Source organism: Phyllobacterium bourgognense, assembly GCF_003337575.1.
Classification (GTDB): Bacteria; Pseudomonadota; Alphaproteobacteria; order Rhizobiales; family Rhizobiaceae; genus Phyllobacterium; species Phyllobacterium bourgognense.
In genome coordinates this window covers 57,021-113,171 of sequence record NZ_QPJM01000010.1, presented here as the reverse complement: position 1 = coordinate 113,171, position 56,151 = coordinate 57,021, and the positions used below count along the sequence as shown (strand labels likewise).

At 56.1% G+C, this 56,151-nt stretch carries 60 protein-coding genes (2 of these 60 running past the window's edge); 37 read left to right on the top strand and 23 right to left on the bottom strand.

The genetic code is table 11. The features are described from left to right. A protein-coding gene (locus C7476_RS17465) for an ABC transporter permease (protein WP_114431169.1) crosses the window boundary here: on the bottom strand, positions 1-427 show its 5' portion. The gene continues 491 nt to the left of window position 1, outside the view; 427 of the gene's 918 nt are visible here — the first part of the coding sequence; the start codon lies at positions 425-427; the stop codon falls past the left edge of the window. A 250-nt stretch (positions 428-677) separates the two neighbouring features. Here C7476_RS17465 and C7476_RS17460 point away from each other — a divergent pair, with 250 nt between their 5' ends. After that, positions 678-2,099 (top strand): aminotransferase, encoded by a 1,422-nt coding sequence (locus tag C7476_RS17460; protein ID WP_114431168.1) that lies wholly within the window; start codon positions 678-680, stop codon positions 2,097-2,099. A 62-nt stretch (positions 2,100-2,161) separates the two neighbouring features. Here the strand turns inward: C7476_RS17460 and C7476_RS17455 are convergent, their stop codons facing one another. From C7476_RS17455 to C7476_RS29240, 6 genes are all read right to left on the bottom strand, one after another. Further along, positions 2,162-3,358 carry an aromatic ring-hydroxylating oxygenase subunit alpha gene (locus C7476_RS17455; RefSeq protein ID WP_114431167.1) on the bottom strand — a complete coding sequence of 399 codons (1,197 nt, stop codon included), beginning with the start codon at positions 3,356-3,358 and terminating at the stop codon, positions 2,162-2,164. Between the two features lie 140 nt (positions 3,359-3,498). Beyond that, positions 3,499-4,107, bottom strand: coding sequence for an ATP-dependent Clp protease proteolytic subunit (locus C7476_RS17450; RefSeq protein WP_114431166.1), 609 nt, complete (start codon positions 4,105-4,107; stop codon positions 3,499-3,501). A gap of 36 nt (positions 4,108-4,143) precedes the next feature. After that, the gene (locus tag C7476_RS17445) at positions 4,144-4,500 is read right to left on the bottom strand and encodes an SRPBCC family protein (RefSeq protein WP_114431165.1); all 357 of its coding nucleotides are present in this window, start codon (positions 4,498-4,500) and stop codon (positions 4,144-4,146) included. Next, on the bottom strand, positions 4,497-4,811 hold the full coding sequence (locus tag C7476_RS17440; protein ID WP_114431164.1) for an ArsR/SmtB family transcription factor: 315 nt from the start codon (positions 4,809-4,811) through the stop codon (positions 4,497-4,499). Before C7476_RS17440 ends, C7476_RS17445 begins: the two co-directional genes overlap by 4 nt. 98 nt (positions 4,812-4,909) lie before the next feature. Further along, positions 4,910-5,332 (bottom strand): VOC family protein, encoded by a 423-nt coding sequence (locus C7476_RS17435; protein WP_114431163.1) that lies wholly within the window; start codon positions 5,330-5,332, stop codon positions 4,910-4,912. Between the two features lie 109 nt (positions 5,333-5,441). Further along, positions 5,442-5,573, bottom strand: coding sequence for an FCD domain-containing protein (locus C7476_RS29240; protein WP_342633350.1), 132 nt, complete (start codon positions 5,571-5,573; stop codon positions 5,442-5,444). Positions 5,574-5,730: 157 nt separating this feature from the next. On the opposite strand from C7476_RS29240, the gene C7476_RS17425 reads away from it, so the two are divergent. The 4 genes from C7476_RS17425 to C7476_RS17410 all read left to right on the top strand — a co-directional run bounded on the left by C7476_RS17425 (position 5,731) and on the right by C7476_RS17410 (position 9,452). Further along, on the top strand, positions 5,731-6,237 hold the full coding sequence (locus C7476_RS17425; RefSeq protein ID WP_245426399.1) for a TonB-dependent receptor: 507 nt from the start codon (positions 5,731-5,733) through the stop codon (positions 6,235-6,237). Positions 6,238-6,484: 247 nt separating this feature from the next. Beyond that, entirely contained in the window at positions 6,485-7,405 is a 921-nt protein-coding gene (gene ppk2 / locus C7476_RS17420; RefSeq protein WP_114431161.1) for a polyphosphate kinase 2, read from the top strand. 104 nt (positions 7,406-7,509) lie between these two features. Next, positions 7,510-8,397: an alpha/beta hydrolase gene (locus C7476_RS17415; RefSeq protein WP_114431160.1), complete on the top strand. Its 888-nt coding sequence runs from the start codon at positions 7,510-7,512 to the stop codon at positions 8,395-8,397. Between the two features lie 95 nt (positions 8,398-8,492). Further along, positions 8,493-9,452, top strand: a complete 960-nt coding sequence (locus tag C7476_RS17410) for a DMT family transporter (protein WP_114431159.1) — start codon at positions 8,493-8,495, stop codon at positions 9,450-9,452. A 74-nt stretch (positions 9,453-9,526) separates the two neighbouring features. On the opposite strand, the gene C7476_RS17405 is transcribed toward C7476_RS17410, so the two are convergent. After that, on the bottom strand, positions 9,527-10,450 hold the full coding sequence (locus tag C7476_RS17405) for a LysR substrate-binding domain-containing protein (protein ID WP_114431158.1): 924 nt from the start codon (positions 10,448-10,450) through the stop codon (positions 9,527-9,529). Between the two features lie 134 nt (positions 10,451-10,584). On the opposite strand from C7476_RS17405, the gene C7476_RS17400 reads away from it, so the two are divergent. Both C7476_RS17400 and C7476_RS17395 read left to right on the top strand, forming a co-directional pair. Next, positions 10,585-11,838, top strand: coding sequence for an aromatic ring-hydroxylating oxygenase subunit alpha (locus tag C7476_RS17400; RefSeq protein WP_114431157.1), 1,254 nt, complete (start codon positions 10,585-10,587; stop codon positions 11,836-11,838). After that, complete coding sequence (locus C7476_RS17395; protein WP_245426398.1) at positions 11,828-12,910, top strand: FAD-binding oxidoreductase; 1,083 nt, start codon at positions 11,828-11,830, stop codon at positions 12,908-12,910. Before C7476_RS17400 ends, C7476_RS17395 begins: the two co-directional genes overlap by 11 nt. A 78-nt stretch (positions 12,911-12,988) precedes the next feature. Here the strand turns inward: C7476_RS17395 and C7476_RS17390 are convergent, their stop codons facing one another. Then, a complete protein-coding gene (locus tag C7476_RS17390) occupies positions 12,989-13,321 on the bottom strand; it encodes a hypothetical protein (protein ID WP_114431155.1) in 333 nt (110 codons plus the stop codon). 138 nt (positions 13,322-13,459) lie between these two features. Here C7476_RS17390 and C7476_RS17385 point away from each other — a divergent pair, with 138 nt between their 5' ends. Continuing rightward, complete coding sequence (locus C7476_RS17385) at positions 13,460-13,717, top strand: DUF982 domain-containing protein (RefSeq protein ID WP_245426397.1); 258 nt, start codon at positions 13,460-13,462, stop codon at positions 13,715-13,717. A gap of 1 nt (position 13,718) precedes the next feature. On the opposite strand, the gene C7476_RS17380 is transcribed toward C7476_RS17385, so the two are convergent. Together C7476_RS17380 and C7476_RS17375 are read right to left on the bottom strand one after the other, a co-directional pair. Beyond that, on the bottom strand, positions 13,719-14,348 hold the full coding sequence (locus C7476_RS17380) for a glutathione S-transferase family protein (protein WP_114431231.1): 630 nt from the start codon (positions 14,346-14,348) through the stop codon (positions 13,719-13,721). A gap of 16 nt (positions 14,349-14,364) precedes the next feature. After that, complete coding sequence (locus tag C7476_RS17375) at positions 14,365-14,613, bottom strand: DUF2188 domain-containing protein (RefSeq protein WP_114431230.1); 249 nt, start codon at positions 14,611-14,613, stop codon at positions 14,365-14,367. A gap of 195 nt (positions 14,614-14,808) precedes the next feature. Between C7476_RS17375 and C7476_RS17370 the strand changes: the two genes are divergently transcribed. Continuing rightward, the gene (locus C7476_RS17370) at positions 14,809-15,684 is read left to right on the top strand and encodes an aldo/keto reductase (RefSeq protein ID WP_114431154.1); all 876 of its coding nucleotides are present in this window, start codon (positions 14,809-14,811) and stop codon (positions 15,682-15,684) included. Positions 15,685-15,897: 213 nt separating this feature from the next. Here C7476_RS17370 and C7476_RS17365 read toward each other — a convergent pair whose 3' ends face one another. Continuing rightward, a complete protein-coding gene (locus C7476_RS17365) occupies positions 15,898-16,407 on the bottom strand; it encodes an OsmC family protein (RefSeq protein ID WP_114431153.1) in 510 nt (169 codons plus the stop codon). A gap of 556 nt (positions 16,408-16,963) precedes the next feature. Here C7476_RS17365 and C7476_RS17360 point away from each other — a divergent pair. The 8 genes from C7476_RS17360 (at position 16,964) to C7476_RS17325 (ending at position 24,752) form a co-directional block, all read left to right on the top strand. After that, positions 16,964-18,616 carry a putative bifunctional diguanylate cyclase/phosphodiesterase gene (locus C7476_RS17360; protein WP_114431229.1) on the top strand — a complete coding sequence of 551 codons (1,653 nt, stop codon included), beginning with the start codon at positions 16,964-16,966 and terminating at the stop codon, positions 18,614-18,616. A 158-nt stretch (positions 18,617-18,774) separates the two neighbouring features. Beyond that, positions 18,775-19,296: a ubiquinone biosynthesis methyltransferase UbiE gene (locus C7476_RS17355; protein ID WP_114431152.1), complete on the top strand. Its 522-nt coding sequence runs from the start codon at positions 18,775-18,777 to the stop codon at positions 19,294-19,296. Beyond that, positions 19,293-20,471 carry a class I SAM-dependent methyltransferase gene (locus tag C7476_RS17350; RefSeq protein ID WP_114431151.1) on the top strand — a complete coding sequence of 393 codons (1,179 nt, stop codon included), beginning with the start codon at positions 19,293-19,295 and terminating at the stop codon, positions 20,469-20,471. Before C7476_RS17355 ends, C7476_RS17350 begins: the two co-directional genes overlap by 4 nt. Further along, the gene (locus tag C7476_RS17345; protein WP_114431150.1) at positions 20,468-22,834 is read left to right on the top strand and encodes a SpoIIE family protein phosphatase; all 2,367 of its coding nucleotides are present in this window, start codon (positions 20,468-20,470) and stop codon (positions 22,832-22,834) included. Before C7476_RS17350 ends, C7476_RS17345 begins: the two co-directional genes overlap by 4 nt. Positions 22,835-22,836: 2 nt before the next feature. Then, positions 22,837-23,397 carry a slr1658 superfamily regulator gene (locus tag C7476_RS17340; RefSeq protein ID WP_181872486.1) on the top strand — a complete coding sequence of 187 codons (561 nt, stop codon included), beginning with the start codon at positions 22,837-22,839 and terminating at the stop codon, positions 23,395-23,397. Positions 23,398-23,414: 17 nt separating this feature from the next. Then, entirely contained in the window at positions 23,415-23,753 is a 339-nt protein-coding gene (locus C7476_RS17335) for a slr1659 superfamily regulator (protein ID WP_114431149.1), read from the top strand. Positions 23,754-24,057: 304 nt separating this feature from the next. After that, positions 24,058-24,435, top strand: coding sequence for a response regulator (locus C7476_RS17330; RefSeq protein ID WP_114431148.1), 378 nt, complete (start codon positions 24,058-24,060; stop codon positions 24,433-24,435). Positions 24,436-24,437: 2 nt separating this feature from the next. Further along, complete coding sequence (locus C7476_RS17325; protein ID WP_114431147.1) at positions 24,438-24,752, top strand: Hpt domain-containing protein; 315 nt, start codon at positions 24,438-24,440, stop codon at positions 24,750-24,752. A gap of 1 nt (position 24,753) precedes the next feature. Here the strand turns inward: C7476_RS17325 and C7476_RS17320 are convergent, their stop codons facing one another. The 6 genes from C7476_RS17320 to C7476_RS17295 form a co-directional block, all read right to left on the bottom strand. Continuing rightward, on the bottom strand, positions 24,754-26,178 hold the full coding sequence (locus tag C7476_RS17320; protein ID WP_114431146.1) for a glycosyltransferase family 2 protein: 1,425 nt from the start codon (positions 26,176-26,178) through the stop codon (positions 24,754-24,756). Continuing rightward, complete coding sequence (locus C7476_RS17315) at positions 26,178-27,218, bottom strand: HEAT repeat domain-containing protein (protein ID WP_114431145.1); 1,041 nt, start codon at positions 27,216-27,218, stop codon at positions 26,178-26,180. Before C7476_RS17315 ends, C7476_RS17320 begins: the two co-directional genes overlap by 1 nt. Then, entirely contained in the window at positions 27,218-28,981 is a 1,764-nt protein-coding gene (locus C7476_RS17310) for a tetratricopeptide repeat protein (protein WP_114431144.1), read from the bottom strand. Before C7476_RS17310 ends, C7476_RS17315 begins: the two co-directional genes overlap by 1 nt. 2 nt (positions 28,982-28,983) lie before the next feature. Next, positions 28,984-29,364, bottom strand: coding sequence for a response regulator transcription factor (locus tag C7476_RS17305; RefSeq protein WP_114431143.1), 381 nt, complete (start codon positions 29,362-29,364; stop codon positions 28,984-28,986). Positions 29,365-29,428: 64 nt separating this feature from the next. Continuing rightward, positions 29,429-30,919: a hypothetical protein gene (locus tag C7476_RS17300; RefSeq protein ID WP_147274678.1), complete on the bottom strand. Its 1,491-nt coding sequence runs from the start codon at positions 30,917-30,919 to the stop codon at positions 29,429-29,431. Between the two features lie 175 nt (positions 30,920-31,094). Further along, a complete protein-coding gene (locus C7476_RS17295) occupies positions 31,095-33,530 on the bottom strand; it encodes an ATP-binding protein (protein ID WP_114431141.1) in 2,436 nt (811 codons plus the stop codon). A gap of 752 nt (positions 33,531-34,282) precedes the next feature. Here C7476_RS17295 and C7476_RS17290 point away from each other — a divergent pair. The 6 genes from C7476_RS17290 to C7476_RS17265 all read left to right on the top strand — a co-directional run bounded on the left by C7476_RS17290 (position 34,283) and on the right by C7476_RS17265 (position 41,637). Then, a complete protein-coding gene (locus C7476_RS17290) occupies positions 34,283-35,077 on the top strand; it encodes a helix-turn-helix domain-containing protein (RefSeq protein ID WP_114431227.1) in 795 nt (264 codons plus the stop codon). Positions 35,078-35,539: 462 nt separating this feature from the next. Then, the gene (locus C7476_RS17285) at positions 35,540-35,935 is read left to right on the top strand and encodes a hypothetical protein (protein ID WP_114431140.1); all 396 of its coding nucleotides are present in this window, start codon (positions 35,540-35,542) and stop codon (positions 35,933-35,935) included. Between the two features lie 52 nt (positions 35,936-35,987). After that, positions 35,988-39,863: a YadA-like family protein gene (locus tag C7476_RS17280; RefSeq protein ID WP_114431139.1), complete on the top strand. Its 3,876-nt coding sequence runs from the start codon at positions 35,988-35,990 to the stop codon at positions 39,861-39,863. Between the two features lie 13 nt (positions 39,864-39,876). Further along, entirely contained in the window at positions 39,877-40,431 is a 555-nt protein-coding gene (locus tag C7476_RS17275) for an invasion associated locus B family protein (protein ID WP_114431138.1), read from the top strand. A gap of 15 nt (positions 40,432-40,446) precedes the next feature. Next, on the top strand, positions 40,447-41,115 hold the full coding sequence (locus C7476_RS17270) for a hypothetical protein (protein WP_114431137.1): 669 nt from the start codon (positions 40,447-40,449) through the stop codon (positions 41,113-41,115). A gap of 42 nt (positions 41,116-41,157) precedes the next feature. Next, on the top strand, positions 41,158-41,637 hold the full coding sequence (locus C7476_RS17265) for a DUF4189 domain-containing protein (RefSeq protein ID WP_425374000.1): 480 nt from the start codon (positions 41,158-41,160) through the stop codon (positions 41,635-41,637). 284 nt (positions 41,638-41,921) lie between these two features. On the opposite strand, the gene C7476_RS17260 is transcribed toward C7476_RS17265, so the two are convergent. Then, the gene (locus tag C7476_RS17260; protein ID WP_114431136.1) at positions 41,922-42,929 is read right to left on the bottom strand and encodes an ATP-dependent DNA ligase; all 1,008 of its coding nucleotides are present in this window, start codon (positions 42,927-42,929) and stop codon (positions 41,922-41,924) included. Between the two features lie 113 nt (positions 42,930-43,042). Here C7476_RS17260 and C7476_RS28205 point away from each other — a divergent pair, with 113 nt between their 5' ends. From C7476_RS28205 to C7476_RS17210, 10 genes are all read left to right on the top strand, one after another. Beyond that, on the top strand, positions 43,043-43,210 hold the full coding sequence (locus tag C7476_RS28205) for a hypothetical protein (protein WP_181872485.1): 168 nt from the start codon (positions 43,043-43,045) through the stop codon (positions 43,208-43,210). 245 nt (positions 43,211-43,455) lie between these two features. Continuing rightward, entirely contained in the window at positions 43,456-43,713 is a 258-nt protein-coding gene (locus C7476_RS17250) for a DUF982 domain-containing protein (protein WP_112524224.1), read from the top strand. A 385-nt stretch (positions 43,714-44,098) separates the two neighbouring features. Beyond that, on the top strand, positions 44,099-45,139 hold the full coding sequence (locus tag C7476_RS17245) for a substrate-binding domain-containing protein (protein WP_114431134.1): 1,041 nt from the start codon (positions 44,099-44,101) through the stop codon (positions 45,137-45,139). 85 nt (positions 45,140-45,224) lie between these two features. Further along, complete coding sequence (pstC, locus tag C7476_RS17240) at positions 45,225-46,691, top strand: phosphate ABC transporter permease subunit PstC (protein WP_114431133.1); 1,467 nt, start codon at positions 45,225-45,227, stop codon at positions 46,689-46,691. Then, the gene (gene pstA, locus C7476_RS17235; RefSeq protein WP_114431132.1) at positions 46,688-48,007 is read left to right on the top strand and encodes a phosphate ABC transporter permease PstA; all 1,320 of its coding nucleotides are present in this window, start codon (positions 46,688-46,690) and stop codon (positions 48,005-48,007) included. The genes pstC and pstA overlap by 4 nt, the downstream gene beginning before the upstream one ends. A gap of 70 nt (positions 48,008-48,077) precedes the next feature. Continuing rightward, positions 48,078-48,851 (top strand): phosphate ABC transporter ATP-binding protein PstB, encoded by a 774-nt coding sequence (pstB, locus tag C7476_RS17230; protein ID WP_245426403.1) that lies wholly within the window; start codon positions 48,078-48,080, stop codon positions 48,849-48,851. A 22-nt stretch (positions 48,852-48,873) separates the two neighbouring features. Beyond that, a complete protein-coding gene (gene phoU, locus C7476_RS17225) occupies positions 48,874-49,605 on the top strand; it encodes a phosphate signaling complex protein PhoU (protein WP_112523958.1) in 732 nt (243 codons plus the stop codon). A gap of 13 nt (positions 49,606-49,618) precedes the next feature. Then, complete coding sequence (gene phoB / locus C7476_RS17220) at positions 49,619-50,305, top strand: phosphate regulon transcriptional regulator PhoB (protein ID WP_181872484.1); 687 nt, start codon at positions 49,619-49,621, stop codon at positions 50,303-50,305. A 134-nt stretch (positions 50,306-50,439) separates the two neighbouring features. Further along, on the top strand, positions 50,440-50,931 hold the full coding sequence (locus tag C7476_RS17215) for a YciE/YciF ferroxidase family protein (protein WP_114431131.1): 492 nt from the start codon (positions 50,440-50,442) through the stop codon (positions 50,929-50,931). A gap of 53 nt (positions 50,932-50,984) precedes the next feature. Further along, positions 50,985-51,593, top strand: coding sequence for a cysteine hydrolase family protein (locus tag C7476_RS17210; RefSeq protein WP_342633349.1), 609 nt, complete (start codon positions 50,985-50,987; stop codon positions 51,591-51,593). Between the two features lie 15 nt (positions 51,594-51,608). Here the strand turns inward: C7476_RS17210 and C7476_RS17205 are convergent, their stop codons facing one another. Then, positions 51,609-52,019, bottom strand: coding sequence for a gamma-glutamylcyclotransferase family protein (locus C7476_RS17205; RefSeq protein WP_114431130.1), 411 nt, complete (start codon positions 52,017-52,019; stop codon positions 51,609-51,611). Continuing rightward, on the bottom strand, positions 52,016-52,369 hold the full coding sequence (locus tag C7476_RS17200) for an antibiotic biosynthesis monooxygenase family protein (protein ID WP_114431129.1): 354 nt from the start codon (positions 52,367-52,369) through the stop codon (positions 52,016-52,018). Before C7476_RS17200 ends, C7476_RS17205 begins: the two co-directional genes overlap by 4 nt. Before the next feature lie 123 nt (positions 52,370-52,492). Here C7476_RS17200 and C7476_RS17195 point away from each other — a divergent pair, with 123 nt between their 5' ends. Next, complete coding sequence (locus C7476_RS17195; RefSeq protein WP_114431128.1) at positions 52,493-53,482, top strand: SDR family oxidoreductase; 990 nt, start codon at positions 52,493-52,495, stop codon at positions 53,480-53,482. A gap of 9 nt (positions 53,483-53,491) precedes the next feature. Further along, complete coding sequence (locus C7476_RS17190) at positions 53,492-54,097, top strand: flavodoxin family protein (protein ID WP_114431127.1); 606 nt, start codon at positions 53,492-53,494, stop codon at positions 54,095-54,097. 406 nt (positions 54,098-54,503) lie between these two features. On the opposite strand, the gene C7476_RS17180 is transcribed toward C7476_RS17190, so the two are convergent. After that, positions 54,504-54,788, bottom strand: coding sequence for a DUF3175 domain-containing protein (locus tag C7476_RS17180; protein WP_114431125.1), 285 nt, complete (start codon positions 54,786-54,788; stop codon positions 54,504-54,506). Between the two features lie 21 nt (positions 54,789-54,809). Beyond that, on the bottom strand, positions 54,810-55,145 hold the full coding sequence (locus C7476_RS17175; protein ID WP_114431124.1) for a DUF427 domain-containing protein: 336 nt from the start codon (positions 55,143-55,145) through the stop codon (positions 54,810-54,812). A gap of 165 nt (positions 55,146-55,310) precedes the next feature. On the opposite strand from C7476_RS17175, the gene C7476_RS17170 reads away from it, so the two are divergent. Both C7476_RS17170 and C7476_RS17165 read left to right on the top strand, forming a co-directional pair. Then, on the top strand, positions 55,311-55,625 hold the full coding sequence (locus tag C7476_RS17170) for a hypothetical protein (protein WP_114431223.1): 315 nt from the start codon (positions 55,311-55,313) through the stop codon (positions 55,623-55,625). A gap of 17 nt (positions 55,626-55,642) precedes the next feature. Then, on the top strand, positions 55,643-56,151 hold the 5' portion of the coding sequence (locus tag C7476_RS17165) for a UdgX family uracil-DNA binding protein (protein WP_114431123.1). It continues 124 nt past the right edge of the window; the window shows 509 of its 633 coding nt (coding positions 1-509); it begins with the start codon at positions 55,643-55,645; its stop codon lies off the right edge, out of view.

Sequence of the window (56,151 nt, the reverse complement as noted above, 5' to 3'; positions counted from 1 at the left end):
CCTTCCACGACATCACCCGCAGCAGATAGCTTGTCCAGAACGGGATGGTAATCAGGAACAGCCAGAGGCCTTTGTGCTTGCCGCCATGGAACGAGATGAAGAAAGCGATCGGGTAGGCAAGGACAACGGTAAAGAAGCTTACGAGGAGGGAAATCCACAGCGAGCGCATGAGAAGATCGCGGTAGATGGGATCGGTCAGGGCGATGCGATAATTTTCGAGGGTGAATGTCCGGTCGATCGTCAGGTAGTTTTGCGTCCAGAAACTGTTGGCAATGACCAGAACAATTGGAATGACCAGGAAGATCACCGCATAAATAAACGTCGGGCTGATCAGCCCGAGACCGCGCGCAGCTTCTGATTGCAGAACAGGATTTCTTTGTTTTCGCACAACAGGCAGTGCGGCGATCCCTTCCGCCGGTGCCGTCATTCGAACGGACCACGCGCGTGATATGCCATCAGGTGCCGGAGCATATTGTTCCCATTCATTCGATTGACGCGGCACGTTCCCTGTCGTGCCTTCTTTCTTGCATCATGCGCCTATCTGTGGATTGAAATCAAGTGCTATTTCTGACATATTGATTGAATGAACATTCAATATAGTAGGGGAAATCTTATTAATTTCCAATAATTGAGTGTAATTTCAAACGGGGAAAACCCGACACAAGTGTGAGGGAACTATGGCGGCGGTGAAACAGATACGGGAAGCCGGGGTGGCAGCGGCGCTGACAAATCACGAGACGATCGATCTGGCCAAGCGGCATCTTGTTCAGCCATGGCCCTGTGCCGGAGAAATCGGCGCCGAGGCCAGATCGCTGATTAGCGGCGGCGAGGGAATTTACATCACCGACGGCGAGGGCAAGCGGCTTATCGATGGTCCTGCCGGCATGTGGTGTGTCAATGTGGGGCACCGCCGTGAAGAGCTTGCGCGTGTCATGTACGACCAGGCCATGCAGCTTTCGTACAACACCCCCTGGTATACGATGAACGAGCCTTCTGCGGTGCTCGCGGAGCGCATCGCTGCTTATGCGCCCGGCGACCTCAATCACGTATTCTTCACCACGGGCGGCTCAACAGCCGTCGAGAGCGCACTGCGTTTCATGCAGTTTTTCAACAACGCGCGCGGTCGGTCCGATAAAAAGCTGATCCTGTCACGCGGTGGTGCTTATCATGGTTCCACCTATCTTTCGGCGTCGTTAAACGGGCGTCCGCGGGATCGCGACTGGATGGATGGGGCAGACGAACTCGTGGTCAAATTGTCGTCTCCGGATGCATTCCGCCGTCCCGAAGGCATGAGCATAGCCGCATTCTCGGACATGCTGGTCGCCGAGTTCGAGGAGACGGTCCGCCGCGTGGGTGCTGACAAGATCGGCGCTTTCATCGGGGAACCGGTCCAGGCCTCAGGTGGCGTCATTCTACCGCCCGAAAACTATCTACCCCGTATCCGCAAGATATGCCGGGACAATGAAATACTGTTTATCGCTGACGAAGTGGTCACGGCCTTTGGCAGACTTGGGCACGTCTTCGCTTCCGAGGATGTGTTCGGTATCGATCCGGACATAATCACCTTCGCCAAAGGCGTCACGTCCGGCTATTTCCCGCTCGGCGGTATGGTGGTCTCCGAGCGTCTTCTTGAACAACTGCGCCGTTCAAATCACCCGACAGCGATGTATGCGCATGGACTGACCTACACCAGCCATCCCGTCGGCTGCGCCGTGGCGCTCACCAATCTCGACCTGCTCGAGGATGGCATCCTTGCGCACACGCAGGCCGTTGCGCCTTATTTTCAGCAGCAGTTGAAGACGCTTGAGGAATTGCCTCTGGTTGGTGAGGTTCGCGGGATAGGCCTGATGGCCTGTGTCGAGTGCGTTGCCGACCGCGAGAGCAAGAACCCGCTGCAGCTTGATACGAATGTCGGAATGCGCATCGACGCACATTGTCATGAACTCGGCCTTCTGGTGCGACCGCTCATTAATATGTGCGTGATGTCGCCGCCGCTGGTGATTACCCGCGAACAGATCGACGATATGGTCGGTATCCTGCGGGAAGGGATTTCGCGCACGATGGACGATCTGCGGCATGAGGGTGTCTGGCAAGGATAGGCCGGCTAACGACAAATAACGCGGCGACTACGCCGGGTTTTTTTATTGCGCGTTGTCGGCAATTAGCTCTGCGCAGCCAGTTGCGCATTTAGCAACGGCACGTCGGCCTCTGCCGGCGCCTTCTCGACCCTCAGTATGGGCAGCACATTGCGCAGGTGATCGTGATGCGAACGCACGCCATATTCGAGATCCGAGAGATAGAATCCCGAGAATGATTTCGACAGCATCGACTCGTTTGACCATTTCGTCAGCTGAACATCTTCCGAGCTCGTCTCGCGATCGATGCGCGAGGCGAGATAACGAACAGCCCGCTGCTGCCGTGTCTCATCCTTGTGGCGGAATGCGGCGCCGCGCAACAGGGTCTCGCCCGTCGACAACGGAAACTCCTGATAATACTGCGCTCCTTCAGGCGTAACCGAGATCACGGAATTCGGGAAAATCCCGTAATAGATCCACGCGTTGCGCAGGTTCTCGGGCAGATGCGTCGCCTCCGGTGCCAGATTGATATAGTTGCGCACACTCCAGCGCCGTCCCGCATGGGGATTATAGCTGGCGAAAGATCGCGACACGCCATTGATGAATGGCTCGTCGTAATAGGTCGAGCCGTAAAGGTCCTGGAGCGCCGGATGGGCCATTGCCACGTGGTAGCCTTCATTGTCGACATCGCGCACCGACTTCCAGTTGACGGGCGATTTCTGCGTCCAGAAGCCGGCAGGCACCATATCCGCGATCTCGTATTTCGCAATTTCCGCTTCGAACGGCTTCATCAATGTCGCAACCGATGGCTGGGCGCTCTTGAGGAAACGGATGAAGATAAAACCCATCCAGATTTCGAGTTCGAGTGGCAACAGACCGAATTCGTTTTTGTCCATCTCCGGGAAAGAGCGCGGACGCGACGCGCCTCTGAGGGTGCCGTCGAGGTTATAAACCCAGCCATGGAAGGGGCAGACCAGCGCGTTGTTGCATGTTCCCTTGTTATCGGTGACGACGCGAGATCCACGGTGGCGACAGATATTGTGAAAGGCACGGATTTCGCCGTCCTTGCCACGCACGACCAGGGCCCGCTCGCCCACGATATCCAGCGAGATGTAGTCACCGACGTTGGGCACGTCACAGATATGCCCGGCTATCTGCCAATGGCTTCGGAAAACGTATTCCTTCTCCAGCTCGAGCAAAGCCGGACTGCTATAGCTCCAGGCCGGCAATCCCCGGCGGTCCCAATTGTCCGGAATCGTCAAATCGCGTTGATTTACCTGCATAAACTCGCTCTTATTTATTGAATGTTCATTCAATACAAGCACAAATATTGTTTATTTGCAATCTGTTGGATGCCGGCAAGATCCAGATGCGGGCCGTTAGTGCAATCGGCGGTGGCATTGTTTATTTTCTTGATCACAAGTCACTGCTCTATCCCTCCCCGCTTTGACAGAACTGTGTCAACAAGACCCCATTCCCTGGCTTGCTCCGCAGTCATAAAATGATCGCGATCCAGTGTCTTTTCCACATCCTCGAACGAGCGCCCGCAATGCTGCGCGTAAAGCCGGATCATTCGGTGCTTCGTTTGGCGCATTTCTTCCGCATGGATGAAGATGTCAGAGGCCTGTCCCTGAAAGCCGCCGAGTGGCTGATGCACATGAATACTTGAATTCGCCAATGCAGTGCGCTGACCGGGTTCACCAGCCATCAAAAGGAAAGAGCCCATGGACCGCGCTGTCCCCATGCACAACGTTGCGACGGGACATGTGATGAACTGCATCGTGTCGTAGATCGCTAGGCCACTGGTGATGACGCCGCCGGGCGAGTTTATATACATCGAAACCGGCTTCGTCGGGCTTTCCGATTCCAGAAACAGCAATTGCGCGCAGACGAGTGCCGCCATTCCGTCTTCGACCTCGCCATTCAGGAACACAATACGTTCGCGCAGCAAGCGTGAGTAAATGTCGAACGATCGCTCGCCGCGGCTGGATTGTTCCACTACCATAGGGACGAGTTGCATCATGTCGCGCATAGGCGACCTCCTTTCGGTGGCGTTAAAAGGGTATTTTCAGGCTGCTGCGCGCAGAGGTGTCCGGTTATTGCTGTTGGCTGCGCTCATCGCAATTTCATGGACAATACTGAAGGTCGTGCCGCCAGCATCATTCGCCCCGATCTGGAATGTCACGACACTAATGGCGTCGTTATCCTTGATTCTATAACGCACGCGCGTATCAGGATCGGCGGAAATCAGTTGTAGTTCGAAGGGTGGCTGCAGCGCGCCGTTCTCCGGAGCATCGTTCTCGATCGCGGGTCGCTTCAGCCATCGCGACACATATTCCGGTACGGTCAAGGCGCGCCACACTTTAGATGGAGCAGCGTCCAGTTCATAGGTGAGGTTTACGCTCGCGTCGGTCGTGCGTGTCATTGGTCCATCTCCTTGAGAAGCTGCTTCAGGTCATCCACGCGGCTTGGCCAGAACGCATTGTAGCGGCTAAGCCATCGATGGATTTTCGCCACGCCATCGGGATTGATCCGATAAAGGACATTCCTGCCGTGTTTCTGTTCCGCGATCAGTCCAGCCGTGCGCAAGACAGCCAGATGCTGCGACATGGCCGGTTGCGACAAGTCAAATCCTTGCCGCAAGTCCGTGGCATTCATCTCCCCGCCGGCTAACCGTTCGAAGACGGCGCGTCTTGTCGGATCGGCCAACGCTTTGAAAAACTCTGTCTCATTCATGTAAATACATAAGCACAGGCTTATATGATTTGCAACAGTGACGAATATCGACATTGCGTGGGAAACACACAATCGCGCCGGCAGCAGTCCTCCCGGGTTCAATCTGGTGGGGCAAAGGCGGGATTCCAGACGATTTCCCAAAGATGTCCAGCAGGGTCCTGAAAATACCCCGCATAGCCGCCGTAAAACGTGTCTCGGGCGCTTTTTACGATCGTCGCTCCGGCAGTGCGGGCTTGATCCATTACTTCGTCCACTTCGTCTTTCCGGGACACATTATGGCCAATAGTAAAGGCGGTCGGGCTCGGAGCCGTCTTGGGCAGTCCCGTATCATGGGCAATATCGTCATGTGACCAGACCGCCAGCTTCAACCCTGAGGTCAGATCGAAGAATGCAACTGCTCCATGCTCAAATTCCTTGCCCACGATGCCATCAGTCGGTAGGCCAAGACCAACGCGGTAGAACTCGACAGCCTTTTCCAGATCACTGACACCAAGGGTAATTACGGAAATTCTCGGTTTCATCTGTACTCCTCCGTTCTTGTCGCGGCGCGAGAGGCGGCATTGTACGCGAGCTCCGTCCGGCTGTCGTGAAAATCCCGGTTAAAGCGATCCCTTGACGTCGAGGTTCGCTCTACATCTGCTTGATATGCATTACGGTCACGCGCTTCAGTTCTTCGATATCTTGCGCTGACAGAGCATCGATCATCTGATGGTGCTCCCGCGATGATTGTTCAATCCGCGCGCGTGTTTTCCATTGTGACACCGGCGCGGAGGACGTCGAGACCGGGATCAACAGCTACGGCAACGGTTACCTTGGTTTCGACATTGGCGACAAGGCATCCGACGTCGTCGATTATAGGATCAACGGTAAAATATCCGGCGGTGACAATTACACCGATTTTTCGAAGGATTTCCTAGGCGTGATTTCGCCGAGCATCACCTGGAAGCCGGATGATGCCACGAAGTTCACGATTCTCGCCAATTACACGCATCTGGATCTTACCCATAACGGTGGCATCTTCCTGCCCTGTTATGGAACTGTGGTCGACGCGCCCTTCGGCAAGATCGATCGCAAGGCGAATTTCACGGAACCGTCGATCGACGACTATAACCGTGACCAAGCCGCAATCGGCTACGAACTGGAACAGACGTTCGACAATGACTGGACCGTGCGGCAGAACCTTCGCTACGGTGGTGGCGGTGTAAGCTATGTCGGGTCGAGTTATGCCGACCAATTGAATACGTTGAAGGTTCCCGATGTGGCATTGGTCGACCTGAAGCTCGGCTACAGGAAGAACAATTGGGGCGTTGATCTGAACGTCACCAACCTGTTCGACGAGGACTATGTATCGGGCTGTCAGGGCGTTTACGTTTGTTCCTATGGCGAAGGACGCAAGGCGTTGCTGAAGGCCCATCTAACCTGGTAGCAGCCGGTCTGGAAAGCATTATCGCCAAGGGCCACAACGAACGAGGACCTACCGCCATCTTCTGCATCATTTGATAATACTGAGAAATTATCCTTGCCTTTAGGGCGGCGACTGAGCGCATATAAAAGAGCCATGCGGTCAAAAATACAACTTCAAATTTCGTTCACGGAGTTATGGCATAAGTGACCGCAGAGCTGCAAGATGCGTGCTGGCGGCGGCGCGATGCGAATGAATTCGGAGGGCTGAAATGAACGATCTAAAGCACGAAGCGGCAAACCAGGATTGGCTAGAGGCTGAACTCGCCGATACACTCGATGAGGATTACGAGCTCGAACTTTCCGAGCCTGCGCTGTCCGAAGAGATTCGCAAGATCTACCGCAAGACTCATCCGCCAACCATCCCGCGTATGGAGTATTTTCGTGCCTTGCTTGCGTTGCAGGCGGAGTTGATCAAACTGCAAGACTGGGTCGCCTATCACAAAGAGAAGGTCGTCGTCGTTTTCGAGGGACGCGACTCGGCAGGCAAGGGGGGTGTCATCAAGCGCATTACCCAGCGGCTTAACCCGCGCACTGCACGCGTCGTAGCGCTTCCAGCCCCTTCAGACCGGGAAAAATCCCAGTGGTATTTCCAGCGTTACGTGCCTCATTTGCCCGCCGGCGGCGAGATCGTACTGTTCGATCGATCCTGGTACAATCGTTCCGGCGTCGAACGCGTGATGGGATTCGCAACGGAAGACGAGGTTCAGCAGTTCTTCCACGACGTTCCGGAGTTCGAACGCATGCTTGTTCGATCCGGCATCAGGGTCATCAAGTACTGGTTCTCCATAACGGATGAGGAGCAGCAGTTGCGCTTCCTCATGCGCATTCATGATCCGTTGAAGCAGTGGAAACTCTCTCCCATGGATCTGCAATCGCGCGTGCGCTGGGAAGGCTACACCAAAGCCAAGGAGGAAACCTTCGCCCGTACGAATATACCCGAAGCACCCTGGTATATTGTTGAAGGCAATGACAAGAAACGTGCTCGTCTCAACTGCATTGCGCACCTCCTTTCACAGGTTCCCTATGAGCCCGTGCCCCACGAAGAGATCACCTTGCCTGATCGCGTGTTTAATCCGGACTATGAGCGCAAGGTGTTGCCGCCGGAACTCTACGTTCCGTCAAAATACTAGTTTGATGCGATTCCGGCTGCTCGTCGGTCTGTGATATGTTCTCCGTTGGCGATCATTGAGGCGATCGTTTTGGATCGTCTTCAAACGCTAGGGGGAGAGCGGCAATGTATGACGACGAGATCGACGCGGTCAGGGCCATGCTTGCATCGCATCCGCGGCCCGCGAACCTCGTCGAGCGTCGCCAACGTCTTGATCTCGTGGCGGCCGAAGATCCGATTGCACCCGATATCCAGTTCAAGCCTGAACAGATCGGAACGTGCGAGGCGGAATGGTCGCTGGCACCGGGAAGCGACACCACCAGGACGTTGCTGTTTTTTCACGGCGGCGGCTATTGCTCCGGATCGATCCAAAGTCATCGCAGAATGGTCGCCGAGACGGGGCGCGCCGCGGGCGTACGCACGCTTGCACTCGGTTACAGGCTTGCGCCCGAAAATCCGTTTCCGGCTGCGCTGGACGATGCGCTTGCCGCGTTCGAGTTCCTGCTCGCTCAAGGCGTTCCCTCGGCCGCGATTGTCATCGGTGGTGACAGTGCTGGCGGCGGGCTGACGCTGGCGACCATGATACGTCTGCGTGACGCCGGCAGGCCGCTGCCCGGTTGCGCATGGTTGGTCTCGCCATGGATCGATCTTGACATGACCGGCGCGAGCATGGACGAGAAGGCTGCCATCGATCCGCTGATTCACCGCGACTATCTCGAAGAGCTCGCGGGCGCATATCTTGGTGGGACAAGTGCTAGCGAACCGCTCGTTTCGCCGCTCCATGCCGATCTTGCAGGGCTCCCGCCCATCCTCATCCAGGTTGGTTCGGCCGAGACACTTCTTGACGATGCCGTGCGGATCGCCCGCAGGCTTGGAGCGGTCGATATAGCAACGAACCTGGAGATCTGGCCACACATGATCCACGCCTGGCATCTATGGGCGGCGCGGCTGACTTCGGGGCGAGAGGCGATCGCCTCGGCCGGCGCGTTCATCAATAGACACCTCGCGACTTGAGAGTTCCTGCGGGGACCAGCGCAACCGTCAGTCGAAGGGGCGAGTGCTGGCACCGCCATCTGTGCAGGCTGACGAAACTGTGGCATAGATGAGGCATGGCGATAAGTCTCTTGGCAGTCCACGACAGCGGCAGCGAGACGAAGCAGGCGGCGGGCAATTCGCTTGCCGTTGGCTATTCCGTGGCTGTACTGTGCTGGCTGTTGTCGGCCGGTGTCTATATCTCCGCAAAATGGGTCTCTCCTGAAATGCCGCCATGGGCACTGTGCTTCTGGCGCGTCCTTATTGCGTGGGTGATCCTGCTGCCGATCGTGCGCGGTCATTTTGGCTCCATGGCTGCGCTCGCGCGGGCGCGCCCGCTCGAGCTCATTCTCGTCGGCGGCATCGGACTCGCGATTTGTCAGGGCATGGTCTTTATGGGGCTGGAAAATGCCGACGCCACCACGGCCGGCATCATCATGGCGCTGATCCCGATCATCACCATGATCCTTGCCCGTTTAATTCTGGGTGAGCCGATGGGGCCGTGGCAGGTCATCGGATCGATCATTGCCTTCGCCGGGATCGTGGTCATCATCGTCAAAGGCAGCCCGGCGGCGCTGCTGCGTCTCGACGTGAATCCGGGCGAACTGTGGCTCGTGGCCGGTGCGTTCTGTTTTGGCCTTTATGCCGTTCTGCTCCGCCGCGCGAAATTCGAGTCAGAGCGTCTTCCGCTACTAGTCCTGCTGCTCGGGGCTGCAGCAATGACGGCGCTCCCCTTCTACCTTTGGGAGCTTGCTTCCGACGAACGCTCGGCCCTCGACAGCAATGGCCTTTTAGCCTTGGTCTATGTAGCGGTCCCCGGCGGAGCGCTGATGTACTATCTCTTCAATTGGAGCGTCGAAGCGTTGGGGGCAGCTCGAGCGGGCGTGCTTCTTTACATCCAAACGATATTCGTCGCTATACTTGCCTATTTTATCCTTGGCGAACACCTGCAAACCTATCACCTCGAAGGTGCGGCGCTGATAGTGGCCGGCGTGCTTTTTGTCATCCTGCTCAAGCCTCGGACCAGGTCTGGATGACCAACTCCGAATGAGCCCAATCCGTTTTGGTATCTGAAGTCTCGATTTCAATAGAGTGGATCCGTGCATCTTTCCTAGAGCGTTTGTGGTCCCGGTTCCTGCAATACTATCTGCAGCCAATTGACGAAGAGGTTTGCAGTTTCCTTGCTCCGTTGCCGTGTCGGGACCACGACGAAATAAGCCCCTCTGGGTTTGATCGCGGCGTCAGTCAACCGCACCAGTCTTCCTTGCTGCAACAGGTCTTCCACGAGATGTGTCCAGCCCAGCGCGATCCCCTGACCGTTGAGCGCGGCATAGATCGCTTCGGTGTAAAAGCTGCAACGCAATCCCAGCGTCTTCTTGGGGACCACGATGGAAAATGACGAGAGCCACTCATTCCAGCCGGTCCATGTTGGATCATCGGTTTCATTGGAAATGAGGGAATATGAGGTCAGGTCCGCCGGGGTTTTGATGCGCCCGTCTACGCCGATGTATTTTGGGCTGCAGACCGGGAAGACTTCGTCCTCGAACAGCAATTCCGCATGAGCATCCGGCCACATGCCATTGCCGAATCTGATCGCGACATCCGCCTCGCCCAACTGGAGGTTTGGCATATTGTCCTGAGAGAGGATACGGAGATTGATATAGGGATACTGGCGCGAGAACTCTGAAATTCTAGGCATCAACCAGAAATGCGAGAATGCGACCGTCGCAGAAATGGTCAGCTCGTCGCCCGGTGCGTCCTTGCGAAGGTCAGTAACAGCTTCCGCGATGAGGTTGAAGGCATCGCTGGTGGCCGCCGAAAGTGCCTTGCCCTTGTCCGTCAAAGCCACTTTCCGGTGCAGACGCATAAAAAGAGCGAAGCCAAAATCCTTCTCGAGAAGATGGATCTGGCGACTGACTGCAGCCTGGGTGACGCCGAGTTCTTCGGCAGCCCTCGTAAAGCTCGACAACCGTGATGCCGCTTCGAATACGGTAAGTGCCGTCAATGATGGCAGCTGTTTCCTCAAGCTTTTCACTCTTCACTCCGAATTCGCTGAGCGGCGGCCAGAGTTTCCCATCACTTCAGGTAATGTCAATGGCGCACATTTTTGCAGTTGAACCAGCGCGATTTGGTGCGATTCTAAGGACGCTTGATCCATAAGGAAACATTATGCTCAATACGCTCGCATCGCCGATCTCCTCCTTGCTCGACTCGCGTATCAAAGGGCACTCTCTTCCGGCTGGACTTTATACTCGCGAGGACGTCTTCCAGGCGGACCTGGACGTGTTCTTTTCCAGGCACTGGATTCATGTTGGTCTTGAGTGCGATGTTCCCGAAGCTGGAGATGCCGTGGTCATCGACATCGGATCGACAAGCCTGATCTTGCTGAGGGATGATGACAACGACATCCGGGTAGTTCGCAACGTTTGCCGTCATCGCGGCGCACGACTGCTGGACGCAGGGTCAAGCGTCATTTCCAAGCTGGTGTGTCCCTACCACCAATGGACCTACGACCTTTCGGGTGAACTCAGTTATGCGCCGCACATGGGAAAAGACTTTGACAAGAGTTGCAGGCGCCTGAAGCCGGTCAACTTCAAGTCGATCGGCGGCCTGATCTATATCTGTCTTTCCGACAATCCTCCGGAAGATATCAAGTGGCTGGAGGAGGTCATGGCTGGGCGGCTAGCGCCCTATGATATCCGGAACGCCAAGGTCGCACACCATCTGGATGTCATCGAGAAGGGCAACTGGAAGCTCACCATGGAGAACAACCGGGAGTGCTATCACTGCTCTGCCAACCACCCGGAATTGTGTGTTTCGTTCGTCGATCTTGACTTCGGATATGATCCCGACAGCCTGAGCCCGGAGGACCGGGAAGAGGCGGAAGCGCATTTCGCCATGTACAGCGAGCGCACCAAAGGCTGGGAGGCCGACGGATTTCCATCGTCTACGGTCGAACAGGTGAGAAATTGTGAAACCAATTTCCGCACCCAGCGCCTGATTATCGCCGGAGCGGGCGAGTCCCAGACGGAGGACTCGACCGCGGCCTCGCAGAAGCTTCTGGGGACGATGACCCGCAAGGATCTCGGCGACACGCATCTTTGGGGACACAGCAGCTGGTGTCACTTCATGGGCGACCATGCCGTGATCTCCATCGCAATCCCGCTTTCTGCCGACACGACCCTCATCCGGACGAAATGGCTCGTTCACAAGGATGCGATCGAAGGCGTTGACTACGATCTCGCCAAACTTACCCACGTATGGACCGAAACGACCAATCAGGACGCCGAGCTCGTTGCTCGCGCCCAGGCAGGGGTTCAGGACCCCGGCTATGAGCCCGGCCCTTATTCCAGGTTCACCGAAGTCGCGCTCGACGACTTCGCGACCTGGTACATTGAACGAATGCGCGCTCATGGCTACTGAGCTCCTTCTCAAGGCCGTGAACCAAACAAGCGGTGCGTATTGGGACCCGGAGACCGACGACGAACTCGTTTGCATCGATGTCCGTGACGAAACGCATGATGTGAAAAGTTTCACGTTCGTGTCGCCCGAGCGGAAACAATTCGAGTTCAGCGCCGGGCAATATTTCAAGTTCGAGCTCGGTCTCGACAACGAGGCCGATGGGCGCTGCTACAGCGTCTCATCGTCGCCACTTCGCAAGAACGCCATTACTGTCACGGTGAAGCGTGTACCGGGTGGAAAGGTATCGAACTGGCTGCACGACAATCTGATCCCGAACACGACCGTCCGCGCGTCGGGGCCACTCGGCCGGTTCATCCGGCCAGCGGCGAAGAAGTACCTTTTCCTGTCGGGCGGCTCAGGGATCACGCCGCTCATGTCGATGGCACGGGAACTTGCTGACACGGCGGAGACGACCGATGTCATCTTTCTCCACGCGGGTAGAACTCCAAAAGATCTTATCTTCCGCGAAGAGATTGCAAACATCGCCCGACGCCTCAAAGGGTTCAGAATTCTGCTGCTTCCCGAGGACATCGGAACCGAACGAGGTTGGCCGGGCATTTCCGGCCGTATCACCAAGGAGTTCCTTGCACTGGCCGCACCCGATATCTCCGACCGCGTCGTCATGTGCTGCGGACCTGCGCCGTTCATGGCGGCCGCGAGAAAGATCAGCGTCGAAATGGGTGTTCCAGAATCCAACTACCTTGAAGAAAGCTTCGACGCCGCTGTCATCGACGAAGCCCCAGCGCCGGCCTTCGAGGCTATCGAAATAAAATCGTTCAGTGTGCAGTTTTCGAGACAGGGGAAGTCTATTGACGTCCGCGCGGATCAGACGGTTCTCTCCTGCGCCAAAAAATCCGGTGTCAGGATTCCATCATCATGTGCCAGCGGCATCTGCGGGACCTGCAAGTCCAAGCTCGTGAGCGGAGCCATCGACATGAAACACGATGGAGGGATCAGGCAAAGAGAAATTGACGCTGGTTTCTTCCTGCCGTGCTGTTCCAGACCGCTAAGCGATCTCGTCATCGAACGCTAGACTGGCTCGTGCAGAAACCAAGTCAGAACGGAGCTGCGGGCCTTGTGAAAAGCGAGAACCGAGGATCATTGTGCAGGTTCATCGATCCGCCTGACGCGTCGACAGGATCACAGGCCGGATGTTTCCTTCAATGACCGCGCGCGCTCCGATGGGGGGATACCGGTCTGACGTGTCTTCCACGACGGTATAAAGCTTGTCGTCTCGAAATGCGCTAAATGTTCTTGTCGTATCCCCGTCGGCAGGCGCCACGTCCATCTCAAGGAAATCGTCCTCGGCTTCCGCGGCTACGACTCGGGCATCGGCAGCGGATCGAGCGCGAACGATGACTTCGCCCTGATTATCCGCATTATCCCAGCGCGGATCGGCTTCGTCGGCAATAGGCAGAAGGCGAAAAATTTTGAGCGTTTCCATGGTTGGCTCCGTCTGCACAGGTCTATTCCATACGAAACGTGGCGGCACCGGTTTTGTTGCAGCAGGATGTATCCCCTGAAGTCCGGCAGACAAAAATCGTCATGGAACAACTGTCACATTGAAACGTTAGGTTGCGCTATGACCACACCGTTTCCCTCTGTGACCATCGAAATCCAGCCTGCCGGAAAGTCCCGGAACATCGCGTCTGCCCCAGAGGCCGCCGAAGTTCTGTTGATGAACTGGCCAATTCATGACGGCGTCAAACTGAAGGCGGCAAGGCAGAAATGTCTTGATGCGCTGGATGGTAAGGTAACAGTTACTGAATGCCGCTCAGCGTTTATCGAAGCAGCCAAAGAGGCTCGCATATTTGTCGATTATCCGGTGAAGAGATCCTAGGTCACGTATCGAAGTTGCGCTTCAGAACGCCCGAGAACATCGGGTCGTTGGCTATATTGTCGGCGATTTCGGTGAGTTTTGGAAAGGATTGCGAGAATTCTTTCCTTCCGGGCCGCCAGTTGCGCATGACCGCGATATAAAGGTCGATCGCGCTGAAATCATTGCCGAGAAAACAGGGTGTATCGGCGACGTCTTCCACGTGTCCCCACAATGTTTTGCGATATTGATCGACAGTCCGCTTGTAACCGTCCTGTGCATCTTTCGGTAGTTGCCAGCGGGCAGGATCATCGCTGAATGTGGACGTCGGGTAGATCTCGCTGACGAGGTAAATGAGCCAGCGGAGAAATGCCGGCCGTTGACGGTCGCTGGTTGCAGGCGCAAGTTTTGCATCAGGAAACGCGTCGGCCAGATGAAGGATAATCGCCGCGCTTTCGGTCATGACATCGCCGTCCGGCATGATCAGCGTCGGAACTTGTCCGAGCGGATTCAATTCCAGCAAACGGTCGCGATCGGGGCCCGGCTCGAGATAGGGGATCTCTTCGAGTTCGAATTCAGCGCCGGCTTTGAGCATTGCCAATTCGATGACAACCGACCCGCAACCTTTCGATCCGATGAGAACATATTTGCTCATGACAACCTTTGCTCCATCAAGTTTTGGCGTCATCCTCGACATCGACTTCAGGCCGGTCGCTTCCCCTGATCGATTCCTGATGCCATGTGCCATCTGAGGTTTCATAGCTGATCTGGGCATCCTCGCCACCAATCTGCTGGCGTTTGGCTGCCTCCCTGGCAGCTCTCAACGCAGCGTCATGGGAGGGAAACTTTTCGGACCAGACGTCTCCGAGCTTGTAGGCCCAGCCGCCGTCATGGGCATGGACATGATAGGTGAGATGCATGAAAGTTCTCCATTTGGACCGACTGATCTGATTGCACGGTGCTGCTATCAGGCGAAAAGAAAATGAACCGCCGAAGATTTTGTTCCAGTCAAAATCGCGATCGACGGCAAAGTAAATCTTCAGTGATTTGTCGAACGAATGGCCGCAGGGTTTAATGTAGCACACTTATCTGGCGGTCGAACGAAAGGATAGGACATGTCCAAATCCAATGCAGCGCTTTCGGGCACATTCAGAATTGGCGGAGACATCGAGATCAATCGCCTCGGCTTCGGTGCCATGCGCATTACGGGTCCGGGGATATGGGGCGAACCGGCCGATCGTGCCGAAGCGATCCGTACGTTGGAGCGCCTTCCCGAATTCGGCGTGAATTTCATCGATACCGCCGATTCCTACGGTCCTAACGTCTCCGAAGAGTTGATCAAGGAAGCGTTGCACCCCTATGGCGATATGTTGATCGCAACGAAAGCTGGGCTCGCACGCACGGGCCCGAACCTGTGGACGCCGCTCGGTCGACCGGAATATTTGATTCAGCAGGCCTATGCCAGCTGCCGCCGGCTTGGTGTGGAACAGATCGGTCTCTGGCAATTGCACCGGATCGACGCGAACGTGCCGAGAGACGAGCAGTTTTCGGCGGTAAAGAAGCTTCTTGATGATGGTGTAATCCGTCATGCGGGCCTGAGCGAGGTATCGGTTGCCGACATCAAGTCCGCATCAAAGCATTTCAAAGTGGCCACGGTCCAAAACCGGTACAACCTTGTCGATCGAACCAGCGAGGACGTGCTCGACTATTGCAGCGAAAACGACATCGGTTTCATTCCGTGGTTCCCGCTTGCAGCGGGCGATCTGGCAAAGCCCGGATCTCTTCTCGACAAGATAGCCTCAGCTCACGAGGCCGGTCCAAGCCAGATCGCGCTGGCCTGGGTCTTGAAGCGCAGCCCGGTGATGCTGCCTATCCCGGGTACGTCCAGGGCGGTGCATCTCGCGGAAAACGTCGCGGCCGCGGCAATCGAACTTTCCAACCAAGAATTCGCTGCGCTCGATGCGGAAGGGAAGGCGTGGAAGGCGGGCTAATCAGTCCGGGGCCAAGCATGTTCTGAAGGCGATCAAGCAGCGGGGCGCTGGCCGGCTATGATTTTCCGGTGCGCTTCATCCTGTGAGAACCACCCAGCGCAAGCGATTGATTGCTTCACGATTGCGGCAATCGGTGGCCTAGAGAGCACCTTGAACCCGAGACAACGACCTACCTGGCACCCGAATTCGACCCGCCCCTTTCGAACAAGAGCGTCATGAACGCCGCAGCATCACCTCGACGGGCGGTCCGTTGCGAATGGTCTGGTACACCACGCAGTAGCGTTCGGTAAGCTTGAGGAGCTGGTCGAGCTTGTCTTGCGGTGCGTCCGTTTCAACGTCGAAGAATAGGCGAATTTGGGCAAAGCCAACTGCAGCATCCTTGGCAACGCCGAGGGTACCGCGGAAATCGAGATCCCCTTCGGCCGAGACGGCAGCCGATTGAAGCGGAATCTCCAGCGCCGTCGCCACTGCCTTCATGGTCACGCCCGCGCAGGCAACGAGCGCTTCGAGCAGCATGTCACCGGAGCACAGTTCCAGGCCGGTCCCCCCAGTCGCGGGATGCAGGCCCGCAACAGCGAGAAGGCGTCCAGTCTCCACTCTGCAGGCGATATTTTGATCATCGAGCGTTCCGTACGCCTTCAACGTGATATATGCGTCCTTCGGATCGGTTTTGTAACGCTCCTTGATCGGCGCCTGAATGGCGCGCAGTGTGGCAGCATCCATGGGTGGCCCTCCTTTTTTCGACGGCCGTTTTGGCATTTCACATGTCGGGAAGTATTGTAAGGGAAGACGTGTGTTGAGGAAAGCATGACGGTGAAGCGCGGTGCAATGCAAATAGCCCCGAGCGGTAAGGGAGCATCGCTGCGGTACGTATCACTTGGTTAATGGCGCGACTATAGAGAGTTGCAGACCCTCAGGTTCAATCCGAATGCGCGTTTTCAGCATCTTCAAGCGTATGTGGTCCGAAATCGTATAACGTGCGGAACTTGATCGAAACACGGCGGCCAATTCCGTTAGCTAACTCAGTGCGCAACCAATACGGCTTCAACCGTTAAGCCGGAACAATGTGAGAATCCCTGCGTGACTATTAACGCAGTACACCAAAACTCTTTGTCCTCTCGTTTATGGTTATGCTATCTAACCTCACTATAGGGGTGAGGAGACGCAGATTTTGTCCCAACTTTGGAGTTGGCTCTTGCGCCCGAAGGCGTCGAGTAACGAAGCCACGAGGGCATCCTCAGGCCATTTCGTTGCTGGCGAGGCATGTCTCGTAGAGCTTTTGGCAAACACGGCTGAACTCGTGTCATTTTATGATCGCAATCTTCGGTTGACGCACCACTCAGCAAACCTCAAGAATATCGGCGGCCATGCGCCAGCGACAGGAATCCCTGTCTGGGAGGTCTATCCGAGCTTTCTCGATTCTCAGCTCCGCGCAGAACTGGATCGCGTGCTTCGGGGTGCCCCACCGACAAATGTTGAGTTGGGGGACTCGCAAAGCCAGGTGCAAGGTTCCGTTTTTGTCTTCGGCGCTGCAGATGGACTCGCAATTATTGAAAGAACGACGGAGCGCCGTAAGCCGAGCTCGGTGGAAATGCAGGAGCGTATAACGCTCTTGCATCAGGCATCGCACGACGCGCTGACCGGATTGGAGAATCGACGGCGATTCAGCGAAAGCCTGCAGCGAACCCTCTCGGGTATCGATGGATCGAAGGAAAAGGCGGCCCTGCTGCAAATCGATCTCGACGACTTCAAGGCGGTCAACGACACCCTCGGTCATGGAGCGGGCGATACGTTGCTTCAGCTCGTCGCAGACCGCATCCGGAACGAGTTGCAGGAAGGCGAATTCGCATATCGATATGCTGGGGATGAGTTTGCCGTCATTCAGTCGGGAAAGGAGCAGCCCGCTGAAGCCGAACGCCTGGCAGCATCGTTGGTCGATACACTTAAGGCACCGTTTCTCATCAACGGCATTCCCGTCTTCATCGGCGCGAGTATCGGGATCGCTTTCGGACTGGAGCATGGAACGGAGAGCGAGCAATTGATGAAGGCCGCGGACATTGCTCTCTATGCAGCCAAACGAGATGGACGGGGCTGCGCGCGAATCTTTAACCGCTCGATGCTGCTCCTGCTTGAACAGCGCGAAAATTTACGACGCAGCCTACGGGCCGCCCTCGCACATGGTGAACTCTATCTGGAGTATCAACCGATTTTTCGGCCCCCTTCATCGGTAGTTGGCTTTGAAGCGCTATTGCGATGGCATCACCCCGAATTTGGAATCATTCCCCCGAGCGTCTTTATACCGATCGCCGAAGCCGACGGTATCATGGATCACATTGGGCGGTGGGTACTCGAGCAAGCCTGTCGCCAGGCAAGGACATGGCCGTCTTGGATGACCGTCGCCGTGAACCTGTCACCAGCGCAGTTCCTTAGCGGTGCACTCACAGATACGGTTGCGCAGGTCATAGACGCGGTTGGGATCCGGGCCGACCGGCTTGAACTTGAAATAACAGAGACCGTTCTCCTAGAGAAGACCGTCGACAATCTCGACACATTGAATACCCTGAGTGTCTTGGGGATCCGCATTTCCCTTGATGATTTTGGTACCCGATATTCCTCTTTGAGTTACCTCAAGAACTTCCCGTTCGATACTTTGAAAATCGACCAATATTTTATAGATGACTTGGAAACCGACCAAAAGAGCCAAGCGATCGTGCGATCGATCATAGGCTTGGCACATGGTCTTGGAATGAGCGTAACGGCTGAGGGAGTTGAGACGCCGGGGCAAGCGAGTTGGCTGATCGAGGAGGATTGTGATTATCTTCAAGGCTATTTACTTGGGCAGCCAATGGCAGGTGAGGTGACGCGCGATTTCATCAGGCGGTCCGCACCGACCCCAGTGGGTACAACTGGGGGCCGGAATCGCGCGATGTAGGGCTTGGAACCTGCGCTGCAGGAAGGTTCAGCTTGGGGAGGGGCGAATGCAAAGATTTGTGGTGAAGCTACGCCGGATCAGGTATCCGATACCATGCCGCCGGGGACTGCGCTTGCTTCGGTCGGCTCTATGCGGATAAAACTAAGTGGGGAACGCGAATGACTGTTACCGCAAAGCACGTAGCCGGCGAAGCTGTTTTTGAACCTGTGATCCAGTTCGACATGGATATCAAAGCGTTCCTCTCGGCGTGGTTTCACTGCGACCACATAGCGACTTATCTGGCGCGCATGATCAGCCACAACAGATCCGATTCCGTGCGGCATTCAAATCTGTTTTCTTCTGCATTCAATGAATTATTGGAGGTGGCCTTTCGCACGCGCCATCCCGGCGGTGACTTGGCCTGCAGGGTGTCTCGTCAAGGCGGGACGGATAGGATCGAATTGACCTTCCCATGCACGCGGGACGAGCGACAGTTCTATGAAAATGCGGTGTCGCAGGCTGCTGGGTCCGAAGCTCGGGAGCGATACCTCAACTCAGTATCCGGCGATGTCGCGCCCAGCCGTGAAGTCGTGCTCCTGGAGCTGGCTGTTACCTACAACGCGACGTTGCAGCTTAAGCAGGCCGACGCGAATATGATCACGCTCCTGGTGGATCTCTCACTTGAGGAGCTGCCACATTGACTCCATACGACGCTCTTCCGCATTTTAAAGCGCGATATGACTCGAACAACCAGGAGTTTTCGATTTCAGGGGTGGTAAGGCCCCAAACGATTGATGAGCTTGCACCCAGTATAGCGCTGTTGAAGGATTCCATTAATCGCGTCCGCGGTGTCCTGTACGTGAACATCAGACGCTTGACGCAAATGAACAACACGGCATTTCATGCGTTCTCACGCGTCATCATCGATGCCTGTCGAGCTCACCCCGATCTCAAGTTCGTGGTTGTCACATCAAGCGTCGTCGGATGGACGACGCAAAAATTCGGCCGCTTAAGCGGAATTGAACCAAACATCACCGTCGAGGAGTACGACAGCGAGTTTTATCCTGGACAGAGTTTCCTAGAAGAAGGCGGATTCATTCCGATTCTTCGTACGCAGACGAAGATGACCTGGCGGCATGAGCGGACGATCCTGCCACGCCATGGCATGCAAGCCGGTATCGTCATGGCCGACATTTGCTGCGGAATCGGTGATTTCGCCGTGCTCGTGCAAAAGGAGTTCCAACCGTCGCGAATCGTTGCCCTTGACCACTCCAGATCAAGTCTGGCCTATGCGCGAAGCGTGGCGGCAGCGTTCCATATACGCGGTATTGAATACACCTACGGCGACGCGTCAGAGATGCTGCTGGATGAAGATCAGTTTGATTTGGTGACGTGCCGGCATTCGCTGCAGATATTCAATCGGCCCGAACTCATCCTGAAGGAGCTTTATCGGATATGCAAACCGGGTGGGCGCGTCTATGTCACCAATGAAAAGAATTCGCACTGCCTCGGCGAACCGCGCTCCGAGAGCATTCAGTGGACATACAACGAGGTTGCGAAGCTGTTTGAGCATTTCGAGATGGACGTCGAGCTCGGACCGAAGAGCCGACGGTATCTGATGGAGGCAGGATTCGACGATGTTCAAGTCGAATCGTTCATGGTCACTAACCTAGACGGCGATCCTCAGGACTTCGCCGATATGATCGCAGCGTGGGAAAGCGTCTATGCTGGCGACATGGCCATCAACCGCGGCGCTGCTCCGGACTTCGTCGAACGGTTCCGGCAAGGTTTTCAGGACCATATCTTCGCGGCGCTTCACCCCAAGGGCTATGCCGGCTGGCCGATCTGGGTCGCATCCGGGCGAAAGCCGCTATGAGCGCCGACGGCGAGCAAACGCAGCGCTTCGGTCTGCGCTCCTTCCGCGCAAAGTTCGTGTTGGTCGTCGGCGGCGCAGTTTTGTTCGATCTCCTTGTTAGCGGCGGGTTGGCGCTGTGGAACGTGCAAAAGCTGTCTCAGGACGCGGCTTTGGAAGTCGGTCAAGGTTTGACGACCACAAACCAGGAGTATATTCGCTCCTACGCCGAATCGACTGCTTCGCGCGTTGATCTTCTGGTCGACCGGGTACATGCGGACGTCAAAACGTTAGCTGGAGTTATTCAAGCGCAGATCGACGAGCCGGCGAGGCAAGAACAGATAGGAACGACTCTGGCGCGGCAAGCTCCTGGTTCTGTGACGGTGGTTTACAACCCACAAGGCGATTGGGCGCAGAACCTGCCCGGGGCACCATCCGTGGTGAGCGTCTGGGGCTATTTGCTAGGTGCAAATCACGCCCCACGTGACGACGTCCAGCAGGCGATCGACAACAGTGCCGTGCTCGATCTCGTTGCACCGAGCCTATTGGCCGGCGGATCATCCAAGCTGCAGATGTACTATATAGGTCCAAAGGAATCGCCGATCTTCAGGACCGCGCCCTATACCGAACAGGCCCAGACATTCGACCGGCTCTACCCCGGCCATAACAAGGCCGATTTCTGGGAGTTTTTCTTTCCAGGAATCTATGGTTCCTGGCAACAATGGGCCAGCGATCCAGCCTCCCGCCCGGTCGCCGACGATATCACGCAGACAGCACCCTACACCGATGCCATCACTGGAAAGCTGATCGTCAGTTTTTTTCATCCTTTGTGGACAAAAGACAGGACCGGCGTCGCCGGTACAGCAGGGGCAGATATCACGCTCGACCAGCTCGCTGAGATTGTCGAGAACGTGAAGATCGCTGGAACCGGGTTCGGCTTCCTGACGATGTCGAACGGTAATGTGTTAGCGATAAATCCGGCCGGTGAGGCGATCATCGGCCTCAAATCATCCAGCGACACGGGTACGCAAGGCGTTACCGGCTTGGAGAGGTCCCTTCGGCACAGCACGCAGCCAGCCATCGCTGCGCTGCCTCTCGACCAGGACAATGACGGCGTCATTCAGCATATTATGCTCGATAACCGGGGTGAGAGCGTTCCTTACATTGTCGTTCTCAAGAGATTGCGATCAACAAATCTCTGGAGTTCGGGGCCCATAAAGCCGGAAACAATGTCGGTCGGGATCGTCGTTCCGGAACGGGAGATTTATGCCGCATTATTTGCGGCTCAGGACGGTATTTCTCGAGCAACAAACCGTATTCTGATCTACCAGATAATTGCAATCGCGGTCTCGCTCTTGATCGTTTTTGCAGCGGTACTCGGAATTTCAAAGCGGATCACGGCGGGTTTGAGCGCGCTTGCCAGTGCCGCCCGACGGCTTCAGGCCAAGGACTACTCAGTTCGAGTGAACATTCCCACGCGCGACGAAGTTGGAGAAGCAGGTGCCGCGTTCAACCGAATGGCCGAACAGATCAGCTTTCATACGGAAAACCTTGAGCGCCTGGTTGACGAACGAACCAGCGAACTTGAGGGCGCAAATCAAGAGATTTCCGCACTAAATAGTAAATTGCAGGACGAGAATCTACGCCTCGGGGCAGAACTAGCCGTCGCCAGACAAATTCAGTTGATGGTGTTGCCGAGGGCGCACGAGCTTGAAGCGATCCCTTGCATCGAAATCGCCGCCTATATGCGGCCGGCCGACGAAGTAGGCGGCGACTACTATGACGTCTTGCAGAACGGGTCACGCGTCAAGATCGGAATCGGCGACGTGACCGGTCATGGACTGGAGAGCGGCGTGTTGATGCTGATGGTCCAATCGATTGTACGCGCATTACAAGAAACGGGTGAGGGCGATCCACGTCAGTTTCTAGATCGGCTGAACAGAGCGATATTCAAGAATATAGAGCGCACGAACACCGACAAGCATCTCAGTCTGGCCTTCCTCGACTATGAGGATGAGCGGATAACGCTGTCCGGCCAACATGAGGAGGTTCTCGTCATTCGAGCGGGCGGAGCGGTTGAACGTATCGACACGCTCAACTTGGGCCTACCGGTTGGTCTCGAACTCGACATATTGCCGTTCGTTGAAACGCACGCCATTCCTTTCAGCAGCGGCGACGTGATTGTGCTCTACACCGACGGCGTGACCGAGGCGGAGGACCTGGAAGGGACATTCTACGGTATCAACCGCCTTTCCGAGAGTGCACGCCAACGTTATGGTGGCACCGCCGAAGAGATTAAAACTGGAGTTCTTGAAGATCTTATGGCCCATATTGGAACCCAAAAGATACACGACGACATCACTCTCGTGATTATGAGGCATAAATAACGATGACAACACTGTTCGGTACAGCCGACCTTGCTATCGGCATGAATGAGAGCGTTAGCCGCGTTCGGTTGTTCGACGGACCTCTCGACATCAGTTGGCACCATTGTGCCACAACCTCGGACTTTATTGCCGATCTCTTCGCACTGCGATTTCAGTCGTCTCGCAACGACTACAAGGAAGTTCGGCACAGCGTCGGGTATCTTGTCAACGAGCTTATGGAGAATGCGGTCAAGTTTCGCGCGCCGGGTGAGATCATGGTCGAGGCATCGATGGATGCGGAGAGTTTCAAGGTCAAGATTTCGAACGTCGTTGATAGTGAGACCGCCGCCGAGTTTCAGAGCCTTTTGTCAGAGATCACGGTGGGAGATCCAGCTGAACTCCTTATCCAACGGCTCGAAGCGAATGCTGCAGATCCCGAGGCGACAGGCTCCGGTCTCGGGTTGTTAACATTGATGAGCGACTATGGCGCTCGGCTGGCCTGGATATTCAGTCCAGCCGACGAAACCGACGTGGTCTCTTTGGAAATATATGCTTCCCTTCCGATCTCACAAATTTATCATTAAGCGAAATGAATTCAAATATGGAAATCAAAACAGAACAGTATCGCGTGTGGACCGAAGGGAGCGACATCCATTTCGATGGAATTATGCGGCTGGCCAGTTCTGAGGCGTATGCACCAATTTTGTCTTTGATGATGAGCGTTCTGGCTTCGACGCCGCCCTCCATCACACTCAATCTGTCAGATCTTGAATTTCTCAACTCGTCCGGTATCAACCTGCTGGCGAAATTCACAATAGAAGTCCGCAAGCATCCAAACGTTCACCTTGTTGTTCGGGGAACTTCTGAAACGCCATGGCAGTCTAAATCGTTGCCAAATCTCAAGAAACTACATCCGGCATTGGAACTTCTCGTCCATTGACTGGGGAGAGGACGTCGTTCTCATCACGCAATAGCGGACGATTTAACCTTTCTGAAGATGGGCCGCAATGGCGGAGAGAGTAACCCGGTCAGGCACTCCTATGGCGCGATGTTTGGAAACCAGTGCTCAGTTCAATTGTTGCAGAGTGTAGTGTTCTCAGTCGTTCGACGATCACACCAGGCCGAGATCTGCACGGCCGCTACCATCATCCGGGATATCATATATGGAGCCGTTTGCCGAAGAGGCTAGACGGTGAGGTTGAAATAAAGCAAGTTTCTCCAAATTCTATTGATTGGAGGACGTATTGGCATCCTGGCGTGTGATCTATGTTGACGATGAGAGTGATATTCGCGAGGTCGCCGCAATGGCGTTGGAACTGGATCCTGCTTTCGAGGTGAGAACCTGTGCGGGCGGCCAGGAGGCTCTTGATGCAGCAAGGGCTTGGAACCCGAATCTGATACTGCTCGATGTCATGATGCCCGGCATGGACGGTCCGATGACCTTAGGGGAGCTGCGTCGGGACGCAATCACCCAAGACATACCGGTTGTCTTCATTACAGCAAGAACGCAGGCGCGCGACGTCGAGCGCTTTCTGCAACTGGGCGCGGCGGGTGTCATCGCGAAACCGTTTGATCCAATGGCATTGGCGGGAGACGTACGCAAATATCTTCAGGCGAGCTGAACATGGAAGACAAACTCGGTCAGTTGCGCCGGCGTTTTCTTGAGCGCTGCAAGGCAAATCTTCCTGTTCTTCAGGCCGGTCACTCATTGCTCGACGACGCGACAGGCGATGAGCAGAAGGATTTTTTAGCGCTTGTACACTCGCTGGCTGGGGCCGGTGGTATGTTCGGCTTTCAAGAGATCAGTAACGCCGCAATTGAACTTGAAACGGTCCTTCGTGACGAGGACGGACCGATCGACGTGGTGGCAGCCCACGCTCTACTACGTCGTCTCGTGACAGCAACATGCGCCGCGCTCCAGGACGTCGAAAAGTCCTAAATCACTTGGCCTGCTTGGCAAAACCCTTGCGGGTCATCTCGCCCCAGCCGGTGCCGCCGCGTGCATATTGCCACATGCCTTTCAGGCGCCAGTAATTGTTGAGCTGGCGGTAGCCAAAGTTCTCCAGTATCGCTGCCAAGGTCAGAATAACCAGATCCCGTGCCCTCGGAAAACGCCGCAGCTCGGCCTCTTCAAGGATCAGGGACATGACACTGATAAACACGCCGTAGGTAAACACCAGTGCGGTGAAAGCAAGAAGATAATCGACGGCAAGAATGCCAAGCAGCCAAAAAGCAGGCATCAAAATATAGCCGAGGACTTCGATGACCGGTCCGATGACATCAACCAGCAATATGTGGCCAAAGCCAAGAAAACCAATACGGCCATAGCGCGGATTGAAGAGCATCGAGCGATAGCGGAAGAATACTTCGAGCGAACCCCGCTGCCAGCGGGCACGCTGGCGACCGAGAACGTCAAGGGACTCGGGAGCCTCTGTCCAGCAAACGGGCTCCGGAATAAACTCGATCCTGTAGTCGCGGCGATTATCCCGCATGTGACGATGCAATTTCACCACAAAATCGAGGTCTTCGCCCATCGAACCCTTTGTGAATCCTCCCACTTCTACGGCCTCACGACGGCGAAAAAGACCGAACGCTCCGGAAACCAGCATCAGGCTGTTGATGCGGCTCCAGGCCAGCCGGGCCATCAGGAACGCCCGAAGGTATTCGACGATCTGCAGCAGAGGCAGCAGCTTTCGGGGCAGGCGCACGTTCGAGACACGTCCGCCACTCACCTCGGAGCCATTGGCGATACGAATGGTCCCGCCGACGGCAATGGTCCGCACAGGATCATCCACGAACGGATGTACAGCACGGAGCAGCGCATCCGGTTCGAGAATTGAATCCGCGTCGATGACGCAGAATAACGGCGCACGGGAAACGTTGATACCGGCATTCTGGGCGTCGGCTTTTCCACCGTTCTCCTTGTCGACCACGAACAGGCGGTTACTGAATTGCGACGCATAGATTCCCCGGATCGGCGCATGAGACAGCGCCTCTTCGTACGGCCGGGTCACCAGCTGAAGTTGATACGCCTCCTTCAATCGATCCAATGTCGCATCGCGCGAACCGTCATTGACGACAATTACCTCATAGGCCGGGTACTCCAGCGAAAGTAGCGAACGCACGCTTTCAACGACATTCATCTCTTCATTGTAGGCGGGGACGACAAGCGCTACCGGCGGTGCAACATCGCTGTAGCGACGCCACAGCAGTGTCGCCCTGGCGACGGGAGGACGGCGGGAAAGCGCCAACGCTGCCAGCACCAACTGCAACAAATAGACTGCCGTCTGCGCCAGACCACAAGCGATGACGAACCACGCGATGATTGTGGCACTGCCGGTAGTCCAGGGGAGCCAATTGTTCATTATGCCTCGTACCCTTCCTCGGCGAGCAGAAGTGCGGCGGTCCGCTGACTGCGAGGTTTACCGTTTCTTGCAACCTCCGCCAGAACGCTGCGGCCCTCAGTGCCCAGATTGAAGAGCGCCTTGCTGGCCGCGTACCGAACCAGCCATTCGTCATCCTCAAGGAGCTCGCTCAGTTGCCTACTGGCGGTATCGAGGCCAATGCGAGCTGCTGCCGCTGCTGCTTCTGCACGAACTTGCCAATCTTCGCTCGAGAGCGCACGCACAACCGTAGCGGCTCCTGCCGGGTGTGCGAGTTCGCCAATCGCATGGATGGCTGCAGCACTGACTTCCGGCTCGCCATCTGCTACGGAGGCGGCAAACAAGGGCAAGAGCGAGTAATCGCCCGAAGTTCCAAGCGCCTCTATCGCTGCGGCCTGTACAATCGACGGTGTATCTCTCGATGTCAGGATTGTTCTCAACTCATCTGATCGATCCGACGGAAGGCGGCGAAACAGACCAACCAGACGGCGCGATGCCAGGTCCCCCACTCTCAGTTCGTCCAGCAAATCCGACAGCGGCATGGTGCTGCCGCCAGCGACAAGGCCGATTGCCGCCGCAAGGCGTACGTCTGCCGATCTATCCTTCAGCGCTCTCTGAAAAGCCGCCAATGTGTCGGAGCCGGGAAAAAACGGCAGAGCCTCGACCGCATGAATTCGACGGGTTTTATCGCCCCGGGTGACACGCGAAATGAGCTCTTTGGCAACCCCTGCTGTGGTCAGGACATTGACGAGACTTTCGTGTTCGTCACCCCGCATGAGGTTGAGGAATTCGAGCGCCAAATCGACAGTAGTTGACATGGGAACTGTGGCGACTTTGCCCAGAAAAGCTTCTTGATCGCCGTCTTCGGTGAAGGTGAGGAAAGCAGGAAGTAGCCGCTTACGGGCCTGTTCGCGACGATCCTGCCTGTGTGCTCGAAATAGACGCGCCGCCACCAAGCCCACCATCACCAACAATGAAATGGTGGCAAGAAGGAGGGACGAAATCCAGAGGCCGTACAACATCAAAACCGCCAGGTCATGCCAACGCCGTAAACGTCGCGATTGTAAGCATTCTCGCGTTCTTCGTGGGCGAAGTTGGTCCGAAGGGTCACCTGTTCGTTGACGTCGAATGAAAGTCCGCCGAAAACCGATCGCGTTGGGATCATCACGCCGTCAGAGGGCTCCAAGGCGTCAGAGTAACCGGCAAAAACGCGCAAGCGATCGACAACGGCCCAGTCGACGCGGGCAAGGTACCCTCCCGCATGGTGCTGTTGTTGATCGAAGACGTTGATCCACTTGGCTGTCAGCACCAGTTTTTCCGACCACAGCGACTGCTGCAGTCCCGGTGAAATCGTTTCGACATTGCCGTCGCTATAGCGTTCGAATTTAAGATCAAGCGTCGCCGACAAAGGTCCGAAACGCTCGCCTCCCTTTGTAACGACGAAGGCTCCGCCACCGCCGATGGCGTATTGCGGCAAGAAATTCGCGTCGGGTGTCACTGAGGCGGCTGCGTATCCGGAGAAAAGCTCGCTGAATTTGTGCGCGATGCCAAGCTCGGCCTGCTGGTCGTGATGATCGAAGCGCGTGGCCGCAAAGAAACGGGCAGTCAGTGTGGTATCAGGGCCGAACGCGCGCGATAGCGCGACGCTGGCCTCCGACCAGTCCGGTTGCGATCCGGTCAAGGTGCTATAGTTGCCATCGATGTCGAGCCGCCAAAATTTCGGCGTGGGCGCTTCGAGACGCTGGCGAACGTCCGCCGATTCCGGATCGAGTATGTGTGCTTTCTGGTAGGCTTCGAGCGCCGCGTTTTCGCGCCCACGCGCCCGGCGAGCATCCCCTAGGCCGAGAACGGCATCGACATCGCTGCCATCGGAGGCAACAAGGGCTGCAAAAGCCGCTTCCGCTTGGGCGGTGTGCCCCTCGAGAAGCAAAACCCGCGCCCGCAATCCCTCGATTTCTCGGTTATCCGGTGCCGCTGTGGAGAGTAACTGCAACTGAGCCGCAGCCTGTTCAATATTGCCTGTCCAGACCGACAACCGGACAAGGCCAATCCTGGCATCGAGCGAATTCGGTTCAAACGATAATGCTTTCTCAAAGCTCAGCCGCGCATCGTCGAACTTCTGCTGATACCCTTGCACCAGTCCCAGCGCGACGAGCACGTCGACATTGCGTGGATCGCGGTTCAACGCCTCGCGGTATAGAGCTTCCGCTTCGGCAAAGCGTCCCTCGGTCCGAAGTTTGCGTGCTGCGCCTATCCATTTAACAGCGGGATCCAGACGCGCGACAGTAGGCGTCTTCCGAGCAGGTTTGCCTGAATCTCGTGCTGCGGCATGTGGTCGTGCTTTCTCCGCTTCCGCTTTGGCGATGTTGACCCGCAGTGCGTCGGCGTCGGCGTCATTCGGCCGTTCTGTCAGAACCTGATCAACGAGTTGCTGCGCCCCCGCGAGATCGCCGCGCCTGAAGGCTATCTGAGCAAGTCCAAACTTGGCGTCAACATAAGCTGGTGATATCTCAAGCGTTCGCTTAAAGGCCGCTTCCGCGCCGTTCATGTCCCCTTGGGCGAGGAGTGTAAAACCCAGCTGGACAAAGACATCAGCGTTGGCCGGCGCGATTTTTGCTGCCTCCTCAAGCTTGGACCTTGCCTCGTCAAACTTTTTATGAAGCCGCGCCTCCACCGCTTCCTTGTAAAGGCGCTCGACATCGCTCGTCTGCGCGAGTGCCGATGCCGCACAAAAACTCAGCACAGCCGCCGCAGCGGTTCTCCAGGCGAAGCGTCGCGCCTGCATAACTACCGTCTCGCGGCAAGCAGCCGCGAGATACGCGCCAGCAGCTCGTCGGGAATAAAAGGCTTGACCAGATAATCATCCGCACCCCGATCAAGCGCACTGACGATATCTTTTTCGGCCCTTCGCGCGGTTAGCATGACCACTGGCACAGGTGAAAAATTCGGATCCTGCTTGACGCGCTTTAGCACTTCAAACCCGTCCAGGAGCGGCATCATCGCATCGAGAACGATCAGGTCGGGCCTTTCTGCCGCCATAGCGACGAGCGCGTCCTCACCGTTTTCAGCGCGAACCACTGAATAGCCCTTGGCCTTGAGCTTGAATTCAACAAGGTCAAGGAGCAACAGGTCATCATCGCAGATCAGGATTTTTGCTTTTTCGGTCATGCAGTCATCCAAGCCATCTTGTCTTTCAAAATGCCGAATCAGATTTCAAGTGTGCACTGCAGGATTATTGCTTTAGCCCGTGCAGGGCAAATCCGGAAAAAGATCGCCATGCAGGGAATGTGGAACGGAGTCTGTCGATCGTCGCCAGCAACGTAGGCAGTTTTCCCTGAAAACTGATTCTGCTACCGGATACTGTTATCTCATGGTTGAACCTATAAATCATCTTTTCCTTTGATGAAACCGGTACGTCCGACAGCACGACGGCATCCGCCGCAGAAAAGCGGACAAGCTCAGCTGTGCCCGTTTCCGAACGCACATAGCTCCGGTGAACTTCATCCGGGATGGGTCCATTTTCCAAGGCAATGACAATGTCGACGCCGTGTAAAACGCCCCAGGTCAGCCATGGCTCGGAGACATTCACGATCGCCTGATCTTCCGTGCGGTAGGACATCACCGCCAAGGATGAAATAAATGGCCGTATGCGTTCGATCGCTTCCTGCCCGTAAAGATCATCGGTCAGCCAGAATGGAACGACGACCTCGACCTTGCCACGCCAAAGGGCGTGAAGTTGTTTCAGCGTGTCAGACCAGTCATTCCACATAGTTCGCCGATCAAATGCATATGCCGGCAATATATACGGCTCGATATCATACTGTATGCCGGCAAGCCGCCCGCTTGGCGTCGCTGCTTCCTGGAATCTGGAGATAGCGCCTGTCCGCGCCAGTGCATTGTTTCTTCCATCGCCACGGATCATCCCGGGATCACCCTCAACGGCAAAGACCGCTATGCCAAGATCTGCTGCTTCCACCAGGAATGCCCCAAGCACCTCTGGCTGTGCAACTTGACCCGATACGATGTCGAGCTGAAGGTAAAGGCGATCAAGCTGCATCGATTTCGCCCAGGCAAGGACTTCGCCGGGTTTTCGCTGCCATTCTTCCGGTTTCCATACCCAGGATGCCAAGATAGCGGGTTTGGCAGGTTTCGCATCCGGTTGCAGAATGATTGACTTGATCTCGATCTTGCCTGCACTCTCCGGACACAGGACCACGATTTGATCCGCGTCATGTCTCGGCGTGTTAAGGCCAGACGAATTCAACCCCAGTGACAATTCCATCTTTGACATCTCGTTCCGCGGAAAAATCAGCGCAGTTGTTGGAGCGTCCGCTCCGGCTACAGTGGCTGCAAAACGGAATTCGCCGCGTGCGACACCCTCGATCGCGATGGTTTGGTCAAGACCTTGGGGAAAACGGTGCGCTCTTGGTTTCAGGATCGATCCGGCAGGTGCTTTGCCAGGCTTGCAGATCAACCGCAGTCCATAACCGTCCTTTTTGATAAACACGCGTTTTTCTCGCCCGAAGACGGTTGGATCCAACAGTGATAAAACGTTGACTCCAAATGGCAATAGGGCCAAACGCGGCAACGCATCAGCGTTGTCGCCACGCGCTCGTTCAGGGACAAAATGCCCGTCTTTTGTCGAACCTTCGATGACAAGGCTGGAGGGCTCTGTGGGGCTCTTGGCAATAAGACCCTCCCAAGTGACGTCCGCTCGCTTCATCACACTATCTTGTCTTTCACAGATACCAGGATTCAGTTCGTTCCTGAGCAAAACGGGATCTGAACTGCCTTTGCACAAATCGAGCCAATCAGCGTATGCCGATAGAGTACTCCCGACCAGCAAAGTGGCTTGCAACATAAGGATTCTGACGAGATGATGCATAACCGGACGTCGTTCACGTCTTCTCAGGGGTTCGCGACGCCACGCTTTTGGCCATGACATCGCGGATGACCTTGGCGACATCTATTTCGGTTGTCCTGGTCTTGGTCAACGCGGCCGTCACTTGCTGCTTGAGGGCCTCGCTTATGTCCATAGCCGAAAAAATTATGACAGCTGTCCCTGTGGGAATAAACGGAAGGAGGTCGGCGCCGGAACCATCCGGCAAGGAGAGATCGAGGATCACCGTTGAATAGTTATTGCCGGCCAAACGCTCCAATGCTTCGGCGCTTGTGGTCACCCCATCGATTGAAACATCATCGCCTATCGCCGCTGCAATGACTTCGCGGACACTGAGATCATCTTCGATGTGCAGGATTCTCGGCTTACCAGCAGATGTTTGGCAAGCCTTGCGAATGGCCAGAGCAAATCTCTCGGGATCGACGGGTTTTTGAATCCAGTCGACCACACCCAGGGCCGAGCCGTTGATTGCAGCTCTGGCTTCATCGACGATTGCAGAAATGACCACGACGGGCAGATGTTCTGTGGCTTTGTTTGCCCTCAAATCCCTAAATACCTCGATGCCGCTTTCGCCAGCAAGCCGAATGTCCAAGGTGATGGCTTTGTAGTTGTTTTCCCGAATGAGCCGTTTCGCCGATGCAACGCCGTGGGCGATATCGCAATCGATGCCTTCGTCTTGGAGGAGTATTTTTATCAGTCTGGCAACGTCGTGATCGTCTTCGACGACCAGAACCCGGTCCCATCCCTCGGTAACGAGAGGTGCCTGTAATTCGATTTGCTCGGCAATGGGAACGTCGACGTAAAAAGTTGTTCCCTGACCTGCCTGCGATTCGAACGAGAGTGCTCCGCCGAGGCGTTCGGCGATGGCCTTGGAAATGGAAAGCCCCAGTCCAGTACCGCCTTTTTGTTTGGTATCCGAAGAGTCCGCCTGTTCAAACTTGCCGAATATTCGGGTTCGGAACGCTTCGGGAATGCCCGGACCGCGATCACTGACGGAGACGCGAATGCTTTTCGGTCGAGAATCAAGGGATATCGACACGTCCCCGCCAGCAGGGGAAAACTTGATGGCATTGGACAGGAGATTGTTCATCACCTGGTGAAAGCGGTCGCTGTCGACGAGTACCTCTGCTCCTGGTGCATTGTCCTTGATCGTCCAGCCGATGCTGTGCTCGTTGAAATAGCCACTGTTTGCCTCGACGGCTTGATCAATGAGATGCCGCAAACCATAGGCTTGGATATGGAATGGCATACGGCCGGATTCGATCCGCTCCATGTCGAGAATATCGTTGATCAGCCTGACGAGGCGCTCGCTGTTGGCCTGGGCTATCTGAAGAAGTGTTTTGGCCTTGGGTGGAAGTTCGCCCGCCGCCCCGCCGGTTATCAAGCCCAAAGAGCCGCGGATCGACGTCAATGGTGTCCGCAGCTCATGACTGACTGTCGAGATGAATTCGTTCTTCATCTGCTCGGCCTGTTTTTGCGCAGTAATGTCGATCAGGAATCCTTCCCACAGCGTCTGGCCATTGTCATCCTGCCGAGGTTGCGCCTGACCACGCAGCCAGATTTCTGAGCCATTGCTCATATAATAAGGCGTCTCCAGATCCCAGGCAGTTGAGTTCACAGCGGCCTGCCGAAGCTTGGCCGTGACCTCTTCCTTATAGGCATCCGGCACCCTCGACATGGGATCGATACTGCCATTGACGAAATCCTCGGGCGAAACGCCCAAGAGCCGTTCCACGCCTTTCGAGACGAACAAAAGGGTCGGCTTTCCATCCGGCGAAATTTTTTGCTGGAAGAACATTCCCGGCGCATTATCGGTGACGCCTTGAAGACGTTCGACGGCGTCCTTCATCGAAGAAAGGGCCCAGCGACGCTGACGATCGCCAAGCACCAGAAGGCCCATCAAGATGGTCGCAGCAAAGTTGATTGGCAGTGTAAAGGGTAAAGCATCCTTCACCAGTAGCAGTGCGGTTTCTTTGGGCAACAGCAGGAGTGTGGGGAGCGGCAACAAGGTAGCAACGAGACCCAAGGCAACGAGATCCTGAAACTTGAGCGGACGATGCCTTGCCGTGAAATACCAATACAAGGCGCCACCGAGCGCTGTTACGACGATGCCCACGACACCGGGAAGTGCACCAGAATCAATCCACAAGCGTACGGCAATCACGATCGCAGCGGTAACCGTCACGCCGACAATGCCGCCGAATCCGGCAGACAATGCGATCACGACGCTTCGCGCATCCAAAAGGATGCCCGGCAAGATCTCCAGGGGCCCAGCCATCGAAAGAAAGCCAGCGATCCCGAAGATCAGTCCGATCACCAAACGCCTGGTCAGTGGACGGCGATCCAATCTGGACCCAAGCAGGGCTAGAAGCAACGCCGCAACGACGAGGACACTTGCACTCTGGATGAGGTGAATAACTGTTTCAAACGACATCTTGCTCTTCCCCTGTTCGCTCAGACGTTATCAGATTTTAAACTAACAAATCATCCTACATACTGGTTTTGCGTTTCGCTGTCAGATGGGGATTCTCCATGAAGCTGCTAACGATTTCCGGGCGCACCGTCGCGTAACTTGTAGATTATGACCCTTGTTGCACAAAGTTGCTTTTATTGTCACCTCTAGTTACAAATGCTTATTGACAAGGGGGATTTCCCTCGAGTGTCGTGTGCGCGATCTCCTGGCAGATTTCCATCATCTGTTTGATACTATTATATTATTGTTGTGAGAAAAATTAGTGCTGTCGCCTCCGTTAACTGAATGGTCACAAAACAGTTCGGATACGCTGTCATTTGCATCTTTCGATTTACATAAGTACTATATAATGGGCACGCTAAGTAATCATCGTCTGCTCGGAGGTATCAATCAACCGTTGGTATTGGATTGCGCTACGATAGCCCCTGATGTCCAATTCTAAACATGGTCGTTGGCACAATCGATGAGGTTGCTGGTCTATTATTGTTGCCTGGTGCAACGGGAATCGTCACGTCTTTGACGCGCATATGTTGTGATCTGGAGATAGGCATTTGTTCTCTCAATAAGGCGGGTTTTGTAGACGCGCTGGAAATGAATGGCTTTGTGCGATGAATGGTCCGCATAATCACAATCTTGTGGAGTTGGACTTGAACTGCGAAGCAGGGATGCTGTCCGCGATTCCGAACAAAGTCGGGCCGAGATTGGAAACGCCGATGGGGGGCGTAATTGATGTTTCCCGGCCTCCCGGCTCGCTGACATTTCATACCAATGCGGAATTCGCTACGGTAATTCTGGCCCCGTCACCCAATATGGAAGCGGCCTTTGCAAGCGATCGTTTGCAAACGTTCGACGCTGCCGTCGGAATGCTGGTTGTCAATCCATCGAATGTCGACCGGACGCTGAAATGGTCCACGACGAAACGGAATGCAGCAATTGCTTTTGGCGCCAGTGCCTATTCGGACCTTGCGTCATCCGAACTCGAAGGGGCCAACTGGGAACTGCGGCCGCCAAAATTCGGGCATATCGATCTACGGGCGTTGCGGCTCGCAAAAGCTATGGCCAGCGAAGTCTCTGCTTCCACAAGTAATCCATTATATCTCGATGCCCTCCTTACGGTGTTTGGTATTCATCTTCTGAGACACTATTCGAACGCCAAACTGCACTTGAAGGCTACCGCGTCCCGACGGCTGTCGGGACAAACGTCGAAGCGGACAGTAGAATATATGAACGAAAACTTGTCCGAAAACTTGTCGATTAACGATCTTGCGCGAATCTCCCGCATGTCTCCCAGTCATTTTATTCGGGCATTCACGCTGACGTTTGGCATGCCGCCACATCAGTATCTTGTAAATCTGCGCCTGAAAATGGCTGAAAAGCTCTTGATCAAAACCAATCTGTCGATTTCAGATATTGCTTTTCAAACCGGGTTTTCGAGTCAGAGTCATCTGACAAATACAATGAAGCGATTCAAGCATATAACGCCTGGCAAGATCAGAACCACTAACTGATCGCTTCAAGCATAAACCCGACTTGATCCGCTTTCGAATTATATCAAATCAAACCGAGTGCTAGGGGAACAAAGGATTCGGTGTTGCGCACCGTTGGCAGGCCAATCCAGCACAGGCGGCTAAACCGCCTGTTTACTTGAGCCATCGTGTCCAATTGATCTTCGTCTGTAGCAACAAGTCTCCGAAACCGGGACAATATTTAGCGATAAAGTAGATTAACCTCTTTTTGTTAAACCTAATCATTCCGTGGAAGCGCGATCCTGTAAAAGCGGCACTATAATGATATATTTTTGTCAAAAATTATGTTGTCAATTCCGAATGTGAAGCGGAGTGCGACATATCTTGTCACTGGTGGAAACTCAATTTGGTGCGTTCCGTAAACGTTTATGGCCGATAGCCCAAGTCGGCATAACCCGGTACCTGGGCGGAGGAATCAGCCGGCCAGGTGATTGGAAGCCGGCAATGTCCGGTCTATCCCAGTCCCTTGTCGATGAACTTAATCAAAGAATAAGTGCCGTTCTGGTATCGCTGGAGAAGCGACAACAGACGGCGTTGCCCGATCCGCGATGCGACCTTCTGCTTGCAACCTACGTGTTGGGCCTGACGACTCCTTTCTACAAAGGCCGACCGCCAGAACAGCATCTCGAAGCGATCCGAAACTATCTTGTTCGCGTGATGCCGTCCGAACGGGTGGCGGAGGCGCTTCTGGCGACGCCCGCCGACGGGGACGACTGGTATACGAGCTCTCTTGATCCGATCGAGGCGATTGGCCGCAAGGATGGGCACGCACTTTTCGTCCGATACGTTGGTGCCGACCGCACCGCGGCAATTCAGACCAATACTCTGGACCGGAAATGAATGGCGGTTTCAGAGGAGAACCAGCCGTGACCGATTTGAAAGGGACTGCTAAATGACGCATTTGCCAAGTGTGACTGCTTTCCGTCAGATCGCCCGCTTCACGGCAAATTGGGTGCCGGGGGCACTCGAAGACAACCGCTCCCTGCGCCGGCGTCTGATGGCGGCCTTGCGCAGGGCGCATCGTGTGCTCGGCATGCGCCGCAAAGGTCTGGGGCTTGGCATGCTGGGCGGCGGCAGGATGCTGGCGGTTGCATTGGGCATGATCGCCTTCGGGGGCGTAGCCACGCCGGCATTGGCGCAATACCAGGCTGGCGGCGGCACGGCATCAGCCGGCAACGCCGTCGCCATCGGTAACGGTGCCCAAGCGAATGGCACGAACAGCGTGGCGTTGGGCACCTCTAACAGTGCAACGGGCAACGCTTCGATCGCCATCGGCTATTCGATGGGTGTCAATGGTCTCAACGCCATAGGTATAGGCGTCTTCGCCGGCGCGAACGGCGTCAACGCACTCGCCTTGGGCGGGAATGCCCAGGCGACCGGCGACGGAGCAAGCTCCATTGGCGTCAACTCGGTTGCAGCCGCAGGCTCGGCCGCCTTTGGCCTGAATGCGCGTGCCGACGGAGTGAACTCGACGGCGATCGGCTATGTTACCCGGGCGACCGGGCTGCGCGCCACCGCGCTCGGGTTTGGGGCAACAGCGTCGGGGCTGGATGCGCTTGCCCAGGGTAATAGCGCCGTCGCAAGCCAGCAGAATTCCATCGCCATCGGCTTCCAGGCGACCTCGACTGCGGTCAACGCCATCAATCTCGGCAACCGCACTGTTGCGGGAGGGGGCGCCCTTCAACAGGGCGCCATCGCCATCGGCACGGACGTGACGGCAAACGCGCGCGACGCCACTGCGATCGGGCGCCAGAGCCAGGCGACCGGGGCTAATGCCGTGTCGATGGGTGTCCTGGCCAACGCATCGGCCGGTGGTGCCTACGCGTTCGGCACCAACACTGTGGCGTCGGGGATCAATTCCGTCGCACTTGGCAACTCCGCCGATGCGACCGGTGCTGCAGCGATGGCGTTCGGCGTAAGGGCCCTGGCGAGCGGCGACGTTACGATCGCCATGGGCCAGGACGCCATTGCCAGCGGCCAGAACGCATCCGCATTCGGATCTGGAGCGAGTGCGGCGGGAGCCAATTCTCTCGCTGCCGGCGTCAGCGCCAGTGCCAGCGGAATCGCCAGCACCGCGCTCGGTATCGGCGCCGTAACCAGCGGCACGAATGCCGTCGCTGTCGGCGTTTCGGCGAGCGCGTCCGGGTTGAACTCTATCTATCTCGGCTCGCGCACTTTTGGAGCAGGCGCCAGCGCACAGAGCGCCATCGGCATCGGCACGGACGTGTCGGCGTCCGCAACCAACGCCATCGCGGTCGGTCTCCAGTCCACTGCGAGTTCCGTCGACGCCGTTGCCATCGGCACCAACGCAAACGCCAGCGGCGGCAAGGCTGTCGCCATCGGCGCCGGCAACGTCGCCTATGGCGACGGCGCGGTCGCTATCGGCGATCCGAGCTACGCCAGCGGCACCGGCGCCTTCACGGGCGGCGCGAATAACATCGCCAATGCCGACGGCACAGCGAGCGCCACGGCGGCCAATGCGGCCAACGGCGCGGTCGCCATCGGTAACAACAATGTTGCGATCGGCCAGGGCTCCGTGGCGCTAGGCAACTTCAGCCGTGCGGGCGCCGCGGGCGCGGTCGCCTTCGGTGACGCTGCAGTGGCGAACAATGCCGACGATGTTGCTCTGGGGTCAGGCTCAGTCACATCGGTGGCGATCGGCACGCCCAGCGCAGTAATCAACGGCACGACCTACGCCTTTGAAGGGACCACTCCGACCTCCACGGTCAGCATCGGCGCGCCCGGTGCTGAACGCACCATCACCAATCTGGCGGCGGGCCGAATCAGTGCGACGTCAACCGATGCGATCAACGGCTCGCAGCTCTTCGCCACCAACAGTGCAGTCGACAGTCTTGGTGCCACGATCAACAATATCAACGATGGCGGTGGCATCAAATATTTCCACGCCAACTCGACGCTCGCGGATTCCGCCGCAACGGGGGCAGATTCCGTAGCCATCGGCCCGGTATCCACCGCAACCGGCGCTGGCTCGGTATCCGTCGGTAATGGCGCCACCGCCACCAATGCGAATGATGTGGCGCTTGGCTCCGGTAGCCAGACCGCAGTTGCGGTCGCCACCCCCGGAACCACGATCAATGGCGTCAGCTATACTTTCGCCGGTACAACGCCGACTTCGACTGTCAGTGTTGGGGCGGTCGGCGCTGAACGTACCATTACCAACGTGGCTGCGGGCCAGATCAACGGAGGGTCGACCGACGCGATCAACGGATCACAGCTCTTTGCGACAATCCAGTCGATCGACGCCGTGTCGGGTCAGCTTACGCACTATTACAGCTACAATGACGGGGGGACCCAGCAGGCAAACTATGCCAATGATGGCGCGACCGGAATCAACTCATTGGCGGCAGGCGTTGCCGCATCGTCGGCCGCAGCAGAGTCTCTTGCTTTGGGTTATAACACCCAGACAACGGTGCTCGGGGGCATAGCACTCGGCGCAGGGTCAGTATCGGACCGTGCTCTCGCACCGTCGACCGGAACGATTGGAACCTTTATCCCCTTCAATACCACCGATCTCACCCTGCTCGGTGCCGTATCGGTCGGAAATGCCACCGGCTATCGCCAGATCACCAATGTGGCCGATGGCACCGAGGACAGCGATGCCGTTACCATTCGCCAACTTACCGGCGCGCTCAGATCGTTCGCGACCACGACGACCAGATACTTCCACGCCAACTCCGTCCTGCCGGATTCGCTCGCGGTTGGAACCGATTCTGTGGCAGTAGGCCCATCGACAGTCGTCAATGGCGACAATGGCATTGGCATAGGCAATGGTGCGCTCGTCCAGCAAACCGCTCCGGGCGGTATCGCCATCGGTCAGAACGCTACGGTCAATTTTGCAGACTCGGTGGCTCTCGGTACCAATGCTCAGGCGAACGGCATCCAGTCCATGGCACTCGGTGCCGGGGCGACCACCACTTTCGCAACCAACGTTGCGCTTGGAGCGGGAGCCCAGGCCACCGCGCAGGCCGGGGATGTGGCACTGGGTGCCGGGTCGACCACGTCGAGCGCGGTCGCAACGACCAGCACCACTATAAACGGGACCACCTATAACTTTGCCGGTACCAATCCCACTTCGACAGTGAGTGTCGGCAGTGCCGGTGCGGAGCGTACAATCACCAACGTGGCGGCGGGCCAGATCAGTGGGACGTCGACCGACGCCATCAACGGCAGCCAGCTCTACGCAACGAACCAGTCGATCGAAGCGCTCACGACGGGCATTGGCAATCTTGGAGACTCGGCGGTCCAGTATGACGACAAACCAGATGGCACGAAGTCGAACACAATCACGCTCCAGGGCGGTGATCCCGGCGCGCCGGTTCTGATCAGCAATGTCGCCGCCGGTGTTAGCAATACGGATGCAGTGAATGTCAAGCAACTGAATGATGGGATGGCCACGACACTGACAGATTCCAAATCCTATGCCGACCAGGTCGGTGCGACGACGCTTAGCAGTGCCAACGCCTACGCCGACTCCAAGTTCGGTCAGCTCAGTAACGATATCGGTGAGGTTCGCAGTGAAGCTCGAGGGGCGGCTGCGATCGGCTTGGCCGCGGCATCGCTGCGCTATGACGATCGTCCCGGCAAACTCAGTGTCTCGATGGGTGGTGGTTACTGGCGCAACGAAGGTGCATTGGCCTTTGGTGCCGGCTACACCAGCGAGAATGGACGCGTACGTGCCAATCTGTCTGGTGCCACAACAGGTGGCAATGTTGGTGTTGGCGCCGGCATCAGCCTTACCCTGAACTGAGACGCCTGACAAAATGCTGCGAGAAAAGTCTTCGATAATAGTGAAGATCCTGGTTTGCCTGCTTTTGACGGGCAACCAGGCCGCGGCAGGAGGCTATAAAATCAAGCCATCGGACGTGCTGGTGCCACAAGACGTGCCCATGGGCAAGTATCGGCGGATCACCCAACCCTTTGAGAACTGGATTCTCATTTGTGACGAGAACCTGAAGACCAGGCGCAAAGTGTGCAACATCAGCCAGACCTTTACCGATGAAACGGGAGCGCAGATATTCAGCTGGTCGCTGGCAGCAAATGTGGACGGTAAGCCGTTCATGATCTTGCGCGTGCCGCCAGCAATCGGCACGGGTAGCAAAATTTCGCTGAAACTTACGGACCGCGACGTAGATGTCGACGTTGCGGCTTGCGACGCGTCGGTCTGTATTGGTTATCAGCCTGTCGGTCCGATCCTGCGCCAGGAAATTGTTAAAGAGACGACGGCCCGGGTTTCGTATCCGATGGGCGTGGGTCAGGACGTCAGTATCGATGCCCCATTCAAAGGACTTGCGGCTGCCCTGTCCGCGATCAAATAGTGAAAGAATGTAAAATTGACCAAGCAATCAATCAATGATCGGATACTATCCCGTTCGCAGAGCAAGTCAGATGAGGAAGCGTCGGCCGGTGCAAGTTCCCAGCTCGTGCGGCGGATCACATTATTCTGCAGCATCGGTGCTTTTCTGGCGGCCGGGGCGGCACTCGCTTTTCAAATCAGCTCACACATCGGTGCGCTGTTGTTTACTGAAGCGACGGCCCAGGCTCAAGCTCCCGAAAGCGCCAAAGGTGATACGCCATTCCATAAACACGTCAGCCAAGCAGGCATCAGTACCTGTGCCAATCTTGTTCCGGTACTCGGGCAAGCGCTGACCTTTGGCTCGACCTACGCTGTTAACACCCAGTGGAACAAGACTTCTCCCGATGCACATTCCGTACAAGCCGTTGCAGGCATGAGCTACGACACTCCAGAATATAAGGAAAAAGCAGCTGGCGTCATCGTTGCTTCACCGACGGGTGAGGGTTGCGAGGGGACTTTTGTCCGCGTGGCACCGTTTCAAAAGCCCTGCCAGGAGGTAGTTGCAACCTTGCCGCAGGGAAGCACACTCGCCGAAACTCTTTCTGGGACACCCTATTACAATCTCGCAAATAATTCCGGTCAAGCGCTGCTGATCTCCTCGGGCAATTCCTGTGTCGTCGTTTCTGTGGGGAGTTTGGCAGGATGAAACGGCATATCATTCTGTCAACCCGGACAATGGAGCGTTCATATGTATGTTAAGCGGATCCTCTCGATTGGGTTGCTCGCAATGGTCGTTGGGCTTACTCCGAGCAGCCGTGCAGCCGATATGTCTGATCCCGAGTCAATTCCCGAACCGATCCTCGCGGAGAAAGGGATCTGGGGCGCACTTGCCTACTCCATAACGGACAATCGCCACGGTTTCTTTTGGGGAGCGGACAAGCGAGATGAAGCCGAGAATACCGCCCTCAAATATTGCGAGAACGCAGACGGAAAAAACTGCAAGGTTGTCACGGTTTTCCGCAATCATCGTCACTGGAAAGACGATGATGACACCGGCTTTCCTTATGAGCATTGTGCCGCTTTGGCTGTAGGAAAACCTGCAGCCGGTGGAACCTCGCCCTGGGGAGCTGCCTCGGAAGAGACTCGACAGAAGGCAGAGGAAAAGGCGACCAATCTCTGCGGAGGTGAGGGGCAGGAATGCAAGGTTCGCGAGTGGGTTTGTACCTAACGTCTATTGTCGAGAGAACGGGACAGGACAAAACACACCAATTGAGGGCTTAGAATTTAAAAGGGGCCGGTTGCGAGTTTTACGGGTTCATCGACTCAGACTGGCTTGGGGTGCGGCCGTTAAACCGAGCGATTCATCTTGTCACCTCACAACACTTGGTATGCCTTTCGGGACAGAGCCGTCGAATCGGGCTTGATATGGGCGACGCAGCGGCGCTCGTGACTGGATCCGGGTGTGGCGGTACATCCGAATGCCGGCGCTCTGCCATGCCTCTTTCCTCCATTTCACCCGATCTGTTCGAATGTGCATTGTCGCGGCGCTTTGTCGGGTCGCCAACGCACAAATCGGGTACCATGGCGGAAGCGGTCATTGGTCACATGATCGAACTTGACCTCAACCACCAATTCCGGCCGCAAAGGCTGCCATTCACTGCTCTTCCCGGTCGCCCAACGGCTCGGGCCGCCGGGTGCACGACCCGTGAAACCTTCCCCCTTCAGCGCCTCGAGCTTTGGGGTCAGCGCCGGCGCTTCGGAGGCGGATATCATGGAGGTAAACCCCACATGATCGAGCATGCCATTCTTATTGTATAAGCCGAGCAACAGCGACCCGACAACGTTCGTACCGCTTCGGTAACGGAAGCCGCCCACGACGCAATCGGCAGTGCGGATACGTTTGACTTTTAGCATTGTCCGCTCTCCCGGCCTATAGGGTGCATCGAGGAGTTTGGCGACGACGCCGTCCGTTGCACCATGTCCCGAAGCGTCCAGCCAGGTCTGCGCCTTGGCTCGATCGGTGGTCGCCGGCGAGATAACCAATTTGTCCTCGTCCTGGACCGATTGCACGAACCGCTCCAGCAGACTGCGCCGTTGCCGGAGTGGCAGCTCGAGCAGTACCGCACCGTTCTCATCTGCCAGGATATCGAACACAGTGAACTTCGCCGGCGTTGACAGCGAGAGTTTGCGGATTCGGCTTTCAGCCGGATGTAAACGCATTTGCAGCGCATCGAATTCCGGTTTGCCGTCAATAATCACTACCAGCTCCCCATCGATCACAAACTCAACGGCCCTCGCCGTCTTGAGGTATGCGACCATCTCGGGAAAATAGCGCCCAAGATCCTTTCCGGATTTGGCGAACAAGCGAATGTTTTCGCCCTTCTTGAAGGCCAGGCAGCGAAATCCGTCCCATTTCGGCTCATATTGCCAAGGCCCGCCGGCCGCGGGCAGCACTTCTGTGGTGCGTGCTTCCATGGGTGCAGTATCCAGAGGAAGAGAAAATTCAGGTGCGGGCGCCATTGCAAGTCCTTTTGTCCGGAACCGACTTCCTTGGCATAGGGTTCCGCTAAACCGGAACAAAACGCAGCGCCGGAAGTTGCCAATGTACATAAATGCAGAAAGGAACCACGCTCATGAACGCGCCCATAACGCCGCCCCGTCCCGAGGAACGAGGCACAAAGCTTCCGGAAAAACCCAAGCCGCGCGATACGCCTTTCCCCGCACCCGGCCAACCGCCGACGCCAAAACAGCAATCGGAACTAGAAGACGACAAAGAGAAGGAGCGTCCACGCGAGCTATGAATGGGACGAAGCTAAACACTTCTAATCCGACGTCACACCGAACGATTGAAATAGGTGTATCGTCCGAATTGGGGTATTGCAGGGTAAATGCAAATCTGAGATCATTGCTCATCCTAGAAGTCCAAATAAAAAGACCAGGGAACAGGAGGAAACATAGTTCGTAATTCTCGATGGAGTACAACTATGATTTCGAATTCGAGCTACGCAAATATCGCTGTTTCGTACAAAACGGGGGGCAGCGGGTCATGAACGACAAGTCTTTTTCATCTCCAGTACTGATCAGCCTCGGTGCCATGGGGCTTCGCCTCGTCTCTTCGGCGTGGGAGGCATTGGAGTGTCTGAAGAACCAATGGCCACAGCAGGATGGGGTCGAATACCGGCGTGCCACGCGAATGTGCCGGGATGCCCTCGAAGGCTGGATGCCGCCGGCAAAGGCGAGGCAAGCATTCGTCATTGCCGCGCAGCGCGCGGGTGTATTGATAGGCAAGCCCACGTTGAAATGAACTAAAGTGGCGTGAGGTTGCTGCAGCGGATACTTCTATCTCGCGCCATCCGCATGGGAGCGAGAATTAGATTTTTGACCATCTTTTGCACTGTCGAAGAGATTACGCAGCTGTGCAAAGCGGCTTTTGCCACTTGCGGTTGTAAAAGCTGTCGCAATTCTCCCGAAGGATGTTATTGAAATCGTTGAATCTTTGACGGTCATCCCCTCAGGAACGATGGGCGCAGCCGGCTTACAATTCATTTAATTGAACAATTTCAATTTGTTAAGTCTCGTATTTCCGTGACCCTCCCCTTGTGACCAAACTGTAATATAAGTGTCACATGACTGTTATAAACCTTCTGTAGACAGCGCTTACTTCAACAGCTTCTAACGGGAGTAACACGATGAACAAGCTTCTAACCACTGCCGCTGTGCTTTCGATCGCCGTAGGCGCGTCGACGGTCGCAGCGTCTGCACGCGATCAGGTCCAGGTGTCGGGCTCTTCGACGGTCCTGCCATACGCCAAGATCGTTGCCGAGACTTTTGGCGAAACATATCCTAATTTCAAGACGCCAGTCGTTGAATCCGGTGGTTCCGGCGCAGGCATCAAGGAATTCTGCAAGGGCGTCGGCGAAGACACGGTCGACATTGCCAATTCATCCCGTCCGATCAAGGAGAGCGAATTGAAGTCTTGCGCCGATGCCGGCGTCAAGGACGTCCAGGAAATCCGCATCGGCTATGATGGCATCGTTTTTGCCACCGACGTCAAGGGTCCGGATTGGGCTTTGGCGCCGAAGGACATCTATACAGCGCTTGCTGCCCAGATCGTGGTTGACGGCAAGCTTGTCGCTAATCCAAACAGCAAATGGAACCAGGTGAATCCGGCTCTCCCGGACTGGGATATCGCCGCTTACATTCCTGGCGAAAAGCATGGCACGCGCGAAGTTTTCGAAGAAAAGCTGATGACCAGCGGTTGCAAGACGACCGGCGCTGCCGATGCGATCAAGAAGCTCGGCCTTGACGAAAAGGCCGCCGCTGCCGCCTGTGTCAAAATCCGCAAGGATGGCAAGGCAATCGATATCGATGGCGATTATCCGGAAACGCTGGCTCGTATCGATGCCAACAAGACTGGCGTTGGCGTATTCGGCCTCGCCTTCTACGAGAACAATGCCGACAAGCTGAAGGTTGCTACGGTTGAAGGCGTTGTTCCGAGCACGGAAACCATTTCTTCCGGCAAATACCCGGTTTCCCGTCCGCTGTTCTTCTATGTCAAGAAGGCCCATCTCGGTGTCATTCCTGGCCTGAAGGAGTATGTCGACTTCTTCCTCAACGATCAGATGATCGGACCGGACAGCCCACTGGTCGAGTATGGCCTCGTTGCTGCTCCAGATGCAGAACGCAAAGCGCAGCGCGATGCCTTCTCTGCCGGCACAACAATGAAGTAAGCTTCGGCTTACGGAAACGGGCGGCCTGGGCTGCCCGTTTACCTTTTGATTGACGTGAATTTTGCGGTACGGGGAAGACCTCTAGATGTCCATTTTCATGGTGCTTGTGATTGTCATGGCGATCGCCACGGCGGGATACTTCATCGGCCGCCAGCGCGCTGTCAGCAAAGAGGGCGGAAACGTCAAGCCGCATTCTCTGCCGCACTATCATGGATGGTGGGTTTTCTTGGCTTCTGCGCTGCCAGCTGTCCTTTTCATCGCAGTGTGGGCCGCCGCAACCGGCGTCTATCTGGAGCGCTCGGCCATTGCCGAGTTGCCAACGCGCACCGCCGACACTGTCATTGCCAGCCAAAGCCTTGAGCTCGGCATGGTCAGCGGGATTGCGCGCGGCCTGGACAGGCTTAGCGATGCAGAACGGGCCAATCTTCCGCAAACCTTTGCAGAACTACAGCCGCTTCTCGCCAGCAAGGGTGTGGCGCTTGCGACCGAGGGTCAGGATTATATGATCCCCATCGCCGTCGAGTGGAACAGGAATACCGCCTGGGCGAGCAGTGTCGGCGGAATTGTTGCGATAGTGCTGGCACTTGCCGGTGCGGTCTTCGGCCTCTCCGGGGTCAATGTCCGGGCTCGTGCGCGCAACAATGTGGAGCGCATCATTCTTGGCGCGCTCATTGCGGCGTCGGGTATCGCCATTCTGACGACCATCGGGATCATCCTGTCGATGCTGTTCCAGACGATAACCTTCTTCCAATCGGTTTCGCCTTCGACGTTCTTCTTCGGCACGGTCTGGGATCCACGCTTTGCGGCGGCGGGTTCCGGCGGTTCGCAAGGGCAGTTCGGCTTGGTCCCTCTGCTTGCTGGCACGCTTTATATCGCGTTCGTGGCCATGCTCTTCGCCGTGCCGGTCGGCTTGTTCGCCGCCATCTACATGGCGGAATATGCCAGCCGCAGCGTACGTTCCGTCGTCAAGCCGTTGCTTGAGGTGCTCGCCGGTATCCCGACGATTGTCTATGGTTTCTTCGCGCTCGTCACGGTCGGTCCATTCCTGCGCGACCTGAGCGCCGCGCTTTCCGGTGGTTATGCTTTTATCCAGGCACAGAGTGTTTTGACCGCAGGCATCGTCATGGGTGTCATGCTGATCCCCTTCGTCTCGTCGCTTTCCGACGACATCATCACCGCCGTTCCCGGTTCGCTGCGCGACGGGTCGCTCGGCCTCGGTTCGACCAAGTCCGAAACGATCCGCCGCGTGGTTCTTCCTGCAGCCTTGCCGGGCATAGTTGGCGCGCTGCTTTTAACCGCGTCACGCGCCATCGGCGAAACCATGATCGTTGTGCTGGCCGCCGGTGTTGCCGCCAACCTCAACATCAATCCGTTCGAAGCGATGACGACGATCACTGTCAAGATCGTCAATCAGCTGACGGGCGATCTCGAATTCAACTCACCGCAAACGCTGGTGGCGTTCGCCTTGGGCCTTACCCTCTTTTTCATCACTCTGGCGATGAACATCTTTGCGCTCTACATCGTGCGTAAGTATCGGGAGCAGTACGAATGACCGACATAGCCCTCAATCCCGCTGCACCAGCATCTGCACGTCCGGCGCGCCGTGACATTGGGCTGAAGCGCCGTTATGCCGCCGAACGCCGTTTCAAGCTCTACGGTATCACCGCGATTGCCATCGGTCTCTTCTTCCTGGTTGCCCTGATGTATTCGGTGTTTTCCAACGGTTACACGGCCTTCTGGCAGACCGAGGTCAACCTTGCGATCAATCTCGACCCGAAGATCATCGATCCCGACAACAAGCGTGCGACTGATCCGAACGTCCTGCTGACGGCCAATTATCCGATCCTGGCGCGCAATGCGCTCGCGGAAAAACTGGGCGTGCCGACGACGAACAAGCCCGCGATGCGTGAACTCGGCAAGCTGTTTTCAGAAGGGGTACGCGGACAATTGCGTGAGCTTGTCGTCGCCAATCCTTCGCTTATCGGCACGACGCAGAGCGTCTGGGTGCTGACCGGTGCTGACATCGATTCCGCTTTCAAGGGCCAGATCGATCTCACCGTCGATCAGACCCGCCGCAAGGTTTCAGACCAGCAGGTCGAGTGGATGAACAAGCTGAAGGGTGAGGGCGCGATGTCCCAGCGCTTCAATACCGGCCTCTTCACCTATGGCGCGTCGAGCCGCCCCGAGACATCTGGTCTTGGTGTTGCGCTCATCGGCTCGCTCTACATGATGCTGATCGTCCTGTGTCTCTCGTTGCCAATTGGTGTCGCAGCGTCCATCTATCTTGAGGAATACGCCAAGAAGAGCCGGCTGACGGACATCATCGAAGTCAACATCAATAATCTCGCGGCTGTTCCGTCGATCGTGTTCGGCCTTCTCGGATTGGCGGTCTTCATCAACTTCTTTCACATGCCGCGCTCGGCCTCGCTGGTTGGCGGTATGGTGCTGACGCTGATGACATTGCCGACGATCATCATCGCGACACGCGCAGCGCTGCGAGCCGTTCCGCCATCGATCCGCGCGGCGGCTCTGGGCGTCGGAGCGTCGAAAACCCAGATGGTTTTCCACCACGTTCTGCCGCTGGCAGCCCCCGGCATCCTGACCGGCACGATCATCGGTCTTGCGCATGCTCTCGGTGAAACGGCGCCGCTGCTTCTGATTGGCATGGTCGCTTTCGTCGCCAATGCTCCAGTTACGCCGCTCGATCCTTCAACGGCGCTGCCAGTCCAGATCTATATGTGGGCAAACGAGGCGGAGCGCGCCTTTGTCGAGCGTACGTCCGGCGCTATCATCGTGTTGTTGATTTTCCTAGCGGTCATGAACATCACAGCTATCATTCTGCGTCGCCGCTTCGAGCGGCGGTGGTAACGGGTCGGGAAAGGCTCTAATTATGAACCTGATGACGGAACGAAATCTCGAAAAAGCGGTAAATGACAAAATGAGCGCCCAGGGAAATGCGATCAAGATGCAGGGCAAGGACGTCACCGTCCACTATGGTGACAAGCAAGCCCTGTTCGGTGTCAGCCTCGATGTGCCGGAGAAGATGGTAACGGCACTGATCGGCCCCTCGGGCTGCGGCAAGTCCACTTTCCTGCGCAGCCTGAACCGCATGAACGACACGATCGAAGGCTGCAAGGTCGGCGGCCTTCTTACGCTCGATGACGAGGACATCTACAATCCAAAAATCGACGTGGTGGAACTCAGAGCCCGTGTCGGCATGGTATTCCAGAAGCCCAACCCCTTCCCGAAGTCGATCTTCGAGAACGTGGCTTATGGGCCACGTATTCATGGTCTTGCCAAGAACCGCCAGCAACTCGATGAAATCGTCGAAAAGAGCCTGCGCCGCGCCAGTCTGTTCGAAGAGGTGAAGGATCGCCTGCACGAAGCGGGTACGGGTCTTTCCGGCGGCCAGCAGCAGCGCTTGTGCATTGCGCGCGCCATCGCCGTTAGTCCGGAAGTCATCCTGATGGATGAGCCTTGCTCAGCGCTCGATCCCATCGCCACCGCCAAGGTGGAGGAACTGATCGACGAATTGCGTGAGAATTATACGATCGTCATTGTGACGCACTCGATGCAACAGGCGGCACGCGTATCGCAGCGTACGGCGATGTTCCATCTGGGCAATCTTGTCGAGGTAGGTGATACGGAAATGATGTTCACCAGCCCGACGGAAAAGCGCACGCAAGACTACATCACCGGACGCTTCGGCTGATCACGGGAAAGAGGTTGATATCATGACCGAACAGACAGCACAGCACACCGTCCGTTCCTACGACGAAGAACTGAAATTCCTGACGCACAAGATCGCCGAGATGGGCGGGCATGCGGAGCGCATGGTTGAACAGGCCGTCGCTGCCATGGTCAATTCGGACAATGCGCTCGCACAGCGAGTGATCTCGGATGATTTGATCCTTGATGCTGGTCAACGTGAGATCGACGAAAAGGCGATTACCATCATCGGCAAGCGCCAGCCCATGGCGATCGACCTGCGTGAAGTCATAGGCACGATCCGCATTTCATCGGATCTGGAACGGATCGGCGATCTTGGCAAGAACATTGCCAAGCGGGTGGTTGCGGTCACCGATACCAGGCAGACGCTCTCCGTCTATCGCGGGTTGCAGACCATTGCCGAACTTGCCTTGACGCAGCTCAAGGACGTTCTCGACGCCTATGCAACAAGGTCGGTCGCACAGGTCAACATCGTGCGCGAGCGCGACGACGAGATCGATGCGCTCTATACGTCATTGTTCCGCGAACTTCTGACCTACATGATGGAAGATCCGCGCAATATCTCAGCCTGCACGCATCTACTTTTCTGTGCCAAGAATATCGAACGCATCGGCGATCATGCGACGAACATTGCGGAGACAGTTTATTATATTGTGACGGGAACGCAGCTTCCTGCAGAGCGCCCGAAGGAAGATCAATCCCACACTATCGTGGTGGATGAACCTCTCGCATCCTAATTGAAGGTAGAAAATGGCTATAGCTCCCAAAATCACCGTTGTGGAAGACGAGGAAGCCTTGAGCGTCCTCCTCAGGTACAATCTTGAAGCTGAAGGCTATTCAGTCGAGACTATCGCACGCGGCGATGAAGCGGAGATAGCCTTGCGGGAGAAAGTGCCGGATCTGCTGATCCTGGACTGGATGCTGCCAGGCCTTTCCGGCATCGAATTGTGCCGGCGGCTGAGAGCCCGCCGCGAAACGGAAATCCTGCCAATCATCATGCTGACGGCACGCGGCGAGGAAAGCGAGCGGGTGCGCGGCCTTGCAACCGGCGCGGATGATTACATGGTCAAGCCGTTCTCTACGCCGGAGCTGCTTGCACGCATCAAATCCATGCTGCGCCGGGTCAACCCAAGCCTTCTGTCGCATGTGCTGAGCTTTGGCGATCTCAAGCTCGACCGCGAACAACACCGTGTCTACCGCAAGGAGCGCGAACTCAAACTTGGTCCGACGGAATTCCGCCTCCTGGAATTCCTGATGCAATCTCCCGGCCGTGTCTTTTCGCGCGGTCAGCTGCTCGACAATGTCTGGGGCGCCGACATTTATGTGGATGACCGCACTGTCGACGTGCATGTCGGGCGCTTGCGCAAGGCCATCAATATTGGCCGCTCCATCGATCCGATCCGCACAGTGCGCGGCGCAGGATATTCATTCGGCTAATTTATTGCAGGGTTATCTTTCCAGCCAGGCCAAGGAACCATTGTCTAACACCTTCGTTACTCTCGCGGTCGATTACTTGCGCAGCTCAGATTGCGTTTTAATCGCGAAACCGCCAAACGAATGGGAGTCTTACAATGGCCGAGAAGACACTGGACAAACTCTTTCATGAAACCCTGAAGGACATCTACTACGCCGAGCGCAAGATTCTAAAAGCCCTGCCGAAAATGGCTAGAGGTGCTGCGTCCCCGCAACTGAAAGCTGCTTTCGAGAAGCATCGGAACGAGACAGAGGTTCATGTCGAGCGTCTGCAACAGGTTTTTGAAATTTTCGGCAAACGTGCACAGGGCAAGACCTGCGAGGCGATTGAAGGCATTATCGCCGAGGGCGAGGAAATCCTGGACGAATTCAAGGGTCAACCTGCGATGGATGCCGGACTGGCATCCGCAGCGCAGGCTGTCGAACATTATGAGATTGCGCGATACGGAACCTTGGCGCGCTGGGCCGGGGATTTGAATATGCCTGACGCAAAGAAACTGCTGGGCGCAACCTTGCAGGAGGAAATCGCCACCGACGCAGCACTGTCAAAACTGGCCGAAGGCTCGCTAAACCGGGCCGCAGCTGCCTGACCATCTGCAAAGCGCTCCGTTGAGGGCGGAGCGTTTTCTTATTGGAGAACATCGTGGCAGCCGGGTTGCGATACGGGCCGATCGGTCGAAGTGCTGTTCATCTCTGCGTGGATATGCAGCGCATTTTTTCTGGTGATAGCCCTTGGGCGATGGGGTGGTTCCAAAGGGTGTTGCCCAATATCGAATTGATAGCCGGGCAGCACCCTTCACAAAATATCTTCACCCGATTCATTCCTGCCGACAGGCCTGGAGAGGGTCCTGGTCTTTGGTCCAAATATTATACCCGCTGGGCCGATATGACCTTGAGCCGACTGGATGAGCACAGTGTTGAGCTTGTGGATGAACTCGCCCGTTTCATCCCACCCGCCCGGGTCTTTGACAAACGCGTGTATTCTCCCTGGCATAACAATTCGCTCTATGCCGAGCTGTACGAGCGTCGCACGGACACTCTCGTCATCACGGGCGGGGAGACTGATGTATGCGTGCTTTCCACTGTTCTCGGAGCAGTCGATTTCGGCTTCAGGGTGATCGTTGTAACGGACGCAATCTGCAGTTCGTCCGATGAAGCGCATGATGCCATGCTGACGCATTATCATCAGCGATATTCTCAGCAGATCGAAACGGCCACGACCGATATGGTTCTCGGCAGCTGGACAATCTGACTGTTGTTGCCTTTTCTATCTCTGCCGTTCCCATGGCGGGACAAACCTTCCATCCAGATATTCATCCAGGTAACCCGAATGCACCGGGATGGCGAGATCTGATGATTTGAGGAATGCAAACGCCCAGCCTGCCTGGTTGCCATTCTCGTCGCAGATTTTAATCGACTTGCGAAAATTACCAGGCAATCCAACGGATTCGAGGGCGTCGAGCAGAGGTAACCGGCTTTCGGCGATGTCATAGAGTTCGCCTTTGACACGAAGACCGGTCCCCGGCAAATCCAGCATCATCGGAGCGAACCAGGATCCGGCAATGAGCATGGGAAACCGCTCGACTGTACGGTAGTTTCCAAGAAACAAGGCATCGTTCAGACCATGGGCATGCAGCGGGAAACCTTTCTTTAAAGTACCGAAAGCGAATATTCTCATTGGAACTCTGCAACGAACTTGCCAAATCCAGTCAGGCCGTGGGCCGAGCGGATTTGGAGAACCTGTACATGGACCGGCAGCTCGATCAGGAATTCACTATCCCGGGCGAGATGATGGATGCTGTTGGGGTCACCTCCGGTAAAGCGCGCCATCGACCCTACGTCCTCCCAATAAGAAATCGTCATGAATTCGGTCTCGTCCTCCCGGTCCTCACGTAAGGTTTGCACCCCGAGCGCCTTTTCAATTAGCGGCTTGATGCCGGCTTCGTAGTTGTAGGCCTCGTATTCGTCCGCGTGTTCCGGCCGGGTTCGGCCACGCCAAATGCGGGCAATCGTCGGTCGTTTGGTCATCTCGTTTTCCCTTGGTTGTGCTGTTCGTCGAAAACGCCAGATCCAAGCAGATAGTTCCTCCACTACGTCAGGAACAATTCGGGATGCTGCGGGTTAGGGTCAGAAGCGACGAAGGAGATTCAGATGGCACAGGGAAATCTTTCACGCCATGAAACAGCCGGTAACACGACTGCGAAACGGCACCGTGAAATTCAAGCTCAGATTGATAAGATCGACGAACGCAAGGGTAGTTCTGCTAAGGAAAAAGCGCCGCAAACTGGCGCCCGTGCTTACCCGGTTCCGCCATTTCCAAGACAGCATTTAAAGAAACCGGGCATCGAGGCTACCATAGAGCCAGCGCCGATGTACGATGCGCCCTACTATGAGGGTTCGAAGAAACTTGATGGCAAAGTCGCATTGATCACGGGCGGCGATTCCGGCATCGGACGCGCGGTTGCTGTTCTCTATGCGCGTGAAGGCGCCGATGTGGTCATCGTGCATCTCGATGAAGAGCGTGATGCGGACAAGACAAGGAAACTGGTCGAGAAGGAAGGCGGGCGTTGTCTCGTTATCGCGGGGGATGTTCGAAAGCGAGACTTTTGCGAGGATGCGGTTAAACAGACGATCAAAACCTTCGGTGAAATCGACGTCCTCGTCAACAACGCTGCATTCCAGCTGCACACCGATGATTTCCAGGATTTGACTGAAGAGCACTTTGACGAAACGATCAAGACCAACCTCTATGGCTATTTCTTTCTTGCCCAGGCGGCAGCGCGCGAGATGAAACCAGGATCGGCGATCATCAACACGGGCTCCGTTACAGGGTTTATGGGCAGTAAGAATCTCATCGATTATTCCATGACCAAGGGCGGTATTCACGCCTTCACCCGGGCGCTTTCAGGAAACTTGCTTTCCCGTGGCATTCGCGTCAACGCCGTTGCGCCAGGTCCCGTCTGGACGCCGCTCAATCCAGCCGACAAGGCGGCCGGGGATGTTTCGAAATTTGGTTCGGATACGCCGATGAAGCGGCCCGCTCAACCCGAAGAACTTGCACCCGCTTATGTCTTTCTGGCGTCGTCCCATTGCTCAAGCTACATCACTGGCGAGATACTGCCCGTAGTTGGCGGTTATTAGGAGGGCGGTATGAAACTCAAGGCGCTCGCCCTCAATGGCACGTTGAAGAGCGAAGGGGAGTCCTCAACGCAAAGGATGATCGACTTGGTGCTGGAAGCGCTGCAGCAGCACGACGTCGAGGGAACCAGCGTCCGGCTCGCCGAGCTGAATATCAAGCCGGGTGTGACTTCGGATGAAGGTAGTGGAGATGCCTGGCCGGACATCCGCAAGCGGATACTGGGTTCGCACATTCTCGTCATGGGAACGCCGATCTGGCTCGGCCAACCGTCGAGTGTGTGCAAACGGGCTCTTGAACGTATGGACGCCTTTCTCGAAGAGACAGACGAGGCGGGCAGGATGGTGTCTTATGGCCGCGTTGCGGCGGTTGCTGTCGTTGGCAATGAGGACGGTGCGCACCACGTCTCCGCCGAGCTTTTTCAGGCGCTCAATGACGTCGGATTCTCATTGGCGCCGAATGCCGTTGCCTATTGGGTCGGTGAAGCCATGGGACGCACAGATTTCACCGATCTCAGGAAAGTGCCGGATGTTGTAACGAATGCAGTTGATATGCTGGCGCGCAACACTGCGCATCTGGCCAGACAGCTGGCTGTAAACCAGTATCCCGGCAAGGGATAGAAATTTTCTCTAGATTATTTCGTCGGATTTCAGAGGTTTGGGCGAGTTCTGATTGGCCGGACCGTGAAGAATTTGTCCAGGCTCGTCAAGCCGGGTAATCACCCCTTTTTCCATACGGAAGACACCGTGTTGCCCACCTTGCCGGGCAAAATCGGTTTCGAGATCGCCCCACGAGCCAAGAAAATTGCCGCAGGAACTACAGTGTATCGGCGAGTTCGAATCTACATCTGCCGGTATGTTCAGATAGATTGTACCACAGTTTGCGCATTCCAATTTGTGGTCCAGCCTTTGGCCCATCCGCGTACCCTTTTACGTTATTCACGCAAGAACAGTACGCCGTTTGTGGACAAGCGCAATTGTATGTCCACCAGTAGACATAGAAGCAATAAAGTCTCCGGACGGCCCTTCAGGTGCGGCCGAATTCCTTCCTTAGTTCGTCCTTGGCGCGCTCCAATACATTCTTTTGTTTGTCGGGCAAATTGTGGCCCGCACGATTAATATAGAACGTCAACATCGACGTGGCAGACCGGTATGGGCTTGATTTGCGTCGTTCCGACTGCTCTGCGGACCGCTTAAGCGAGACGGCAATCGTGTGCGGGTCATCCTGCTCGAAGACATGGGCCTCAAGGTCCAGCGCGTCACTATGCTCGGTGACATCCTTTGACCATTTCTCTTTTGGCTTCCCGGCCATTTTTAAACCTCCAAAGGCTGTTCACTCGAATGTTACTTTCTGCGGATCGAATGCCCCATGACCCCGGATTGCACCGACGTCCGGTTTAGGGTCTTCATAGGCCCACATGGCATCTTTGGCGGACTCGCCCTGACCTGTGACCCGCCAGTAGGATGCGGTTCCCTTCCACGGGCATTTCGTGCTGGTCTCGGTCTTTTCCAGATGAGCGAAATAGATATCGTCGAAAGGAATATAGAGAATGGGATTGTGCCCGGGCTCCAGTAGTTCCAATGCCCGTTCCGTCGAAGCTATAACGACATCGTGGAATCGTACCGTCACGGGGTGAGAATATGGTTTGATCGTGATGCCGCTATCCATGGTCGGTTCCTTTTCGCAATTGAATGACCGGAGCTTCGTCGAGTCTCAAGACGCAAGGAAGCAAAATGTTCCCGGTGAATTGAAAAAATGAACAATCCAGCAGAGGCCATTCCTACGGAACTTCGGCATTCTGAGCGCGTTAAAAAAGGCAAGGAGAAATACCCAATGGCGGAGACCAGATTACTTACGGATCATCAGGAGATAAGGGACTGGGCAGCGGCGCGATCTGGCATACCGGCAATTCGCGATCCCGAGGAGCTCATCGGCAGCGACGAACCTGTGCTTTCCATCCAGTTCGGTCAGCATGCCTATGAGGATGATGATCGCCAGGGCGCCGATCGTCCTGAGGATTTGGGCGGGCCGCGCCTGGTCGAATGGGATGAGTGGTTCACATTGTTCGATCAGAGCGGCCTCGGTCTCGTGGTTGCGGAGGATACGCCAGGCCAACGCGACGAATTTCACGAAATCGTTCGCAGATAGACGCCGGATGGATCGTTATGGACAAGCCTTATCTTTTGGGGGACGAAGGCTCCACCGCACATTCCTTGAGCGAACTCAAATCTGAGGCAGAGCGGTGCACGCGGTGCGATCTTTATAAAAATGCCACTCAAACGGTATTTGGCGAGGGTTCGAGAGATGCGGAAACCGTCCTCGTCGGCGAACAGCCGGGTGACAAGGAGGACCTTGCCGGCCGTCCGTTTGTGGGGCCAGCCGGCGGTGTGCTCGATAAATCCCTGGCCGAAGCCGGTATCGAGCGCGATCGCTGTTATGTCACCAATACCGTCAAGCATTTCAAATTCGAGCCGCGGGGCAAGCGCCGACTGCACTCCAAGCCGAACGCCGGCGAGATACGAATTTGCTCATGGTGGCTCAGAAGCGAGTTGGAGCTTATCAAGCCGAAAATAGTCGTTGCGTTGGGAGCTACGGCTGCCAACTGTCTAATCGGCAGCTCAGTTCGGATAACGAGGGACCGGCGCAGAATATTTCATTCCGATGGACTGCCGCC

What these genes read in the sequence shown, in the direction of transcription:
- C7476_RS17460 (WP_114431168.1), top strand. Translation starts at nt 678, where the DNA reads ATGGCGGCGGTGAAACAGATACGGGAAGCCGGGGTGGCAGCGGCGCTG.
- C7476_RS17455 (WP_114431167.1), bottom strand. Translation starts at nt 3,358, where the DNA reads ATGCAGGTAAATCAACGCGATTTGACGATTCCGGACAATTGGGACCGC.
- C7476_RS17450 (WP_114431166.1), bottom strand. Translation starts at nt 4,107, where the DNA reads ATGCGCGACATGATGCAACTCGTCCCTATGGTAGTGGAACAATCCAGC.
- C7476_RS17445 (WP_114431165.1), bottom strand. Translation starts at nt 4,500, where the DNA reads ATGACACGCACGACCGACGCGAGCGTAAACCTCACCTATGAACTGGAC.
- C7476_RS17440 (WP_114431164.1), bottom strand. Translation starts at nt 4,811, where the DNA reads ATGAATGAGACAGAGTTTTTCAAAGCGTTGGCCGATCCGACAAGACGC.
- C7476_RS17435 (WP_114431163.1), bottom strand. Translation starts at nt 5,332, where the DNA reads ATGAAACCGAGAATTTCCGTAATTACCCTTGGTGTCAGTGATCTGGAA.
- ppk2 (WP_114431161.1), top strand. Translation starts at nt 6,485, where the DNA reads ATGAACGATCTAAAGCACGAAGCGGCAAACCAGGATTGGCTAGAGGCT.
- C7476_RS17415 (WP_114431160.1), top strand. Translation starts at nt 7,510, where the DNA reads ATGTATGACGACGAGATCGACGCGGTCAGGGCCATGCTTGCATCGCAT.
- C7476_RS17410 (WP_114431159.1), top strand. Translation starts at nt 8,493, where the DNA reads ATGGCGATAAGTCTCTTGGCAGTCCACGACAGCGGCAGCGAGACGAAG.
- C7476_RS17400 (WP_114431157.1), top strand. Translation starts at nt 10,585, where the DNA reads ATGCTCAATACGCTCGCATCGCCGATCTCCTCCTTGCTCGACTCGCGT.
- C7476_RS17395 (WP_245426398.1), top strand. Translation starts at nt 11,828, where the DNA reads ATGGCTACTGAGCTCCTTCTCAAGGCCGTGAACCAAACAAGCGGTGCG.
- C7476_RS17390 (WP_114431155.1), bottom strand. Translation starts at nt 13,321, where the DNA reads ATGGAAACGCTCAAAATTTTTCGCCTTCTGCCTATTGCCGACGAAGCC.
- C7476_RS17385 (WP_245426397.1), top strand. Translation starts at nt 13,460, where the DNA reads ATGACCACACCGTTTCCCTCTGTGACCATCGAAATCCAGCCTGCCGGA.
- C7476_RS17380 (WP_114431231.1), bottom strand. Translation starts at nt 14,348, where the DNA reads ATGAGCAAATATGTTCTCATCGGATCGAAAGGTTGCGGGTCGGTTGTC.
- C7476_RS17375 (WP_114431230.1), bottom strand. Translation starts at nt 14,613, where the DNA reads ATGCATCTCACCTATCATGTCCATGCCCATGACGGCGGCTGGGCCTAC.
- C7476_RS17370 (WP_114431154.1), top strand. Translation starts at nt 14,809, where the DNA reads ATGTCCAAATCCAATGCAGCGCTTTCGGGCACATTCAGAATTGGCGGA.
- C7476_RS17365 (WP_114431153.1), bottom strand. Translation starts at nt 16,407, where the DNA reads ATGGATGCTGCCACACTGCGCGCCATTCAGGCGCCGATCAAGGAGCGT.
- C7476_RS17355 (WP_114431152.1), top strand. Translation starts at nt 18,775, where the DNA reads ATGACTGTTACCGCAAAGCACGTAGCCGGCGAAGCTGTTTTTGAACCT.
- C7476_RS17345 (WP_114431150.1), top strand. Translation starts at nt 20,468, where the DNA reads ATGAGCGCCGACGGCGAGCAAACGCAGCGCTTCGGTCTGCGCTCCTTC.
- C7476_RS17340 (WP_181872486.1), top strand. Translation starts at nt 22,837, where the DNA reads ATGACAACACTGTTCGGTACAGCCGACCTTGCTATCGGCATGAATGAG.
- C7476_RS17335 (WP_114431149.1), top strand. Translation starts at nt 23,415, where the DNA reads ATGGAAATCAAAACAGAACAGTATCGCGTGTGGACCGAAGGGAGCGAC.
- C7476_RS17325 (WP_114431147.1), top strand. Translation starts at nt 24,438, where the DNA reads ATGGAAGACAAACTCGGTCAGTTGCGCCGGCGTTTTCTTGAGCGCTGC.
- C7476_RS17320 (WP_114431146.1), bottom strand. Translation starts at nt 26,178, where the DNA reads ATGAACAATTGGCTCCCCTGGACTACCGGCAGTGCCACAATCATCGCG.
- C7476_RS17315 (WP_114431145.1), bottom strand. Translation starts at nt 27,218, where the DNA reads ATGTTGTACGGCCTCTGGATTTCGTCCCTCCTTCTTGCCACCATTTCA.
- C7476_RS17310 (WP_114431144.1), bottom strand. Translation starts at nt 28,981, where the DNA reads ATGCAGGCGCGACGCTTCGCCTGGAGAACCGCTGCGGCGGCTGTGCTG.
- C7476_RS17305 (WP_114431143.1), bottom strand. Translation starts at nt 29,364, where the DNA reads ATGACCGAAAAAGCAAAAATCCTGATCTGCGATGATGACCTGTTGCTC.
- C7476_RS17300 (WP_147274678.1), bottom strand. Translation starts at nt 30,919, where the DNA reads ATGAAGCGAGCGGACGTCACTTGGGAGGGTCTTATTGCCAAGAGCCCC.
- C7476_RS17295 (WP_114431141.1), bottom strand. Translation starts at nt 33,530, where the DNA reads ATGTCGTTTGAAACAGTTATTCACCTCATCCAGAGTGCAAGTGTCCTC.
- C7476_RS17290 (WP_114431227.1), top strand. Translation starts at nt 34,283, where the DNA reads ATGGGGGGCGTAATTGATGTTTCCCGGCCTCCCGGCTCGCTGACATTT.
- C7476_RS17285 (WP_114431140.1), top strand. Translation starts at nt 35,540, where the DNA reads ATGTCCGGTCTATCCCAGTCCCTTGTCGATGAACTTAATCAAAGAATA.
- C7476_RS17280 (WP_114431139.1), top strand. Translation starts at nt 35,988, where the DNA reads ATGACGCATTTGCCAAGTGTGACTGCTTTCCGTCAGATCGCCCGCTTC.
- C7476_RS17275 (WP_114431138.1), top strand. Translation starts at nt 39,877, where the DNA reads ATGCTGCGAGAAAAGTCTTCGATAATAGTGAAGATCCTGGTTTGCCTG.
- C7476_RS17265 (WP_425374000.1), top strand. Translation starts at nt 41,158, where the DNA reads ATGTATGTTAAGCGGATCCTCTCGATTGGGTTGCTCGCAATGGTCGTT.
- C7476_RS17260 (WP_114431136.1), bottom strand. Translation starts at nt 42,929, where the DNA reads ATGGCGCCCGCACCTGAATTTTCTCTTCCTCTGGATACTGCACCCATG.
- C7476_RS28205 (WP_181872485.1), top strand. Translation starts at nt 43,043, where the DNA reads ATGAACGCGCCCATAACGCCGCCCCGTCCCGAGGAACGAGGCACAAAG.
- C7476_RS17250 (WP_112524224.1), top strand. Translation starts at nt 43,456, where the DNA reads ATGAACGACAAGTCTTTTTCATCTCCAGTACTGATCAGCCTCGGTGCC.
- C7476_RS17245 (WP_114431134.1), top strand. Translation starts at nt 44,099, where the DNA reads ATGAACAAGCTTCTAACCACTGCCGCTGTGCTTTCGATCGCCGTAGGC.
- pstC (WP_114431133.1), top strand. Translation starts at nt 45,225, where the DNA reads ATGTCCATTTTCATGGTGCTTGTGATTGTCATGGCGATCGCCACGGCG.
- pstA (WP_114431132.1), top strand. Translation starts at nt 46,688, where the DNA reads ATGACCGACATAGCCCTCAATCCCGCTGCACCAGCATCTGCACGTCCG.
- pstB (WP_245426403.1), top strand. Translation starts at nt 48,078, where the DNA reads ATGAGCGCCCAGGGAAATGCGATCAAGATGCAGGGCAAGGACGTCACC.
- phoU (WP_112523958.1), top strand. Translation starts at nt 48,874, where the DNA reads ATGACCGAACAGACAGCACAGCACACCGTCCGTTCCTACGACGAAGAA.
- phoB (WP_181872484.1), top strand. Translation starts at nt 49,619, where the DNA reads ATGGCTATAGCTCCCAAAATCACCGTTGTGGAAGACGAGGAAGCCTTG.
- C7476_RS17215 (WP_114431131.1), top strand. Translation starts at nt 50,440, where the DNA reads ATGGCCGAGAAGACACTGGACAAACTCTTTCATGAAACCCTGAAGGAC.
- C7476_RS17205 (WP_114431130.1), bottom strand. Translation starts at nt 52,019, where the DNA reads ATGAGAATATTCGCTTTCGGTACTTTAAAGAAAGGTTTCCCGCTGCAT.
- C7476_RS17200 (WP_114431129.1), bottom strand. Translation starts at nt 52,369, where the DNA reads ATGACCAAACGACCGACGATTGCCCGCATTTGGCGTGGCCGAACCCGG.
- C7476_RS17195 (WP_114431128.1), top strand. Translation starts at nt 52,493, where the DNA reads ATGGCACAGGGAAATCTTTCACGCCATGAAACAGCCGGTAACACGACT.
- C7476_RS17190 (WP_114431127.1), top strand. Translation starts at nt 53,492, where the DNA reads ATGAAACTCAAGGCGCTCGCCCTCAATGGCACGTTGAAGAGCGAAGGG.
- C7476_RS17180 (WP_114431125.1), bottom strand. Translation starts at nt 54,788, where the DNA reads ATGGCCGGGAAGCCAAAAGAGAAATGGTCAAAGGATGTCACCGAGCAT.
- C7476_RS17175 (WP_114431124.1), bottom strand. Translation starts at nt 55,145, where the DNA reads ATGGATAGCGGCATCACGATCAAACCATATTCTCACCCCGTGACGGTA.
- C7476_RS17170 (WP_114431223.1), top strand. Translation starts at nt 55,311, where the DNA reads ATGGCGGAGACCAGATTACTTACGGATCATCAGGAGATAAGGGACTGG.